General features: G+C 70.5%; 24 protein-coding genes and 1 pseudogene (2 of these 25 only partly in view). 20 read left to right on the top strand and 5 right to left on the bottom strand.

Features of this window, described 5'->3' with window-relative positions:
• The 3 genes in view from argJ to OG707_RS00395 are tightly spaced (at most 57 nt apart) and all read right to left on the bottom strand, a layout consistent with a single transcriptional unit that may run on beyond the window.
• Nucleotides 1–410, bottom strand: partial view of a bifunctional glutamate N-acetyltransferase/amino-acid acetyltransferase ArgJ gene (gene argJ, locus OG707_RS00405; RefSeq protein ID WP_329113021.1) — the beginning only. 742 nt of this gene lie to the left of the window's left edge; only the first 410 of its 1,152 coding nucleotides appear in the window; its start codon is at nucleotides 408–410; the stop codon falls past the left edge of the window.
• Nucleotides 407–1,435, bottom strand: coding sequence for an N-acetyl-gamma-glutamyl-phosphate reductase (argC, locus tag OG707_RS00400; RefSeq protein WP_329113018.1), 1,029 nt, complete (start codon nucleotides 1,433–1,435; stop codon nucleotides 407–409). The genes argJ and argC overlap by 4 nt, the downstream gene beginning before the upstream one ends.
• Before the next feature lie 57 nt (nucleotides 1,436–1,492).
• Nucleotides 1,493–2,677: a serine hydrolase domain-containing protein gene (locus OG707_RS00395; RefSeq protein ID WP_329113016.1), complete on the bottom strand. Its 1,185-nt coding sequence runs from the start codon at nucleotides 2,675–2,677 to the stop codon at nucleotides 1,493–1,495.
• A 453-nt stretch (nucleotides 2,678–3,130) separates the two neighbouring features.
• Here OG707_RS00395 and OG707_RS00390 point away from each other — a divergent pair, with 453 nt between their 5' ends.
• The 11 genes from OG707_RS00390 to OG707_RS00340 all read left to right on the top strand — a co-directional run bounded on the left by OG707_RS00390 (nucleotide 3,131) and on the right by OG707_RS00340 (nucleotide 30,505).
• The gene (locus OG707_RS00390; RefSeq protein ID WP_329113014.1) at nucleotides 3,131–3,346 is read left to right on the top strand and encodes an MbtH family protein; all 216 of its coding nucleotides are present in this window, start codon (nucleotides 3,131–3,133) and stop codon (nucleotides 3,344–3,346) included.
• A gap of 183 nt (nucleotides 3,347–3,529) precedes the next feature.
• Nucleotides 3,530–4,141, top strand: coding sequence for an LmbU family transcriptional regulator (locus tag OG707_RS00385; protein ID WP_329113012.1), 612 nt, complete (start codon nucleotides 3,530–3,532; stop codon nucleotides 4,139–4,141).
• Between the two features lie 94 nt (nucleotides 4,142–4,235).
• Nucleotides 4,236–5,834, top strand: a complete 1,599-nt coding sequence (locus OG707_RS00380) for an amino acid adenylation domain-containing protein (protein ID WP_329113010.1) — start codon at nucleotides 4,236–4,238, stop codon at nucleotides 5,832–5,834.
• Complete coding sequence (locus OG707_RS00375; protein WP_329113008.1) at nucleotides 5,834–6,064, top strand: phosphopantetheine-binding protein; 231 nt, start codon at nucleotides 5,834–5,836, stop codon at nucleotides 6,062–6,064. Before OG707_RS00380 ends, OG707_RS00375 begins: the two co-directional genes overlap by 1 nt.
• 39 nt (nucleotides 6,065–6,103) lie before the next feature.
• Nucleotides 6,104–7,291 carry an NAD(P)/FAD-dependent oxidoreductase gene (locus OG707_RS00370; protein WP_329113006.1) on the top strand — a complete coding sequence of 396 codons (1,188 nt, stop codon included), beginning with the start codon at nucleotides 6,104–6,106 and terminating at the stop codon, nucleotides 7,289–7,291.
• Nucleotides 7,292–7,335: 44 nt separating this feature from the next.
• Complete coding sequence (locus tag OG707_RS00365; protein WP_329113004.1) at nucleotides 7,336–15,099, top strand: non-ribosomal peptide synthetase; 7,764 nt, start codon at nucleotides 7,336–7,338, stop codon at nucleotides 15,097–15,099.
• A gap of 10 nt (nucleotides 15,100–15,109) precedes the next feature.
• Nucleotides 15,110–22,888, top strand: coding sequence for a non-ribosomal peptide synthetase (locus tag OG707_RS00360; RefSeq protein WP_329113002.1), 7,779 nt, complete (start codon nucleotides 15,110–15,112; stop codon nucleotides 22,886–22,888).
• A gap of 5 nt (nucleotides 22,889–22,893) precedes the next feature.
• Nucleotides 22,894–27,897, top strand: a complete 5,004-nt coding sequence (locus tag OG707_RS00355) for a non-ribosomal peptide synthetase (protein WP_329113000.1) — start codon at nucleotides 22,894–22,896, stop codon at nucleotides 27,895–27,897.
• Nucleotides 27,898–27,913: 16 nt separating this feature from the next.
• Nucleotides 27,914–28,618 (top strand): thioesterase II family protein, encoded by a 705-nt coding sequence (locus OG707_RS00350; protein ID WP_329112997.1) that lies wholly within the window; start codon nucleotides 27,914–27,916, stop codon nucleotides 28,616–28,618.
• 133 nt (nucleotides 28,619–28,751) lie between these two features.
• A complete protein-coding gene (locus tag OG707_RS00345; RefSeq protein WP_329112995.1) occupies nucleotides 28,752–29,747 on the top strand; it encodes an ATP-binding cassette domain-containing protein in 996 nt (331 codons plus the stop codon).
• Nucleotides 29,744–30,505 (top strand): ABC transporter permease, encoded by a 762-nt coding sequence (locus tag OG707_RS00340; protein ID WP_329112993.1) that lies wholly within the window; start codon nucleotides 29,744–29,746, stop codon nucleotides 30,503–30,505. The genes OG707_RS00345 and OG707_RS00340 overlap by 4 nt, the downstream gene beginning before the upstream one ends.
• Nucleotides 30,506–30,559: 54 nt before the next feature.
• On the opposite strand, the gene OG707_RS00335 is transcribed toward OG707_RS00340, so the two are convergent.
• A complete protein-coding gene (locus OG707_RS00335) occupies nucleotides 30,560–31,879 on the bottom strand; it encodes an aminotransferase-like domain-containing protein (RefSeq protein WP_329112991.1) in 1,320 nt (439 codons plus the stop codon).
• A 295-nt stretch (nucleotides 31,880–32,174) separates the two neighbouring features.
• On the opposite strand from OG707_RS00335, the gene OG707_RS00330 reads away from it, so the two are divergent.
• Entirely contained in the window at nucleotides 32,175–33,104 is a 930-nt protein-coding gene (locus OG707_RS00330; RefSeq protein ID WP_329112989.1) for a phytanoyl-CoA dioxygenase family protein, read from the top strand.
• Nucleotides 33,105–33,194: 90 nt separating this feature from the next.
• On the opposite strand, the gene OG707_RS00325 is transcribed toward OG707_RS00330, so the two are convergent.
• Nucleotides 33,195–34,031 (bottom strand): putative nonproteinogenic amino acid hydroxylase, encoded by an 837-nt coding sequence (locus tag OG707_RS00325; protein ID WP_329112988.1) that lies wholly within the window; start codon nucleotides 34,029–34,031, stop codon nucleotides 33,195–33,197.
• A gap of 337 nt (nucleotides 34,032–34,368) precedes the next feature.
• On the opposite strand from OG707_RS00325, the gene OG707_RS00320 reads away from it, so the two are divergent.
• The 8 genes and pseudogenes from OG707_RS00320 to OG707_RS00285 all read left to right on the top strand — a co-directional run.
• The gene (locus OG707_RS00320) at nucleotides 34,369–34,641 is read left to right on the top strand and encodes an acyl carrier protein (RefSeq protein WP_329112985.1); all 273 of its coding nucleotides are present in this window, start codon (nucleotides 34,369–34,371) and stop codon (nucleotides 34,639–34,641) included.
• Nucleotides 34,638–35,888, top strand: a complete 1,251-nt coding sequence (locus OG707_RS00315; protein ID WP_329112983.1) for a cytochrome P450 — start codon at nucleotides 34,638–34,640, stop codon at nucleotides 35,886–35,888. Before OG707_RS00320 ends, OG707_RS00315 begins: the two co-directional genes overlap by 4 nt.
• Complete coding sequence (locus OG707_RS00310; RefSeq protein ID WP_329112981.1) at nucleotides 35,885–36,622, top strand: thioesterase II family protein; 738 nt, start codon at nucleotides 35,885–35,887, stop codon at nucleotides 36,620–36,622. Before OG707_RS00315 ends, OG707_RS00310 begins: the two co-directional genes overlap by 4 nt.
• A 55-nt stretch (nucleotides 36,623–36,677) precedes the next feature.
• Complete coding sequence (locus OG707_RS00305; RefSeq protein WP_329112979.1) at nucleotides 36,678–39,740, top strand: type I polyketide synthase; 3,063 nt, start codon at nucleotides 36,678–36,680, stop codon at nucleotides 39,738–39,740.
• 59 nt (nucleotides 39,741–39,799) lie between these two features.
• Nucleotides 39,800–45,316, top strand: a pseudogene (locus OG707_RS00300) (SDR family NAD(P)-dependent oxidoreductase); the annotation flags it as partial.
• Between the two features lie 9 nt (nucleotides 45,317–45,325).
• Nucleotides 45,326–51,907 (top strand): type I polyketide synthase, encoded by a 6,582-nt coding sequence (locus OG707_RS00295; RefSeq protein ID WP_329112976.1) that lies wholly within the window; start codon nucleotides 45,326–45,328, stop codon nucleotides 51,905–51,907.
• Between the two features lie 5 nt (nucleotides 51,908–51,912).
• Nucleotides 51,913–55,023 (top strand): type I polyketide synthase, encoded by a 3,111-nt coding sequence (locus OG707_RS00290; RefSeq protein ID WP_329127558.1) that lies wholly within the window; start codon nucleotides 51,913–51,915, stop codon nucleotides 55,021–55,023.
• A 152-nt stretch (nucleotides 55,024–55,175) separates the two neighbouring features.
• Nucleotides 55,176–57,671, top strand: partial view of a non-ribosomal peptide synthetase gene (locus OG707_RS00285; protein ID WP_329112973.1) — the 5' portion only. It continues 711 nt past the right edge of the window; only the first 2,496 of its 3,207 coding nucleotides appear in the window; it begins with the start codon at nucleotides 55,176–55,178; the stop codon falls past the right edge of the window.

Here is a 57,671-nt window from a genome sequence, read left to right as displayed (position 1 = left end):
CCGCCGGCCTCCGACCGCCGGGAGACGGCGCTCTCGACACCCGCCAGCAGCCGGTCCATGGGCAGGGGCACGCCGATGAGTCCGGTGGAACAGACCGCCACGTCGCCGGCGTCGAGGCCGAGCAGCTCCGCAGCCCTCTCGGCGGTGGCGCACGTGTCCTTGAACCCCTCCGCTCCGGTGCAGGCGTTGGCGCCGCCGGAGTTGAGCACCACCGCGCGGACTCCGCCGTCGGCGAGGGCCTGGCGGGACCACTGGACGGGCGCCGCCTGGACGCGGTTGGAGGTGAAGACTCCCGCAGATGCATGGAGCGGGCCGTTGTTGACGACGAGAGCCACATCCCGGTCGCCGTTCTCCTTGAGGCCTGCGGCGACACCCGCCGCCGTGAATCCTCGCGCTGCGGTGACGGTCATGGTGCGACTCCGATCGTGGAAAGCCCCAGCCCTTCGGGCAGGCCGAGAGCGGCGTTCATGCTCTGGACGGCGCCGCCCGCGGTGCCCTTGGTGAGGTTGTCGATGGCGCTGATCGCGATGATCCGGCCGACCGCCGCGTCGAAGGTCACCTGGACCTGGGCGGCGTTCGATCCGTACACGGCCGAGGTGCTGGGCCACTGCCCCTCGGGCAGCAGCGTCACGAACTCCTCGTCGGACAGGGCCTTCTCGTACGCCTCCCGTACGTCCTGCGCGCCGACCCCGGGCCGCGCCGCGGCCGAACACGTGGCGAGGATGCCGCGCGGCATGGGGGCCAGGGTCGGGGTGAAGGAGACGGCGACCCGGTGACCCGCCACGGCGCTCAGGTTCTGCACCATCTCGGGAGTGTGCCGGTGGCCGCCGCCCACGCCGTACGGCCGCATGGAACCCATGACCTCGGCTCCGAGCAGGTCCGCCCTGGGCGTCTTCCCGGCACCGGACGTGCCGGACGCCGCGACGACCACCGCCTCCGGTTCGGCCAGATCCGCCGCGTACGCGGGAAAGAGCGCCAGCGACACGGCGGTCGGATAGCAGCCCGGCACCGCGATGCGCCGGGCTCCCGCCAACGAGGCGCGGGCGCCCGGCAGTTCGGGCAGGCCGTAGGGCCAGGTGCCCGCGTGCGGCGAGCCGTAGAACGTCTCCCAGTCGGCCGCGTCGGTGAGGCGGAAGTCGGCGCCGCAGTCGACGACCAGTGTGTCGTCGCCCAACTCCCGCGCGACGGCGGCGGACCGGCCGTGCGGCAGCGCGAGGAAGACGACGTCGTGCCCCCTCAGCGCTGCGGCGGTGGTGGGCACCACCTCACGCCCGGCCAGCGGGGCCAGCTGCGGCTGCAGCGTGCCCAGCAGCTGTCCCGCGCTGGAATGCCCGGTCAGGGCACCGATCTCCACTTCCGGGTGAGCCAGCAGAAGGCGCAGGAGCTCGCCCCCCGCATAGCCGCTGGCTCCGGCCACGGCCGCTCGCACTGTCATGAACCCTCCGGTTGGCAGACGTGTGGGGGCGACACGCCGCGGGGGCCCGCCTCGGCGTCAGCGGGACGTCGTGTCGCAGAACTCGGCGTTCAGGATCGGGATGATCCCCGATGCGTCCCAGTCGCCGTTGTAGTTGAACGTGAGCTGGTGGCTGCCGTCCTCGGTGAAGGCGGAGAGGGTGAGCGAGCCGACCACACCGCCGTCGTGGTACCAGAGCGTGATGCCGCAGCTCATCGCGAGCGTCTCGACGCCGAGCCCGTAGGACGAGATCGGGAAGTCGGGGTTGACGACGACCGTCTTCAGTTCCTTCAACTGCTGCGCGGGCAGCAGCTTTCCGCCCATCAGGGCCCGGTAGAACCGGTTCAGATCGGCCGCGCTGGAGATGATGTCACCGTCGCCCCAGTTCTGAGAGCCGTTGAGGCGGGTGACGTCGTCGATGCGGTCGGGCTGTGTGCTGTAGAAGAGCTTGGAGTAGCCGCGGCTGCTGGGCAGGGGCAGATTGGCGCTCGTGCCGGGGTTGGACGTCGCCCGCAGCCCCAGGGGTTCGACGATGCGCCGGCGCACCTCGTCCTCGTACGGTCTGCCGCTGATCTTCTGGACGATCAGTGCGGCCAGGACGTCGTTGGTGTGGGAGAAGGAATGCCTGGCCCCCGGCGTGAACGCCGGCGCGTGGGAGAAGGCCACCTTGAGGCGCTGCTGGGGCGTCAGGGTGTCGTACCGGTGCTGGAGGAAGCCGTCGCCCATGGTGTACGTCTCGTAGTACGGCACGTCGGCGAGGTAGTCGAAGAGTCCGCTGGTGTGGTTGAGCAGCTGCCGGACGGTGATCTTGCTGCCGTCGTTCCCGTTGCCCGTCACCACACCGGGCAGATAGTGGTCCACGGTCGTGTCGAGACCGATCTTCTTCTCCGCCTCCATCTGCAGGAGGACCGTCGCCACGAAGGTGTTGGTGAGACTGCCGACGCGGAACCGGTCGTCCTTGCCGCGCGGAGCGCCGGTCTTGAGGTCGCCCACGCCCGTCGCCGATTTCCAGACACCGCCCGCATCCCGTGCCTCGGCGGTGACGCCGGGTATGCCGGCTGCCACGGCCGCGTCGATCGCAGCCTGCGTGGCCTGGTGGTCGGTCGCCGCGACAGCCGTGCCGCCCGAAGCCCGGGCAGGCCCCGTGAAGACGGTGGCGGTGAGCGCCACCGCCGCCAGACCGATCACGCAGGCCCTTGGTCTCTTCCCTGCCGTCATCGCCATTCCCCGCTCCTGAGAGTCGACCGCACATGGCTGATTCCGTACTTGTGCGGCTCGTGGATGGCACCGTAAGTCACCGATGTCGCGTGCGGGTAGTGCAGTGCCCGCTCCGCCAACTCCCCGAAACCGTACGGCAGTTGGCGGCGTCCATGCGGGGTCGGGCACCGCGGCCCGGTCCTGCGGAGCGCGGCATCGTGGCACAGGAAACCGGTGGGGTACAGGGGATCCCGCCGGGGTGCAGGCGCCTTTGGCGGCAGGAAGCGCGATGGGCTCGCCGTCCTTGTAGCGCCGACGGCCGGATCTCTACGGTGACGTGGCATCGCCGGGACCGCTGCCTGCCGGGTGTCCTGTCGACCGGACAGACACCGGCCGGCGAGCCCGCGTCCGGTGCCCTTTCGTACCCGGACCGGCGATGACCCACCCCGAGTCACCCATGACGGACAAGGACGGTGCCAGTTGAGCACGAACCCCTTCGATGACGCGGACGGCCGCTTCCACGTGGTGGTCAACGACGAAGAACAGCACTCCCTCTGGCCGGTGTTCGCCGAGGTGCCCGCAGGCTGGCGCGTGGTGTTCGGCGAGGCGACCCGGGCCGAGTGCCTGGAGTACGTCGAGCAGAACTGGACCGACCTGCGGCCCAAGAGCCTGCAGGTGGCCATGGCGGCGGACTGATCGCCTCCGGTCCGCGGCCGACCGCAGGAAGACACTCTGAGTGGGGAGATGGAGCTTGTGACGGGCGCTGCGAGGACCGCGAGCGGATTCCGGGCGAGGCCTACGGCGCACAGCGGTGAGCCGGCACAGCGCGGCGTGCTCCTGCCCTTCGTGGGGACACACGCCACGGTGCAGAAGTCGGGGATGACCTTCCCGCAGAATCTGCCCGAGCGGGCCTGGGAGCAGATCGGGACCAACCTGCGCGAGCTCGCGAACTCCTCGGCCTGGTGGCTCGGCGACTGGCTGAAGTACGGCGAGGCCACCTACGGGTGGCGGCGGTACAAGGAGGCGATCGAGCGCACGGGCCTCGACTACCAGACCCTGCGCAACTACGCCTGGGTGGCCCGGCGGTTCGAGCACGACCGCAGGCGGGACGGCCTCAGCTTCGCCCATCACGCGGAGGTCACCCGGCTGTCCCCGCCGGAGCAGGACTACTGGCTGCGCAAGGCCGAACAGCAGAAGTGGTCGCGCAACGAACTGCGCAAGGCGGTCCGCGCGAGCCTGGCAGCACAGAGCGACGCCACCGAGACGCTGCCGGACAACGACGACGAGCAGGTCGCGGTGGACCGGCCGGCCGAGTCGGCGGCCGACGGAAAAGACCGGCAGAAGAGCACCACGCTCACCGTCGAACTGTCCGCCGGCCGACTGGAGTACCACGCGAAGGCGGCCGCCGCACACGGTCTGTCCCTCGACCAGTGGCTGACCCACCTGCTCGAAACCGTCGACGGACGGTCCGTCGAGCGACGGACCGCCTAGGGGCGCACCGCCCGCACACGCCGGCCGACTCCCGCCTCCCCGCGGTTCGGCCGGCGGCTCGTCAGACCGGACCCCCTCACATCGGAGTCAGTTGATGATCCTTCAGGGAAAGCGGGTCGCCCTGCCATCGGAGCCCGTCGTCCACCGGCAGTTCGAGGCGAACGTGCAGGCCGCCCCCGATGCCGTCGCCGTCTCCCGGGCCGGCCGGCAGGCGACGTACGCGGAGCTGGACACGCGGGCGAACCGCTTCGCGCACTTCCTCGGCGCGCGCGGAATCGGCCGGGGTACGAAGGTCGGCGTCTGTCTCGACTACTCGGCCGACCTGCTCGTCGCCATCCTCGGGACGCTGAAGGCGGGCGCGGCCTACGTACCGTTCGACCCGGCCTACCCGGCGGAGAGGCTCCAGCTGCTGCTCGGCCAGGTACCCGACCTCGGCCTGATCGTCGCCTCCCCGGCGACGGCCGGGATGGTCGAGTCGGCGGCCGTCGACGTCGTCGATCTGGAGCAGCTCTCCGACGACCTGGCAGCGCTCCCCGCGACCTCTCCCGGCGTTCCCGTCACGGGCGACGACATCTGCTACGCGGTCTTCACGTCCGGGTCGACCGGCACGCCGAAGCTGACCGCGGTGCGCCACGAGGGCTGGTTCAACCTGATGAACTGGCTGAAACTCGAGTACGGACTGCACAGCGGATCCCACAACCTGGTCGTCAGCGCCTTCGGGTTCGACCTCTCCCAACGCGCCCTGATGACACCGCTGTTCTGCGGCGCCACCCAGTACCTGATGGCGAGCCGCAACTTCGACGCCATGATGGCGTACCGCATCCTCACCGACCACGACATCCGGGTGGTGCACTGCGCCTCCAGCACCCTGTACGTGCTGGTGGACTGGGAGGCCGCGCGAGGCGGTGACGCGCTCACCCGGCTCGACTACGTGCTCTTCGGCGGGGAGGCCCTCAAGGCCGAACGGCTCACGGACTGGATGCGGCGCGAGGGCAACACCTGCACCCTGCTGCACCAGTACGGAGTCGCCGAGTGCACGGACGTCGCGACGTCGTACGACCTCGCCGCCTACCGGCCCGGCGAGCACGACATCGCACCGGTCGGCAGGCCCGCCTACAACACCGACATCCACCTCCTCGACGAGCAGCTGCGCGGCGTCGGCGCGGGGGAGTACGGCGAGATCTGCATCGCCGGGGCCGGAGTCGGCGCCGGCTACCTCGGTACCGCGGGCCCCGAGAACGAGAAGTTCACGACGATCGAGGTCGACGGCGCGCCGCTGCGGCTGTACCGCACCGGCGACCGCGGCCATGTGACCGAGGCGGGCGAACTCGTCGTCGCGGGACGGATGGACGCGCAGGTGAAGGTGCGCGGGATGCGCATCGATCCCACCGACATCGAGCGTGCGCTCGGCCGGCTGGACGGAGTGCGGGAGGCCGCCGTGGCGGTCACGTACACCGATGCCGGCGAGGCCGAACTGACCGCGTTCGTCGTCCCGGCCGGGGACGGACTCGACGAGGACGACGTACGCACCCGCCTGCTGACGGCGCTGCCGCGGAACATGGTCCCGGCCAGATTCCTGGAAGTCCCGGGAATTCCCCTGAGCCCGCACGGAAAAGTCGACCGCGCGGCCCTTGTCGACGCGCTCAAGAACCAGAACGCCGACAACGGCACCGCGGCCCAGAGAGGACTGTGATGATTTCCGAGAGCGTGCGCGCCATTTGGTGCCGGGAACTCCAGCGTGACGAGATATCGATCGACGACGACTTCTTCGCCCTGGGCGGCCAGTCCGTGATCATGGTCAAGATCCAGGGAGCGTTCCTGACGGATCTGGGCGTCGAGGTCCCGATGGACCAGATGTTCCTCAACCCGACCGTGAAGTCGATCTCCTCGTACATCGAATCCCTGCGTGCCATGACCGCGTAGCTTCCATCCAATTCACACCCCCGGTAAGAGAGGCGAGCCATGTACGACGTGATTGTCATCGGTGCCCGTTGTGCGGGTTCGCCGACGGCCATGCTGTTCGCGAAGAAGGGCTATCGGGTCCTGCTTCTCGAAAAGGCGCAATTCCCTCTGGACACACTGTCCTCGCACTACATCCATATGCAGGGCATGTCGCTCCTCAACCGGTGGGGGCTGCTCGACAAGCTGCGCGACGCGGGCTGCAGGCAGATCACGAAGCAGAGCTACGAGGGTCCCGACGTCCGGATCGAGGGCTTCTCGCTCCCGCTCGACGACCTGCACTACACCTACGCCCCGCGCCGGTACGTACTCGACCCGATCCTCGCCGAAGGAGCCGTCGAGGCCGGCGTGGAATTCCAGCAGGGCTGCGCCGTCAAGGACCTGCTGTGGGAGGGCGACCGGGTCGTCGGTGTGCGGTACACCACGCCCGCCGGCACCGAGACGACGGAACGGGCCCCCCTCGTCGTCGGCGCCGACGGCATGCGCTCGCTGGTGGCCCGCAAGGCCGGCGCGCAGAACGTCGTCGAGCACGCACGGGTCAGCTGCACCTACTACAGCTACTGGTCGGGGGTCCCCTCGCACTTCGAGCTGTACGAGCGGCCGGGCCGCTGGATCGGCGTCATCCCCACCAACGACGACCTCACGCTCCTCATGACCTACTTCCCGCAGGACGAGTACAACGACGTCCGCAAGGGAGTGGAGCCCTTCTACCTCGACAGCTTCCGCACGACCGCGCCCGCACTGTACGAGCGGATGATGGCGGGCAAGCGCGAGGAACAGCTCTACGGCACCGGCCACCAGGAGAACTACTTCCGCAAGGCCTACGGACCCGGCTGGGTGCTGGTCGGCGACGCGGTGAACCACAAGGACTCCATCACCGCCCGCGGCATCACCGAAGCCTTCGCCCAGGCCCAGTCGCTCACCGACTACATCGGTGACCAGCTGCACGACGAAGCGGCGCTCAAGTCGGCGCTGCGCCGCTACGAGAACAACCTCAGCGGCGAAGCCCTCAGCCACTACCAGGGCGCCCTCAACACGGCCGAACTCAAGCCCCAGGGACGGGCCGACATGCTGCAGAAGCTGGTCGGCCACCAGGAGCACATCGACCGGTACTTCTCGACGCTGTCGGGGGCGTGCTCCATCGACGACTTCTACAACGACGAACTCCTCACCCTGCTCGACCTCAGCTGAGTGACGACTCGCCCCCTCGTGGTTCTGCCGAATTTGGAGAAACAATGATCCCGTTGTCGTTCGCGCAGCGCCGGCTGTGGTTCGTGGACCGGTTCGAAGGGCCCTCGCCGACCTACAACGGCGCGTTCGCCCTGCGGCTGACCGGTGAACTGAGCGTGGCGGCGCTGGAGTCGGCGCTCCGCGACATCATCGACCGCCACGAGGTCCTCCGTACGGTGATCGTCGAGGGCGACGACGGTGTTCCGCACCAGCAGGTGCTGGGCACAGGGGAGCAGCCGTTCGCCCTGCCGGTCGTCGAGGTCGCGCAGGACGCACTGGCGGCGGCGGTCGACGAGGTGGCCACCGCGACCTTCGACCTGGCCGCGGACGCGCCGATCCGCGCCCGGCTGCTGAAGAGCGGACCGGGCGAGCACACTCTGGTCGTGGTGGCACACCACATCGCCGTGGACGGCGAGTCCTTCGGACCGCTGTTCCGCGACCTCACCGAGGCCTACGCGGCCCGCAGGCAGGGCAGCGCCCCCGCGTGGGAGCCGCTCCCGGTGCAGTACGCGGACTACACGCTCTGGCAGCTGGACCTCCTGGGAGACGAGAACGACCCGGAGAGCGTGGCGGCCCGCCAACTCGCCTACTGGCGCGACGCGTTGGCCGACCTGCCGCAGCCGCTCGCCATCCCGACGGACCGCCCGCGGCCCCGGGCGATGAGCGCCGAGGGCGACCGCATCCCGTTCTCCATCGAGCCCGGACTGCTCGCGTCCGTCGAGAAGCTGGCCGCACAGCAGGACACCACGGTGTCGATGGTCATGCACGCGGCGCTCGCCGTGCTCCTGCACCACCTCGGATGCGGTGACGACGTGTCGATCGGCGCGCCGATCACCGACCGCACCGACGAGGACCTCCGCGACCTCGTCGGGTTCTTCGTCAACACCTGGGTGCTGCGCGCCGACCTCTCCGGCAACCCGACCTTCCGCCAACTGCTCCAGCAGGTACGGGACCGCTCCCTCGCCGCGTACGACAACCAGGACATGCCCTTCGAGCGGCTCGTGCAGCTGCTCAACCCGGACCGGTCCACCGCGTACAACCCGTTCTTCCAGGTCATGCTCTCCTGGCAGCCCCCCGTGCCGCCCATGGAGCTGCCCGGCCTCCAGGTCCGCGCCGAGCGGCTCGAGACCGGCACCGCCAAGTTCGACCTCTTCTTCGACCTGCTCCCGGACGGCGCGGGCGGCGCACAGTGCCGTCTCGAGTACGCCACCGGACTCTTCGACCGGGACACGGCGGAGGGCATCGCGCAGCGGTTCGTCCGTGTGCTGGACCGGCTCGTCGCCGACTCGGAGCGTGCGATCGCCACCGTCGACGTACTCGACGCGACCGAACGCGACCGGCTGCTCCGGTTCGACGGCAGTGACGCGGAAGCCTCCGAGCTGACGATTCCCGAGCTGTTCGAGAGCCAGGTGGCCAGGACACCCGACGCTCCGGCGGTCGAGTGCGACGGCCGGACGCTGACCTACCGGGAGCTCGACGACCGGGCGAACGGCGTGGCCTGGGAGCTCATCCGGCACGGTGCCGGCCCTGAGGACCTCGTGGTCCTCGCGCTGCCGCGCACCGAGGACCTCGTGGCCGGCCTCCTCGGGATCCTCAAGTCCGGTGCCGGATATGTGCCGTTGGACCCGCAGTACCTCAGCGGGCGGGCGGAGAGCGTGCTGTCCGAGGCGGCGCCGCGTTTCGCGGTCACCTCCACCGCGACCTGGCAGGACATGCCGGCCAACAACATCACGACCGTCGACCTCGACCGCCGCGCCGACTGGGACGTGCCCGCGGGAGCACCGGACAACGCGCGGCGGACCGCGCCGCTCGGGCCGGACAACCTGGCGTACGTCATGTTCACGTCCGGCTCCACGGGCAAGCCGAAGGGCGCGACGATCACCCACCGGGGCGTCGTGGGCGGGGTTCAGGAGCTGGTGCGCGTCCTCGACGCGCCGCCCGGCTGGCGGATGCTGGCCGGCACCTCGGTCAACTTCGACGTATCGGTCTTCGAGCTGCTGACCACCCTGACCACCGGCGGCACGGCCGAACTGGTGGCGAACGCGCTGGCCCTCGCCGACCGGGACAGCTGGAACGGGCAGGTGATCAGCGGGGTCCCCTCGGTCCTCGGGGAACTCCTGGGCCACCTCGACAAGGCGCCGGACGTGCGCACCGTCGTGTTCGCGGGCGACGTGCTCCCGGGCCGGCTGGTGCGGCAGGTCCGCGAGGCCCTCCCCGGAGTCCAGATCGTCAACTCGTACGGCCAGAGCGAGAGTTTCTACGCCACCACCTTCTCCCTCGCCGCGTCCGAGGAGTGGGCGGACAGCGATGTCGCGCCCATCGGCACCCCGCTGGGGAACATGCGCGCCTACGTCCTCGGCCCGGGGCTCGCCCCGGTCCCGCAGGGCGTGATCGGCGAGCTGTACGTCGTCGGCACCTGCCTGGGCCGCGGCTACCACGGCCGACCCGGCCTGACCGCCGAGCGCTACGTACCGAACCCGTACGGCCCCGCAGGCGAGCGCATGTACCGCACCGGCGACCTGGCCCGCTGGAACGCCCAGGGACAGCTGGAGTGCGTCGGGCGCGGGGACGGACAGGTGAAGGTCCGCGGCTTCCGCATCGAGACCTCCGAGGTCGAAGCGGCGATCACCCAGCACCCGGGGATCAGCCAGGCGGTGGTCATCAGCCGCGAAGTGCCCTCGGGCGGACGCCGGCTCGTCGCGTACGTCGTGCACACCGGCGAAGGAGCAGTCGGTGACGACGGCGCGGGCGGAATCGGCGACGTGGACGTACTGGCCGGAGCCTCGTCGGCCGAACTGCGCAAGTTCGTCGCGAGCCGGCTGCCCGACTACATGGTGCCCTCGGCCTTCGTGACCCTCGGCCGGCTGCCGCTCGGCCCGACCGGCAAGCTCGACCGTTCGGCCCTGCCCGAACCGGAGTTCCTCGGCGAGGCCTACCGGGAGCCGCGCACCGAGGCCGAGTTGATCATCGCGGCGGCGTACGCGGACGTGCTCGGCGTCGACCGCGTCGGAGTCGACGACGACTTCTTCGCGGTGGGCGGCGACAGCCTGCGCTCCATCCAGGTGGTGGCCCGGACCAGGGCCCGCGGCCTGGAGGTCTCCACCCGGGAGATCTTCGAATGCCGTACGGCGGCCCGCCTCGCCGAGGTGGCCTCCGACCGCCAGGGACAGGCGCCCGTACTCGCCGAACTCGAAGGCGGCGGCGTCGGACCGATGCCGCTGCAGCCGGTCGCCCAACAGGTCTTCGAGCACGGCGGCGGGACGAACCGCTTCGCCATGTCGATGGTCCTCGAACTGCCCACCGGCATCGACGCGGACGGCCTCGCCGCGACGCTCGACGCCGTACTCGACCGGCACGACCTCCTGCGCGCGCAGCTCGTACGCGGCGACGAGTCCACCCTCGTCGCACGCGCCGCCGGCAGCGTACGAGCGGCGGACCTGATCCACCGCGTCGACTGCGACGGCCGCTGGGACGAACCGTCCTCGCTGGCCGCGGCCAAGGCGGAACTGTACGAGGCGGTCGGCCGGCTCGACCCCGAGGCCGGGACCGTCGCGGACTTCGTCTGGTTCGCCGCACCCTCGGGTGCGGGCCGGCTGCTGGTGGTCCTGCACCACCTGGTCGTCGACGGAGTCTCCTGGCGGATCCTCATGTCGGACTTCGCCGAAGCCTGGCAGCACGTCCGCGCAGGGAAGACCCCCGAACTGCCCGCCGTCGGCACCTCGGCCCGCCGCTGGGCGTCCGCGCTCTCCGACGAGGCGTTCTCCCCGGAACGGGAGGCGGAACTGACGTACTGGCGGGACCTGCTCGAATCCCCCAACCCCCCGCTGGGGGCTAGGGCGTTCGACCCGGCGCTGGACCTCTGGTCCACGGTCGAGACCGTACGGGTGCAGCTGCCCGCCGACGTCACCGAGGCGGTGCTGACCAAGCTCCCCGCGGCGTTCAGGGGCACCGGCACCGACGTGCTGCTCGCCGCGCTCGCCCTCGCTGTGAACCGGTGGCGCGGCGCCGACAGCTCCACCCTCGTCCGCCTGGAGGGGCACGGCCGCGAGGAGGACGCCGTACCCGGCGCAGACCTCTCCCGCACCGTCGGATGGTTCACCACCATGTACCCGGCCAGGGTCGACGTCCGGGGAGCGGACCTGTCCGACGTCCTCGCCGGTGGCCAGGACGCCGCGAAGGCGATCAAGCGGGTCAAGGAGCAGCTGCGCGAGGTCCCGGACAAGGGCCTCGGATACGGGCTGCTGCGCCACCTCAACCCGGAGACCGCCGAACAGCTCGCCGACCTCCCGGTCCCGCAGATCGGCTTCAACTACCTCGGCCGGATCTCCGACTCCGACGTACCCGAGCACCTGCGCACCGACGGATGGGGCCCGGCCTCCTGGTCCGCCGAGCTCATCGCGGAACCCGACCCCGACCTGCCCGCGCTGTCCGCCCTCGAAGTCAACTCCGTCGCCACGGACACCCCCGAAGGGCCGCGGCTGCAGGCCGCGTTCATGTTCCCGACCGGGGTGCTGACCCGCGAGCGGACCTCCGAACTGGCCGAGCTGTGGGTCCAGGTGCTGCACGGCATGGCCGCGTACGCCGCGCGCCCGCAGATCGGCGGGCTCACCCCCTCGGACGCCCGCCTCGTGACGGTGCGCCAGAACGACATCGAGGGCTGGGAGCAGAGCTACGGCCCGCTGGTCGAGGTGTGGCCGCAGGCCCCGGGACAGTCCGGCATTCAGTTCCAGGCGGCGCTCGCCGAAGGCTCCTTCGACGTCTACCACATGCAGTTCGTCCTGCACCTGTCCGGACACGTCGACCCGGAACGCATGCGGGCGGCCGGCCAGGCCCTGCTCGACAGGTACCCGAACCTCAGGTCCGCGTTCCTCACCACCGCCGACGGCGAACCGGTGCAGGTCGTGGCCGAACACGTATCCCTGCCCTGGTGCCACCTCGACCTGACCGGCCTCGACGAGGCCGAGCAGGACGCCGCCCTCGACGCGGCCCTCGCCGACGACCGCGCGGACCAACTCGACCCGGCACGGCCGCCGTTGCTCCGCCTGGCCCAGCTGACCTGCGGCCCGCAGCGGTCCAAGCTGATCCTCACGGCGCACCACACCCTGTTCGACGGCTGGTCGTCCCCGATGGTGATCACCGATCTGATCCGGCTGTACGCCGAATCCGCCGAGCTCGCCCCCGTCCGCTCCTACGGCGACTACCTGGCCTGGCTCACCCGCCAGGACCGGGACGCCTCGGCCGCCCGCTGGCAGGCCGAGCTCGAAGGGTTCGACGAGCCGACCCTGGTCGCCGCGGGCCTCGTACCCGAGGGCGAGGCGGCGTCGCTCGGCCGCGTCGAAGTACCGCTGACGATCGACAAGGGGCGCGAACTCGCCCGGCGTGCGGCCGAACTGGGCGTCACGCTCAACACCCTGCTGCAGGGCGCGTGGGCGATCCTCGTATCGAAGCTGACCGGGCAGCAGGACGTGGTGTTCGGCGCCGCCGTCAACGGCCGCCCGGCGGACGTGATCGGCAGCGACGAAATGGTCGGCCTGTTCATCAACTCCCTGCCGACCAGGGCGCTGTGCCGCCCCGGACTCAGCCTGGGCGAGGTCATCACCGATCTGCAGAACCGCCAGATCTCCCTCATCGACCACCACTACTACGGCCTGGCCGACATCCAGCGCGGCACCGGGCTGCCCTCCCTGTTCGACACGATCGTCGTCTTCGAGAACTACCCGGTCGACCGCGAGGGCATCGTCGACGCGAACAGCGCGGCGGGCATCACGATCGACGCGATCCGCCCGTTCGCGGGCTCGCACTACCCGCTCACCCTCAACTCCTCCGACCCCTATCTGCGGCTCTCCCTCGACTACCAGAAGAACCTCTACGGCCACGACGCCGCCGAGGAGATCGCCACCCGGCTCGTCCGGGTCCTGGAGCAGGTGCTGCAGGACCCGTCGGTGCCGGTGGCGGCCGTGGACGTGCTCGGCGACGACGAGCGCGACTGGCTGGTGAGCCGGATCAACGACACCGCGCATCCGGTGGCCGTGGACACGCTGCCGGGAGCCTTCGAGGCGCAGGCGGAGCGGACGCCGGACGCGGTCGCGCTGATCGGCGAGAAGGAGACGCTCAGCTACGCGGAGTTCAACCGGCGCGCCAACCAACTGGCGCACTGGCTCGTCGAACAGGGCGCAGGACCCGAGCAGTTGGTCGCCGTGAAGATCCCCCGCTCGGTGGAGCTGATGGTGGCGATCTACGCGGTGGTCAAGGCCGGCGCCGCGTACGTACCGGTCGACACGGAGCTGCCCGAGGACCGCGTACGCCATGTGCTGAACAGCGCGAAGCCCCTCCTCGTCCTCGACGAGCAGCTTCCCGACGTGGCCGCGTATCCGGACACCGACCCGCAGCGCACGCTGTCGCCGGACAACGCCGCGTACGCCATCTTCACCTCCGGCTCCACCGGCGGCCCCAAGGGCGTGCCCGTGGCACACCGCGCCATCATGAACCGGCTCAAGTGGGGAATCGGACACTTCCAGGTGGGCGCCGAGGACCGGGTGCTGCTCTCCACGACGGCGAGCTTCGACGTATCGGTACCGGAGCTGTTCGCACCGCTGCAGGTGGGAGCCGCTGTCGTCATCGCACGCCCGGACGGGCGTCGCGACCCGGCGTATCTGGCGGAGCTGATCCGGCGGGAGCGGGTCACCGGAGCGGACTTCGTACCGTCGCTCCTCGAGGCGTTCGTCGCCGAGCCCTCGGCCAAGGAGTGCACCAGCCTGCGCTGGATCGAGGTCGCGGGCGAGGCGTTCCCGCCCGCACTGGCCAACCGATTCGTCGAACTGCTGCCCCAGTGCTCCGCGAACAACGTGTACGGACCCACCGAGGCGGCCGTCGAGGTCACGGCCTGGCAGCACGTGCCGGGCTCGGATCGGCTGCCGATCGGTGCTCCGATCTGGAACACCCAGGTGTACGTGCTCGACTCGGCCCTGCGCCCGGTCGCACCCGGCGTCACCGGCGAGCTCTACCTGGCCGGCGCCCAGCTGGCCCGGGGCTACCTCGGACAGACCGGACTGACCTCGAACCGCTTCGTGGCCTGCCCCTTCGGCGAGCCGGGGTCCCGCATGTACCGCACGGGCGACGTCGTGCGCTGGACCGCGGACGGCCAGGTCGAGTACATCGGCCGCGCCGACTTCCAGGTCAAGATCCGCGGGTTCCGCATCGAACTCGCCGAGATCGAGCAGGCGTTGACCGCGCACCCGGACGTCGACAGTGCGGTCGCCGTCGTACGCGAGGACAACGCCGACGACCAGCGCCTCGTCGCGTACGTGGTGCCGTCCGGTGCCACGGCCCCTGACGCGCTGGACCTCACGGCCCTCACCGAGCTGGCCCGCGAGCATCTGCCGCAGTACATGGTGCCCTCGGCGATCGTGCCGCTCGCCGAGTTCCCGAAAACACCCAGCGGGAAGCTCGACCGCAACGCGCTCCCCGCGCCGGACCGCACCGAGGCCGCGACCGGGCGAGGGCCGCGCACCCCCAACGAGGAAGTCCTCTGCAGGCTCTTCGCCGAGCTGCTCGGCGTGGAGGAGATCGGGATCGACGTCGACTTCTTCGAGAACGGCGGCCATTCGCTCCTGGCCACGCGGCTGATCGGCCGTATCCGCAACGAACTCGACGTCGACGTCAAGGTCACGACCGTGTTCCGCAGTCCGACCGTCGCCGAACTGGCGGACCGGATCGAGAAGTCGGGCAAGAAGTCGAACCGCCTCCAGCTGCGCCAGATGAACGTTTAGGAGCTGCACGATGATCCCGTTGTCCTTCGCCCAGCGTCGGTTGTGGTTCCTGCACCGTCTGGAGGGGCCGTCCGCGACGTACAACATTCCCTTCGTGCTGCGCCTGAAGGGACCGCTGGACACGATGGCCCTGGCCGCGGCGGTCACGGATGTCGTCACCCGGCACGAGAGCCTGCGCACGCTGCTGGTCGAGAACGCGGACGGCACGCCGGAGCAGCGGATCCTTCCGGCGCAGGAGGCGGAGATCCCCTTCCGGGTGGTCGACGCGGCCGAGGACGCGGTGGACCACCTGATGCGCGAGTTCGTCGGCACGGGCTTCGAACTGGACACGGACCTGCCGTTGCGGACGACGGTGTTCCGGGTGTCCGAGCAGGAGCACGTGGTGGTGTTCGTCTTCCACCACGTGGCTGCCGACGGGGCGTCGATGGGGCCGTTCATGCGGGATCTGCTGACCGCGTACGCCGCCCGGCAGAAGGGTGGGGCGCCCGGCTGGGAGCCGCTGTCGGTGCAGTACAAGGACTACACGGTGTGGCAGCGGCAGATGCTGGGCGAGGAGGACGACCCGGACAGTGTCGCCGCCGAGCAACTGGAGCACTGGCGGGGTGAGTTGGCCGGTGTTCCGCAGCCCGTGGTGCTGCCGCTGGACCGGCCGCGGCCGACTCTTGCCAGTCATCGCGGGGGCCATGTCGATCTGGAGCTGGAGCCCGAGCTGGTCGCCGGGATCGGGAAGCTGGCGGCCAATCACGGGGCGACGGCGCCGATGGTGGCGCAGGCCGCGCTGGCGGTGCTGCTGCATCACTTCGGTGCGGGGAACGATCTGACGATCGGCAGTCCGATCGAGGGGCGCGGTGACGAGCAGTTGGAGGACCTGATCGGGTTCTTCGCCAACACCTGGGTGCTGCGGGTCGATCTGTCGCAGAACCCGACGTTCGATGACCTCCTGACCCAGGTGCGCGCGCGGGCGCTCGGTGCGTACGACAACCAGGACGTGCCCTTCGAGCACCTGGTGGACCTGCTCAACCCGGACCGCACGACGGCGTATCAGCCGCTGTTCCAGGTCATGCTGGCCTGGCAGTTCGCGTGGTCGCAGATCGAGGTCCCGGGTCTTGAGGTCGTCCCGGTGCCGCTGGGCACCGAGACCGCCAAGTTCGACCTGTTCTTCAACTTCGTCCCGGATCCTTCCGGGCGTGCGTACGGGCGTCTGGAGTACGCGACCGAGCTCTTCGACCACACCACCGCCGAGAGCCTGGTCGAGCGGTACGTCCGCGTCCTGCGGCAGGTCGTCGCCGACCCGACGACGCGCCTCGGCGCGGTCGACGTGCTCTCCGCCGGCGACCACGACCGGCTGGCGGAGCTGAACGAGACCACCGTCCCGGTACCCGATGCGACGGTGCCGGAACTGGTGGCCGCACAGGCGGCGCGCACCCCGGAGGCGACGGCCGTCGTCTGCGGACAGACGTCGTTCTCGTACGGCGAGCTGGAGGTCCGCGCGGGCCGGCTGGCCGCCGTGCTGCGCGAGCGCGGGGTGGGACCCGACGTCCTGGTGGCCGTCGCGCTGCCGCGCTCGGCCGACCTGGTCGTCGCCCTCCTCGCCGTACTGCAGGCGGGCGGCGCCTATCTGCCGATCGACCCCGGCTTCCCCGCCGCACGCGTCGAACTCCTGCTGGGTGCGGCCGATCCGGCCCTCGTACTCACCGACCACGACACGGCGCAGACGGTGACGGGGTGCACCGCACCGGTGCTGCACCTCGACGACCTGGACCTCGACCTGGACCTGGACGGCCCCGTCGTCGAAGCGTCCCGGGCCGGAATCGGGCCCGACCACCTCGCGTACGTGATGTTCACGTCCGGCTCGACCGGCACGCCCAAGGGCGTCGCCATCACCCACGCCAGTGTCGTCAACGGCGTACTGGACCTGCGCCGGCGGACCGGAGTCGAGGCGGGATCGCGGATGCTGGCGGCGACGTCGGTCAACTTCGACGTCTCCGTCTTCGAGATCTTCACCGCACTGACCGCCGGAGCGAGCGTCGAGATCGTCCGCGACGTCCTGGAACTCGGCGAACGCGAGCGCTGGTCCGGCACCACCATCAGTGCCGTCCCGGCCGTCTTCTCCGCACTCCTCGACCAGCTCGCCACGGAAGGCGAAGACGGACTGCGACTCGACGTGGACACCGTCGTCTTCGCCGGCGAAGCGCTCTCCTCCGACCTGGTCAACAGGGTGCACGAGACCCTGCCGGGGACCCGCGTCATGAACGCCTACGGCCAGACCGAGAGCTTCTACGCGTCCACCCACACCGTGCCGCAGCAGGGGACCGGGACGACGGGCGCGGTGCCGGTCGGAACGCCGCTCGCCAATATGCGCGCCCACGTCCTGGGACCGGAGCTCACACCGGTCCCGCAGGGAGTGATCGGCGAGCTGTACGTCGCCGGGCGCGTCGCCCGCGGCTACTACCGGAACGCCGGGGCCACCGCGGAGCGGTTCGTGCCCTGCCCGTTCGGCCCCGCCGGGGAGCGGATGTACCGTACCGGCGACCTGGCGCAGTGGGACAGGAACGGACAGCTCAAGTACGCGGGAAGGGCGGACAACCAGGTCAAGGTCAACGGCATCCGCGTCGAGCCCACCGAGATCGAGACCGTACTCGCCCAGCACCCCGCGGTCACCCGCGCCGTCGTCACGGTCGGCGAGGACCACACCGGCACCACACGGCTCGTCGGTTACGTTGCGCAGGCGGGCGCCGAAGCCGCAGCGGGCGACATCAACGCCACCGTCTCGGTGGCGGACCTGCGGCGGTTCGCGGCCAAACGCCTGCCGGACTACATGGTGCCGACCGTCCTCATGGTCCTCGACGCACTGCCCCTGACGGCGAACGGCAAGCTCGACCGGGCGGCGCTGCCCGAGCCGGAGTTCGCCGGAGCCGAGTACGTGGCCCCGCGCAGCCAGGCCGAACGCGTCCTCGCCGAGGTGTACGCCGATGTGCTCGGCGCAGGCCAGATCGGTGTCGACGACGACTTCTTCGCCAGCGGCGGCGACAGCATCCGCTCCATCCAGGTCGTCGCCCGCGCCAAGGCGCGCGGCGTGATGGTCAGTACGCGCGAAATCTTCGAGCACCGTACGGTCGCCCGCCTCGCGGAGCTGGTCGAGGGCCGAGCCGAGGAAGAGCGGGTAGTCCTGGCCGAGCTCCCCGGTGGCGGCGTCGGCTGGGCACCACTGCCACCGACAGCAGCACATGTACTCGCCCTGGGCGGCGGTATCGGCCGGTTCTGCATGTCCGCGCTGCTGACCCTGCCCGCCGACATTGACCGCGCGGGACTGGTCGCGACTCTGCAGGCGGTACTTGACCAGCACGACGTCCTGCGCGCCCGTCTCGACCGGGTCAACCCCGGCCTGCGGATGGAGCCGACGGGCAGTGTGGAGGCCGGTGGGCTCCTGCACACGGTCGCGTACCTGGACGCCGCATCGACGCAGACCGAACTCGACGCGGCCGCCGACCGCCTGGACCCGGACGCGGGCGTCATGGCGCAGTTCGTCCGGTTCACCTCCGACACCGAGGCGGACCGGCTGCTGATCGTGCTCCACCACCTCGTCGTGGACGGGGTGTCGTGGCGGATCCTGCTGCCCGATCTCGTCGCTGCCTGGAAGCGGGTCCGTAGCGGAGACACGACCGAACCGGAGGGGGCGGGCACCTCGCTGCGGCGCTGGGCGCACGCCCTGTCCGACGAGGCGACGGATGCCGGACGGATCGCGGAACTCCCGGTGTGGCAGAAGATCCTCACCGGCGACGAACCCGTTCTCGGCGCAAGGGAGTTGGACCGCGCCGTCGATGTGACGGCCACCGTCGACACCGTCCGCGTACAGGTCCCGGCGGACGTCACCGCGACTCTCCTCAACACCGTGCCGACCGTTTTCCGCGGCGGCGTGGACGACGGACTGCTGGCCGGCCTCGCACTGGCGCTGGCCCGCTGGCGCCGGAGCCGCGGCACCGAGGGATCGTCCACGCTCGTCCGGATGGAGGGCCACGGCCGCGAGGAGCACCTCGTACCCGGAGCCGACCTGTCCGGCACCATCGGCTGGTTCACGGCCATGTACCCCGTACGCCTGGACGTGGCCGGCATCGACCTGGCCGACGCGTTCGCCGGCGGCAGGGGTGCGGGCAGGGCGGTCAAGGCGGTCAAGGAACAGCTCCGCGCGATACCCGACAACGGCCTCGGCTACGGCCTGCTGCGCCGCCTCAACACCCGTACCGCCGACGCCCTTTCGGGAGCCCGGCAGCCGCAGATCGGCTTCAACTACCTGGGCAAGTCCTCCAGTGCGGACATCCCCGAGGAGCTCCGGGGCCTGGGCTGGGCGCCGGACACCACGCACCAGGACCTGATCGCAGCCCCGGACGCCGACATGCCGGTGCTCTCCGCGCTGGAGATCAACGCGGTGGCCACCGACACCGGCAACGGCGACGAACTGACCGCCTACTTCGGCTTCGCCACCGGTGTCCTCACCCGCGAGGAGGTCACCGAGCTGGCCGGACTCTGGGTCGAGGCGCTCACCGCACTCGCCCGCCACGCCACCACCCCCGAAGCGGGCGGACTCACCCCGAGCGACGTACCCCTCGTCGCGGTGGGACAGGCGGAGATCGAAGCCTGGGAAGGGCGCTTCGGCGCGCTGGCCAAGGTGTGGCCGGCGACCCCGGCACAGTCCGGGATCCTCTTCCAGGCGAAGCTGGCCGGGGCCGAGTTCGACCCGTACCACATCCAGTTGGTGTTCCATCTGTCCGGACGGGTCGACCCGGAGCGGATGCACCGGGCAGGGCAGGCCCTCCTGGACCGCTATCCCGCCCTGCGCGCGGCGTTCGTCGACCGGGCCGACGGCGATCTCGTACAGGTCGTACCCGAGTCGGTGACCCTGCCCTGGCAGTACCTCGACCTGACGGCGACCGACGAGCCGGAGCGCACCGAGACCTTCGAACGCTTCCTGGAGCACGACCAGACCGACTACTTCGCCGCGGACAACCCGCCGCTGATCCGCCTCGCCCTCGCCGTCCTCGACCCCGACCGGCCCGAACTCGTACTGACGGCACATCACGCGCTGTACGACGGCTGGTCGACCCCCCTCCTCATGCAGGACCTGCTCCTGCTCTACGCCTCCGACGGCGACCCGTCAGGCCTGCCCGCCCTGCGCGACTACGGCGACTTCCTGGCCTGGCTCACCCGGCAGGACGAGAACGAGGCGGCCCGCGCCTGGGCGGCCGAACTCGAAGGGTTCGAGGAGCCGACCCTGCTCGTGCCCGACACGGCGAGCGCGGAGGACAGCGACCGCGACCAGGTCGAGGTGGACCTCCCGCTCGACGAGGCACGCGAACTCGTCCGCCGCGCCTCCGCCATGGGAATCACCGTCAACACCCTCGTCCAGGGCGCCTGGGCGCTGCTCCTCGGCCAGCTCACCGGCCGTCAGGACGTGGTGTTCGGCGCGACCGTCTCCGGGCGTCCGCCCGCCGTGGCGGACGTCGAGTCGATGGTCGGGATGTTCATCAACACCGTTCCCGTACGGGTGGCGTACGGACCCGGGGAGACGGTCGGCGATCTCCTCAAGGGGCTGCAGAGCCGCCAGGCCGACTTGGTCGAGCACCACTACTACGGGCTCCCGGAGATCCAGAAGTCCGTCGGTGTCCGGTCCCTCTTCGACACGCTGGTCGTCTTCGAGTCGTACCCCGTCGACCGGGAGGGACTGGAGGACGCGAGCGACGCCGCGGACGGGATCACCTTCACGGGCCTGCGCCCGTTCGCCGGCAACCACTACGCGCTGTGCCTCACCGCCGCGGCGGACTCGCACCTCCAGCTCGTCATCCAGTACGCGCCCGGTGTCTTCGACCGGGACACGGTGGAGACGTACGCGTCCCGACTCGTCGGTTTCCTGCGGCAGTTGGCGGCCGACCCCGGGCTGAGGGTCGGGCGGATCGAGGCCGTGGAGCCGGCCGAACGCGACCGGCTGCTGTCGCTGGTCAACGACCGGTCCGTCCCCGCCTCGCACGTCACGCTCATCGAGCGGGTCGAGGCACAGGTGGCACGGACCCCGGACGCGGTAGCCGTGGTCGCCGACGGCGAGTCGCTCACGTACGCCGAACTGGACGCGCACGCCGAGCAGTTGGCGGTCGAGCTCGCGCGGCGCGGGGTGGGCCCGGAGACCGTGGTGAGCGTGGTCCTGCCGCGCAGCACCAAGGTGGTCGTGGCGCTCCTCGGCGTACTCAAGGCCGGCGGCGCCTATCTGCCCGTCGACCCCGCCTATGCGGCGGCCCGCCTCCCGCACGTCCTGCCCACCGCCCGGCCGCATCTGATCCTGGCCGACGCCGGCACCCGCGGGCTCGTCCCCGCGACGGACATCCCCGTCCTCGTACTCGACGACGTCGACTTCCTGGGCGCAGCCGGCACGGAAGCGCCGCCGCGTCCGAAGGCAGGACCCGACAACCTCGCCTACGTCATCTACACGTCGGGCTCCACCGGGGTACCCAAGGGCGTGGGCGTCACCCAGAGCACCGTCGTCAACGCGGTGGACGCCCTGGTCGCCCACGCCGGAGCGGAGTCCGGCCGGCGGGTCCTCGTCGCCGCCTCGTTCGGCTTCGACGTCGCCACCTTCGAGACGTTCGCCGCACTCACCACCGGCGGCACCGCCGAAATCGTGCGCGACGTACTGGAGTTGGCCGACCGCGACAGCTGGGACGTCGACGTCATCTGCTCGGTGCCCTCGGCCTTCGCCGAACTCGTCGACCAGCTCGCCGACCGCATCAGCCCCACGGCCCTGAACATCTCCGGGGAGGTGCTGACCCCGGTCCTCGCGGAGCGGGTGCGCACGCGCTGGCCCAAGGCCCGCATCATCAACAGCTACGGGCCGAGCGAGACCTTCTACGCCACCGGCCACACCCTGGACCCCGACGAGCCGTACACCGACGGCGTGCCCATCGGCCGCCCCTTCCCCGGCGTGCGCGCCTACGTCCTCGGCCCCGGACTCGGCCTGCTGCCCGCGGGCACCCCGGGCGAGCTCTACCTGGCCGGGGCGGGACGCGGCTACCACCGCCAACCCGTCCTGACCGCCGACCACTTCGTACCCGACCCGTACGGTCCGCCCGGCTCCCGGATGTACCGCACGGGCGACCTCGCGAGCCTGACCCCCGACGGCGAAATCCAGCACCTGGGCCGTATCGACACCCAGGTCAAGATCCGGGGCTACCGCGTCGAACCCGCCGAGGTCGAGGCCGCGCTGACGACGCACCCGCACATCGCCCAGGTCGCGGTCGTGACCCAGAAGCCCGGGGACACCACCCCGTATCTGGCCGCGTACCTCGTCCCGGCCGACGGCGAGAGCGTCCCGGACCAGGCCGCACTGCAGGAGCACCTGGCCGACCGGCTGCCCGAGTACATGGTCCCCGCCGCGTACGTCACCCTCGACCGGCTGCCGCTGTCTCCCAACGGCAAGCTCGACCTCAAGGCCCTGCCCGCCCCCGACCTCACCTCCAGCACCCCCTTCCGGGCACCGCGCACCGCCCGCGAGGAGACCCTGGCCGCCCTGTTCGGCGAGGTGCTGGGTCTGGAGCGGGTCGGTATCGACGACGGGTTCTTCGAGCTCGGCGGGCACTCCCTGCTCGCCACCCGGCTCATCACCCGCGCCCGCGTCGAGATGGGGACGGAGATCCCCATCCGCAAGCTCTTCGACCTGCCGACGGTGGCCGCGCTCGCCGCGTGGTCGGAGGAATCCGCTGTGCCCCTTCGCCCCGCTCTCCGCAGGATGATCGTAGAGGAGTAGAACCAGTGATTCCGCTTTCGTTTGCACAGCGCCGCATGTGGCTCACGCAGCAACTGGAGGGCGGGGCAGAGACCTACAACATCTCCCCGGCCTTCCGGCTGACGGGGCCGCTGGACGAGGCGGCGCTCGTCGCCGCGGTCCGCGACGTGGTCGCCCGGCACGAGCCCCTGCGCACCACTTACGTGACCGACGACAACGACGAGCCCCACCAGCGGATCCTGCGGGCGGCGGAGGCCTCGGTGGACGTGCCCGTGGTCGATGTGGCGCCCGAGGACCTGAGCGGCGCGGTCGACGCGTTCATCGCGCACCGGTTCGACCTGATGGCCGACATCCCGTTCCGCGTACGGCTGTTCCGCTGCGCGCCGGAGGAGCACGTCCTGGTCCTCCTCATCCACCACATCGCCTCCGACGGCGTCTCGGGCGGGCCGCTGGCCCGCGACCTGACCACCGCCTACACCGCACGGCTCGACGGCAGGGCGCCGGAGTTCGAGCCGCTGCCCGTGACGTACAAGGACTACGCGCTGTGGCAGCGCGAGCTGCTCGGCGATGTGACGGACCCGGGCTCGCTGGCTGCTGCGCAGGCCGAGTACTGGCGCAAGGAACTCAGCGGAGTACCGCAGCCGTTGAGCCTGCCGCTGGACCGCCCGCGCCCCGCGACCCGCAACTCACAGGGCGACTCGCTCGGCCTCGAGGTGTCGGCCGAGGTCGCGGCCGGACTGCAGAAGCTGGCCGATGAGCGCGGGATGACCATGGCCATGGTCGTGCAGACCGCGCTCGGAGTGCTGCTGAGCAAGCTGGGCGGCGGCGACGACGTGACGATCGGCAACCCGATCGCCGGGCGGACCGACGAGGCGCTGGCCGACCTCGTCGGGCTCTTCGTCAACACCCAGGTGCTGCGCGTCGACCTCGCCGGCAACCCGTCCTTCGTCGACCTGCTCCCGCAGGTGCGGGACAAGGCCCTCGCCGCGTACGAGCACCAGGACGTGCCGTTCGAGACGCTGGTCGAGCTCATCAACCCCGACCGCTCCACGTCGTACCAGCCGCTGTTCCAGGTGATGTTCGCCTGGCAGAGCTTCGAGAAGGCGGAGTTCGAACTCCCCGGCCTCAAGGCGGAGTTCGAGCAGTTCCTCACCCAGACCTCCCTGGCAGACCTGTTCTTCAGCCTCGCCGTCACCGACTCGGGGACGCTGCGCGGCGACCTCATGTACGCGACCCAGCTCTTCGACCGCGACACGGCCGAGGAGATCGCCGCCCGGTTCGCCCGCGTCCTGGAGCAGGTCGCCGCCGCCCCGCAGGCGCCGCTCAGCACCATCGAGGTGCTAGGGGCGGACGAGCGGGACTGGCTCGTGCGGCGGGTCAACGACACGGCACATCCGGTGGCAGAGGGCACGCTGCCGGCCGCCTTCGAGGCGCAGGTCGAGCGGACCCCGGACGCGGTGGCGGTGATCGCCGAGAAGGAGACGCTGAGTTACGCCGAGTTCAACCGGAGGGCCAACCGCCTGGCGCACTGGCTGATCGAACAGGGCGCCGGCCCCGAGCAGCTGATCGCGGTGAAGATCCCGCGATCGGTCGAGCTGCTGGTCGCGGTCTACGGCGTGGTCAAGGCCGGTGCGGCGTACGTCCCGCTCGACACCGAGCTGCCCGAGGACCGCGTACGGCATGTGCTCGCGGGCGCCAAGCCGTTGCTGCTCCTCGACGGAGTCCTGCCGGACGTGTCCGCGTACCCGGACACGAACCCCGTACGGGAGCTGGCGCCCGACCACGCCGCGTACGTCATCTTCACCTCGGGCTCGACGGGCGGCCCGAAGGGCGTGCCCGTGGCGCACCGCTCGATCATGAACCGGATCGCCTGGGGCCTCGAGCACTTCGACGTCACGGTCGACGACCGCATGCTCATGAGCACGTCCGCGAGCTTCGACGCGTCGGTGCCGGAGATGTTCTCCAACCTGCAGATGGGCGCCTCGATCGTGGTGGCCAGCGCGGAGGGGCGCCGGGACCCGGCGTATCTCGCCGAGTTGATCCAGCGCGAGCGCGTGACAGGCGCGTTCTTCGTGCCCTCGCTGCTGTCCGCGTTCGTCACCGAGCCCGCGGCCGGCGACTGCTCCAGCCTGCGCTGGATCGAGGTGGCGGCGGAGGCGTTCCCGGCCGCGCTCGCCAACCGATTCGTGGAGATGCTGCCGGGCTGCTCGGCGAACAACCTGTACGGCCCCACCGAGGCGACCGTCGAGGTCACCGGCTGGGAGCACGTGCCCGGCGCGGACCGGGTGCCGATCGGCGCGCCCATCTGGAACAACCAGGTCTACGTACTCGACTCGGCGCTGCGCCCGGTCGCACCCGGCGTCGCGGGCGAGCTGTACCTCGCCGGAGCCTGCCTGGCGCGCGGCTACCTCGGGCAGACGGGGCTGACCTCCGAGCGGTTCGTGGCGTGCCCGTTCGGCGCGCCGGGGACCCGGATGTACCGCACCGGGGACCTGGTGAAGTGGAACAAGGACGGCCAGGTCGAGTACATGGGCCGCACCGACTCCCAGGTCAAGGTCCGCGGCTTCCGTATCGAACTCGGCGAGATCGACCACGTCCTGTCCGGACACCCCTCGGTCTCCCAGGCCGCCGTCGTGGTCCGCGAGGACCAGAAGGGCGACCAGCGCCTCGTCGCCTACGTCGAGCCCGACCCGGATGCCGCGGTGGTCGACGTCGCCGCCCAGGTGGGGGAGTGGAGTCGGGTCTTCGACGACAGCTTCGCGGACGCCCGGGAAGAGCCGTGGGGCGAGGACTTCCAGCAGTGGCAGACCGTGTACGACGGCGAGCAGATCCCCCTCGTACAGCTGCGGGAATGGCAGGACGCGGCGGCGGCACAGGTGCTGCGGTTCGCTCCCCGGCGGGTGCTGGAGATCGGGGTGGGCTCCGGCCTGCTCCTCGCGAAGGTCGTCGGCGAGGTCGACGAGTACTGGGGCACTGACCTCTCGTCGACCGCCGTGGACCGTCTCAGGGAGCAGGCCGACGAGGCCGGCTTCGGGGACCGGGTCCGGCTGAGCGCCCAGGCCGCCGACGACGTGTCCGGGCTGCCCGAGGGCGGGTTCGACACCGTCGTACTCAACTCGGTGGCGCAGTACTTCCCGAGCGCCGAGTACCTGGACCAGGTGCTGGACCAGGCCCTTCAACTCCTCGCGCCGGGCGGCCGGTTGATCGTCGGAGATGTCCGCAACGCTGCGACGCAGCGGCTGCTGGCGGCTGCCGAGGCGCGTGCCTCCCAGCCCTATGCCTCGCATGAAGAGGTACGGGCACTCGTGGAGCAGTCGCTGCTCGCCGAGCGGGAGCTGGTGGTAGCTCCGGAGTGGTTCGCCGAGTGGGCAGCGGGACGGTCCGCCGGCGTCGACATCCGGCTCAAGGCGGGCACGACGCACAACGCGCTGACCCGGCACCGTTACGAGGTCGTCCTGCACAAGGAGCCGGCCGGCGTACTCGACCTGTCCGCGGTGGAGTCGGTGACCTGGGGCCAGGAGGTCTCCGACCTGACCGGCCTCGGCGGCTTCGCGGCCCGGACGGGCGGCCCGGTGCGGTTGACCGGAATACCCAACGCCCGTCTGGTGGAGGAGGCCGCCGCGGCGACCTTCGCCGCCGTCGTCAGTACGGACGCACCTGCCGGGAAGCCGGTCGATCCCGAGGACATCGCCGCCTGGGCGCGGGAGAAGGGCCGGGAGGTGATCCTCACCTGGTCGGGCGACGCAGTCCACAACTTCGACGCGGTACTGCTGCCCGAGCCGCAGGCCGTCACCGGAGTGTTCGTTCCGAGCGGTGTCGCCGGGCGGATCCGGGCCAACGCCCCCGCCCTCGCGATCGCGATCGGTCCATTGGTCGAGGAACTGCCCGAGTATCTGCGCGGGCGCCTTCCCGACTACATGGTCCCGGCCGCCGTCGTACCGCTCTCCCAGCTCCCGCTGAACCCGGCCGGCAAGATCGACCGGAGCGCGCTGCCGAAGGAACACACCTCCACCGTCAGCACCGGCGAGCCGCGCAACTCCCACGAGGAGAAGCTCTGCGGCTTCTTCAGCGACCTGCTGGGCCTGGAGAGGGTCGGCATCAACGACGACTTCTTCGCGCTCGGCGGACACTCGCTCCTCGCGACCCGGCTCAGCGCCCGTATCCGCAAGCAGTTCGGCGCCGACATGCCGCTGCGGACGATCATCCAGTACCCCACGGTGGCCGAGCTGGCCGCGCTGATGCTCATCGGCAGCATCCCCGGCGACCACGCCGATTCGTTCGGGGTCGTGCTCCCGCTCAACAGGGATCCCGGCACGGGCAAGGAGCCGGTGTGGTTCGTCCACGGAGGCGGCGGCCTCGGCTGGGCGTTCTTCACCTTCGCACCGCACGTGCCCGACCGGGCGTGCTACGCCCTGCAGTCCCGCGGCTCCAACGGCACCGACCCCATGGCGGACTCGGTGCAGGAGATGGTCGAGGACTACGTCACCCAGATCCTCGCGATCCAGCCGGAAGGACCGTACAACCTCGTCGGCTGGTCCTTCGGCGGCCCGATCGCCCACGCCATGGCCGAGGAACTGGACCGGCGAGGACACCAGGTCGACCTCGTGGCCATCCTGGACACCCAGCCCGCGACCGGGACGGCGGACAACGGGTTCCAGCAGGTGTCCGGCCGGTCGAAGGAGCTCTACCGGGCGGACATCGAGGAAGTCTTCGGCCAGTTCATGAACACCAACAACATGGACAGCTTCCTGGACACCATGTCGAAGGTGGGCGCCAACAACCTGCAGAAGATGGGCGGTTTCGTCACCCCCGTGTACCGCGGCGACGTCCTGTACTTCAACGCGACGCTGGACAAGGTCGACGGGCTCACGTCGTACGGGCCCGAATGGCGGCCCTACATCCTCGGTTCGTACGAGCAGTACGACGTGGACGCCACCCACCACGACCTGCACATGCCCAAACCGGCGAGCCAGATCATGAAGATCGTCGCCCGCAAGCTGGCGCAGGCCGCCGAACAGACCAACGGATGACGGGAGTTCGGCCGAGATGACTCAACCCACACTGCTGTGCGTGCCGTTCGCAGGAGCGGGACCGTCGTTCTTCCACCCCTGGCGGGAGCTGGCCGGCGACCGGTGGCGGATCGCCACGGTCGACCTGCCCGGCAGGGAGCGGCGACTGCTGGAGGAGCCCTACCGCAACGTCGTGGAGGCGGCGAAGACCGAGGTCGACGCCGTCGCCGCCGACCTCGGCCCGGGGACCAGGACCGTGCTCTTCGGGCACAGCCTGGGCGCCGTGCTCGCGTATGAGCTGGTGCACCTGCTGAGCGCGCGCGGCATCCACGTCGAGCGGCTGATCGTCAGCGGTTCGCCGGGTCCGTGGACCCAGCGCGAGCGGCGGGCGGCAGGTCTGCGGGGCGATGAATTCCTCGCCAGGGTCGAGGAGTTCGCGGGATTCCGGCACGAGGCGCTCGACCACCCCGAGATGCGGGAACTGATCCTTCCCGCGCTGCAGGCCGACTGCGAGATGCACGAGGCATACGTCCCGAGCACCGACGAACCGGTGTCGGTGCCGATCTGCTCGGTGCGCGGCGACCACGACGGACTGGTCACCGCGGAAGAGGCGCAACAGTGGCGGGACGCGACCACGAGTGACTTCAACTATGTGGAGTTCCCCGGCGACCACATGTACCTCGTCGACCACGGCCGGGAGATTCTGGACCTGATCGAGTCGGAGTCCGCCGGCAGTCGGTAGAAGCTGAACGCGTTCTCCAGAAGGGCACCCGCCGCGGCGGGTGCCCTTCTCGCTGCCACGGCATCGAGAAGGACTCCAAGGCCATGTCAGCGGTGTGACAGGCCGGTGTCAGCCCCGCGCGGAGAGTAGGGGTATGAAGAGTTCCGCGATTGCAGTTTCCGGGCTGCGCAAGGCGTACGGCGACAAAGCCGTCCTCGACGGCATCGACTTCGAAGTCGCCGCAGGGTCGGTCTTCTCGCTGCTCGGCCCGAACGGGGCGGGCAAGACCACAACGGTGAACGTCCTGACGACGCTGCTTGCGGCCGACGCGGGGACAGTTGAAGTCGCCGGGCACGACGTGGTGCGCGCCACCAAGCAGGTGCGCGCGGCCATCGGCGTGACCGGGCAGTTCGCCGCAGTGGACGAACTGCTCTCCGGCCGGGAGAACCTGCAGCTGATGGCGGACCTGAAACGGGTGCGCTCCAGTGACAAGGTGGTCGGCGGGCTTCTCGACCGGTTCGATCTGGCGGAGTCGGCGGACAAGCTGTCCTCGACGTACTCCGGAGGCATGCGCCGCAAGCTGGACCTTGCGATGACGCTGGTCGGCAACCCGCAGATCATCTTCCTCGACGAGCCGACGACGGGACTCGACCCGCGCAGCCGGCGCACCATGTGGGACATCGTGCGGGAGCTGGTCGCCGAGGGCACCACGATCTTCCTCACCACCCAGTACCTGGAAGAGGCCGACCAGTTGGCCGACCGGATCGCGGTCCTCAACGGCGGCCGCCTGGTCGCCCAGGGAACGGCCGACGAGCTCAAGCGGCAGATCCCCGGCGCCCACGTCCGGCTGCGGTTCGCCGACGTCCACACGCTCGACGAGGCGGCCCGGGTGCTGGCCGGCTCCACGCGCGACGAGCAGGAGCTGACCCTCCGGGTGCCCAGCGACAGCGGGCTCAAGTCCCTGCAGGGACTGCTCGCGAGGCTCGACGAGCACACCATCGCCGGCGCCGTCGACTTCTCCGTGCACACCCCGGACCTCGACGACGTCTTCCTGGCCCTGACCGAACAGCCCGAACAGCCCGGACAACCCGGGGCCCTCACGAGCGAGCTTGCGAGCGAGCACCTGGACAAGGAGGCGATCGCGCAGTGAGCACTGCCTCGATCACGCTGGCCGACTCGGCGATCATGCTGCGCCGCAACGTCAAGCACACCCTGCGCAACCCCGTCACGGTGTTCAACGCCGTGCTGTTCCCCATCGTCCTCATGCTGATGTTCGTGAAGGTGCTCGGCGGCGGCTTCTCCGTCGGCGTCCCGTACATCGACTACGTGACACCCGGCCTGCTCGTCATGGCCATCAGCTACGGACTCGGAGCCACCGCGACCGAGGTGAACTCCGACATGACCAAGGGTGTCATCAACCGCCTGAAGGTCATGGACGTCTCCCGCGGGGCCATGCTCTCCGGCCACGTCATCATGACCACGCTGCGCGCCGTGGTGGCCTGCGCGGCCATCATCGGGGTCGCGTTCCTGATGGGCTTCGACCCGGGCGCCAGCGCCGTGCAGTGGCTCGGTGTTCTCGGAATGGTCGTACTGCTCGGCTTCGCGGCGAGCTGGCTGACCGTCGCCATGGGGCTGGCCGCCAAGACCGTCGAGTCCGCGGGCATGGCCACCGTGCCGCTGATCATGCTGCCGTTCCTGAGCAGCGCGTTCGTACCCGCCGACACGATGGGTGCCGGTGTGAAGCAGTTCGTGGAGTACCAGCCCTTCACCCCGATCATCGAGACGCTGCGCGGCCTCCTCGCCGGCAACCCCCAGACGGGCGACACCGTCGCGGCCGTCGCCTGGTGCCTCGGGATCGCCCTCCTCGGCTACGTGTGGGCGGTCGCCACCTTCAAGAAGCGCGCCTGACCCGACACACGAAGGCCCCCGGACGCGAGGCGTCCGGGGGCCTTTCGGTGTTGTTCAGGCGCGCCCGGCGACGACCGGCTGCTTCGCGCGCTGGTCCTGGACGAGCGCACCGAGCCGCTCGACACCCAGGGCGATCTGCTCGGGGGTGAGCACGCTGAAGGAGAGCCGGGCCTGGTGGAAGCCGCCGGTGCCCCCGTAGAAGTGGTGCATGGGCGTCCACAGCACGCCGAACCGCGAGGCCGAGTACTCGAGCATCGCGTCGTCCGCGGGGAACGGCAGCGTGAGGACGACGAACATCCCGCCCTCCGGCGTGTTCCACGAGACATCACCCGGCAGGCCCGCCACCGGCTCGAAGACGGACCGCAGACTGCCCAGCATGGTGGCCAGGTTCTGTCGGTAGACCTCGGCCTCGCGCGCGGTGGCGCGCTTCAGGCTGCACCCGTTCTCCAGGAGATAGCCGCCGATGACCGCCTGGGCGACCGTCGAGGTGTTCAGCGTGACCATGCTCTTCAGCTTGGCAAGGTGGTCGGCGAGGAGCATGGGGGGCTCGGGGCGGGCCCCGTCCGACGTCACCGTCTGGTCCGCGATGACGTAGCCCACGCGCGCTCCGGCGAAGGCGGACTTCGCGAACGAGCCCAGATGGATCACCTGATGCTGCTCGTCCAGCGCCTTGAGCATGGGCAGTTGGGGGGCGCTGCCCCGGAACAGCGTGTAGGGGTTGTCCTCGATGACGAAGATCTGCTCCCGCTCGGCGAGCTGGAGCAGGGCGATCCGGTCCACCAGCGACATGGTCGCGCCGCTCGGGTTGGCGAAGTCGGGGACGACGTAACAGGCGCGCGGCCGCAGCCCCTCGCGCCGTGCCGCCCGTATCTGCCGCTCCAGGTCCTCGAGATCGATGCCGCCGTCGTGCTCCCGTACGGAGCGGACCGGAGCGCCGGCCACCCGGGCCGCGCCGATGAACCCCACATAGTTGGGTGTCGCGGCCAGGATCACGTCACGCGGGTCCCGGACCAGGGCGCGCAGCAGGAGCAGCATCGCCTCCTGGCAGCCGGTGGTCACCACGATGCTCTCCGGGTCCACGGTGAGACCCTCGTCGACCTCGAGCTGGCGCGCTATGAGCTCGTGGATAAACCCTTTGGTGCGCCCGTACTGGAAGAAAGTGCGCCGCACCTGCTCCCCGGAAAGGCCTTTGTCCTCTTCGAGATGGCGTCGGAACGTCGCGAGGTGCTGGGACAGATTCGCTACGTCGTAGAAGCCTTCGAACGGCCGGCCAGCCGAAAAGGAGACGGCTTCGGGGAATCTTCCCGCGAGCTCGTTGAGCAGCGTCATGGAGGTGAGCGCGGGATCGTCGACCGACTCGTGCAAGTCGGTCACATTCAGCCGAATCGGCCCTGGTTTCATGGACATAGTCACGCCATCCTCATCCGCTGCGGCCTCGTCGGGGCCCTCAAGAATATAGGGCGTGTCCCGTCGACAGGACAGTATCGGCGGCTTGAATACACCGGCCAAGAGGCTTGAGTTATCAGGGCGTTGACACCCCCAGGGCCGCCGGACAGAGTGTGGGACTGTTGGGGAGCGGCCACAGCAGCTGCGTATCAGGGAAATGCGCGGCTCCATGAACTCGTTCCGCGCGGCAAGCGGTACCTGACACCTCATAAGGAGCTGAGACATGACCACACTTGTGGGCGATGCCGTTCTCGAAAAGGCTGCGGCGGAATACGCCGAGCAGGGTTTCTCCATCATTCGCAACGTCGTTCCGAAGGACCTCCTCGAAGAGGTGGCCGCCCACGTCGACTGGCTGACACGTAAGTACCCGGACCTCCGTCCCGAGCACTTCCACCACCCGCTGATCCGCAATGACGCCTTCTGGGCGCGGCTGGTCTCCGAATCCCGTCTGGTGGACATCGCGGAGTTCTTCCTCGGCCCGGACGTGGCGTCCTTCACCGCGCATTACATCTGCAAGCCCCCGTACGACGGACAGCCCGTGCTCTGGCACCAGGACGGCGCGTACTGGCCGCTGAGCCCGATGGAGGCGCTCACGGTGTGGCTGGCCGTCGACGAGAGCACCACCGAGAACGGCTGCCTGCGGATGATCCCCGGCAGCCACGTGCTGCCGCTGCACAAGCCGTCGTCCCGTACGGACACCGCCAACATGCTGTTCTCGTCCTCCGACGAGAACCTGGTGCGGGAGTGGGCCGAGGAGCACGGCGTCGTCGACATCGAGCTCCAGCCGGGCGACGTCTCGATCCACCACCCCAACCTGCTGCACTGCTCGGAGCCGAACACCTCCGCCAAGCGGCGGTGCGGTCTGGACATGGGCTACATCTCGACCGCCACGCGGATCCACGGCGACGGGGTCTACCTCGACCCGCTGCTGGTGCGCGGATCGGACCGCAGCGGCACCAACAGCTACCGCCCGTTCCCGACGTACCAGCAGGGCGAGACGATCGGGTTCGACGGCCAGGACGAGTGGGACGACAAGGTCGCCGTGCTGAACGCGGCGCTTCCGTCGCAGTCCACGGCCGCTGTCACCGAGAGCCCGATCGAGACGACCCGGCACATGATCGACCGTCTGCGCGCGGGCACCACCAGCCGCTGACGGAAGCCGCACACGGCCCGAGGGCCCGCCGCAGTCGTATGCGGCGGGCCCTCGGGCCGTGTGCGCGCAGGGCGGACACCCTGCGCAGGCTCACCAGTCGAACACCTCGCCGTCGCCGCGCTTCTCGACGCAGTACATACGGAAGCTCTCGGCCCTGGCGACCAGGTCGGCGTCGCCGGAACGGCGCGCGGCCTCGATGTACCAGTCGTACGCCGCGGTGGAGTGCGCCTGCCGTACGAAGTGGAGCTCGGCGAACCGGCGGAAGGCGGCCGGCATCGTCGCCGGGGTGAAGTCCGCGCCGGAGGCGACGAGTTCCTCGATCTCCGCCGCGGTCGGCTCGGGCCGATCCATGATGCGGACCGGCAGCTCCGCGGGGATGTCCCCGCGGATCTCCAGGGGCTCCCCGGTGTCCGAGAAGTCCAGGCAGAGGGAGAGCCGGGCCGTCGACGACGTACTGCGCGCCGAATGCGGGTCGGTCGAGTGGATCTTCCACACTTCGCCGCGGCGAATGTGGTAAACGGAGTCGTTCTCCGAGTGCAGGGACTCCTCACTGGTGCGCAGCGGAACCTGCAGCCTGATTCCCGGCTTGGCCCATTCCAGGAAGTCGACGTGCGGGGCGATGATTCCGTCGCGGAGTGCGAAGATGCGCACCCATTGAAGCCGGTCCAACGGGAAGTGCTCGGTCACCAGGGACATGATGTTCGGGAGCTTCTTGCCCAGCTCGGTGAGGGACAGTTCGCCCTCGTGCGGGCGGAAGGAGTTGTCGGTCTCGGCACCGGTTCCGTTGGCCAGGACATGCGACGACCATGACCCGAAGGTGAATACGTCGTATTCTCCGCTGTATTCATGTCCGTCCACGACGGGCAACTCGGATTCCACGTCGTACGAGTCGATGGGTAGTACCGCCAGTCGTTGCGACTTGAGCAAGGAAATCCCCTCCACCACATGTTTTTCGGACGCACACGGATGCTTCTGGTGTTTTCTACCGGCCGTCACCATAATTCTCCGCAGATGCGGATGGCAATGATGCGACCGGTCCCTGCCGGTGCCGGTGTGCGAAGCCGGTGCCGCCGACACGTCGACACCCGGTTTGAGCTGGGGCGGATGTGCCCGGCGCTGTCCTGTCGGCGGGACAACCGCTGCCCGGCAGCCGGTTTGCGCTGTCATCTCTTGCCTGGGGTTTCCCCGGCCATCTACCTTGGCGTCGCGGTGACTTCGCAGGCCTATTCCAAAGGCGTCCGGCAGAGGAATGGAAAGGGTGGCAATGGAATCGTCACAACGACAGGTCGCGGTGTCGAGCGCGCCGGCCTCGCTCGCACTGGAAGTCGCCGCGCTGTGGGGAGAACACCTCGACGGCCGTGAAGTCGGCCCCGAGGACGACTTCTTCGCACTCGGCGGCAATTCCCTGACCGGAATAAAAATCATCGACCAGGTGGCGCAGACCTACGGCGTCCAGCTGTCCGTACGCGACTTCTACCTGGCACAGACCCCGGTCCGTGTCGCCGAACTGATCGAGCAGGGGAGGGCCGGCACGTGAGGCTGACGCCGGGGCCCGCGCGCGACGTCGACCTCGACAGCGTCGACCTGTTCGACCTCGACCTGTACACCTCGGGCGATCCGCACCCCGTCTGGGACGTCATGCGCGAGAGGGCGCCCCTGCACCACCAAGTCCTCCCCGACGGACGCGAGTTCTGGTCGGTGACCCGCTACGAGGACGTCCACCGCGTGCTCGCCGACCACCGCGAGTTCACCTCCGAGCGCGGCACGGTGCCCACCCACCTCGGGACGGACGACGTCGCGGCGGGCGTGCTGATGACCTCCACCGACCCGCCCCGGCACACCGAGGTCCGCCGGCCGCTCGGCTCCAAGCTCACCGCCCGCGCGGTCAAGTCCTGGGAGGACAAGATCCGCGGGACGGTCGTACGTTTCCTCCAGCCCGCGCTCGACGGCGAACCCTTCGACCTGGCCGAACAGGCGCTGCTCCTCCCCGCGATGGTCACGGGCCCGCTCCTGGGCATCCCGGAACAGGACTGGGAAGAGCTCGTCCAGCTGACCGCGATGGTGACGGCGCCCTCCGACCGCCACTTCAAACTCGGCAGCGAAGCGGCGACCCTTGCCATCTCCCACCACGAGCTCGTCACCTACGTGAAGGAATGGGTCTCGAAGCGGCGGTCGGACGGCAGCGAGGGCGACAGCCTGCTCCACCACCTCATGAACGTCCTTCCCGGCGGTGCCCCGCTGTCCGACGAGGAGATCGCCCTCGACGGCTACAGCATTCTCCTGGGCGCCAACGTCACGACGCCGCACACCGTTTCGGGCACCGTGCAGGCGCTCATCGAGAGGCCCGAGCAGTTCGAGAAGGCGCAGGCGGATCCCACACTGATCCCGAACCTCGTGGAGGAGGGGCTGCGCTGGTCGTCGGCCGCATGCAACTTCATGCGGTACGCGGTCGACGACGTCCAGATCGCCGGCGGCACGATCCCGGCCCGCGGCGCGGTCGTCGCCTGGATCGGGTCGGCCAACCGGGACGCGTCCCAGTTCCCCGACCCGCACACCTTCGACATCACGCGCAGCAACGCCAAGCGCCAGGCCGCCTTCGGGTTCGGGCCGCACTTCTGCATCGGGGCGCCCCTGGCCCGGATGACCCTGCGGATCTTCTTCGAGGAACTGCTCCAGCGGTTCGGTTCGATCGAACTCGCCGGTGAGCCCGAGCACTTGCGCTCGTACTTCATCGCCGGGATGACCCACCTCCCCATCGTCGCCAAGAAACGAATGACGCCATGACCACCGGCTCCACCACCGCCGCTTCGCCGTGGTTCGTCCGGCCGCCGTCCACCGACCACCCCGCCCGGATCTTCTGCTTCCCCTTCTCCGGGTCCGGGGCATCCGCCTTCAGCGCCTGGCCGGCCGCGCTCGACGACGTCGAGGTCTGCCCGGTGCAGTTCCCCGGCCGCGAGAACCGTCTCGGCCATCAGCACTACGGCACCTACGAGAACCTCGCCGCCGAGCTCGTCGAACCCCTGACGCCGCTGACCGGGGAGCCGTTCGCGTTCTTCGGACACTGCGCCGGGGCCCTGCCCGCGTACGAGACCGTGCTGCGGCTCGCCGAACTCGGCCTGCCCACACCGGACTGTCTGTTCGTGTCGGGCCAGCCGGCACCGCACGACGCCTCGCGCGACCGGATGCTCACCATGTCCGAGTCCGAACTGCGCGCCGAGGTCGAGGCGTTCGTCCGCAGCAGGGGCATCGAGCCACGCCCCGACATGGTCGATCTTGGCCTCATGGTGCTGCTGCGCGATCACGCGGCAGCCGGTGCGTACCGGCGTGAGAAGCCGGTCGCCGTGGACTGCCCCGTCGTCGTACTGCACTGGCGGGACGACCCCGACGTGAGCCTCGAGGAGCTCCAGGGGTGGCGCCAGTACGCGGACTCGGTCGAGTTCCGGGAGATCGACGGCGGCCACTACGACTTCATGGACGCGCCGGACGAGCTGCGGAAGTTGTTGACCTGCTGGCGGTGAGCGCAGTGCATCCGCCCGTGACAGCCGTACACCGAGGGAACCGGAAGGAACGCGTATGAGTGGCGCAGCCGCCGACATTGCCGTGATCGGGATGTCGTGCCGCTTTCCCGGTGTGCAGAACCTGGCCGAGTTCTGGAGTCTGCTCCTGGAAGGGCGTTCGACGATCGGAACGTTCCCGGGGCCACGGGCGGCCGACGCGAACTCCCGGTACGCGTCCCATCCGGACGCCGCCACCCTGGGCTCGGGTTCGTTCCTCGACTCCATCGACGGGTTCGACGCCGGATTCTTCGGCACGGGACCGGCCGAAGCGGCCGCCATGGACCCGGTTCAGCGCCTGGGCCTCGAGCTCGCCTGGGAGGCGGTCGAAGACGCGCGCGTCCCGGCGGCCGACCTCGCGGGCCGCGAGATCGATGTCGTGGTCGGCGCCGCGCCCTCCGGGTACGAGCTGCTGCGCAAACTCTCCGGGAGCGACCAGGACGACCACTACGCCGCGCTCGGCTCCAGCGGCGCTCTGATCGCGAACCGCATCTCGAATCTCTTCGACGTACGCGGTATGAGCTTCTGCGCGGACTCGGGCCAGTCCTCCTCCCTGGTGTCGCTGGCGCTGACCTGCGAGCGGATACGGTCCGGCGCCGTCGACCTGGCGATCGCCGGCGGTGTGCACCAGATCGTCGACCCGGAAGCGGGCATCGGCCTGGCCAATCTGGGCGCCCTGTCGCCGGACGGCCGCTGCTTCCCCTTCGACGAACGGGCCAACGGCTTCATCCGCGGGGAGGGCGGGGCGTTCGTGCTGCTGAAGCGGCTCGACCTCGCCGTCGCCGACGGCGATCACATCTACGCGGTGGTACGCGGCTGGGGTGTCGCAGGTGCGGGCGCATCCCCACGGATGCCGGACCCCAGCCCCACCGGGCAGGCGGCGGCCGTACGGTCGGCTCTCCGGAGCGCGGACGTGCCGTTCGACGGCATCGACTACGTGGAGGCCCACGGCACCGGCACCCGGCGCGGTGATCCGGCGGAGACAGCCGGTCTGCGCCAGGTGATCCAGGAGGCCGGACGCAGCCGCACCCTGGTGATCGGCTCGGCGAAGGCGAACGTCGGGCATCTGGAGCCCGCCGCCGGAATCGTCGGCTTCGTGAAGGCCGCGCTCTGCGTGGACCGCGCCCGCCTCGTCCCGAATCCGAACTTCCGCTCCCCGAACCCCGCCATCCCCGACTTCCACGAGGACTTCGAAGTCCTCCGCGCGGTACGCCCCTGGCCGGGCGAGCCGGGCAGGCCACGACGGGCGGGAGTCTCGTCGATCGGGATGGGCGGCACCAACGCCCACGTGATCCTCGAACAGGCCCCCGATGCGGTCATGGAGCCCCCCTCCACCGGCGACCTCGGCGTGGTGCCGTGGGTGCTGTCGGCACGCTCGGAGCCCGCCCTGCGCGAGCAGGCGGCCCGGCTGCGGGAGCTCGTGGCCGAAGACGCGTCACTGTCGGCGGCCGATGTGGGGCACTCCCTGGTGGCCACACGGTCGTCGTTCGAGCACCGGGCGGTGGTCCTGGCAGGAGACCGCGAGGAGGCGCTGGCCGGCCTCGACCTGGTGTCGGCGGGCAACGCTGCGGCACGGGTGGTGCGCGGGGTGGCCACGGGCCGGTCGGGTCCGCTCGTCTTCGTTTTTCCCGGGCAGGGTTCCCAATGGCTCGGCATGGGGCGGCAGTTGTACGCGGAGTCGGAGGTCTTCGCCCGCTCAATCGACGCGTGCGCGCGTGCTCTGGCTCCCTGGCTGGACTGGTCGCTGGTCGACCTGGTGACCGGCGCGGACTCGGCGCCGTCGCTGGATCGCGGGGACACCGTGGTCCAGCCCGCGCTGTTCGCGATGATGGTGTCGCTCGCGGAGTTGTGGCGGTCGTGGGGCGTGGTGCCCGATGTGGTCGTGGGGCATTCGCAGGGAGAGATTGCCGCGGCGTGCGCGTCGGGTGCGCTCTCTCTCGAGGACGCGGCGCGGATCGTTGCCCGGCGCACCCATGCTCTGGCCGCTCTGACCACCCCTGGCGGAATGACCGCGGTGGCCGCACCTCTGGAATGGGTCAAGGACCGGCTGGGCCGGTGGCCCGGACGGCTGTCCGTGGCCGCGGTCAACGGGCCGGAGTCCGTGGTGATCTCCGGGGAACCCGAGGCTCTGGACGAGTTCGCCGCGCTGGCGGCTGCTGAGAGCGTCCGGGTGCGCCGGGTCAGGATCAAGTACGCGTCCCACTCCCACCACGTGGAAAGCATCCGCGATCGGGTGCTCGAGGCCGCCGCGGGTGTCACACCGCGCGAAACGCCGGTGGAGTTCCGGTCGACTGTCACCGGAGGAGTGCTCGACCCCCGCGTGCTCGACGCCTCGTACTGGTACGACAACCTGCGCTCCACGGTCCGGTTCGGCGAGGTCGTCGAGAACCTGATGCGGGAGCGCGGTGGCGTGTACGTAGAGGTCAGCCCGCATCCCGTACTCCAGGTCGCGATGGAGGAAGTCGCCGACGTGCTGGCCAGTCCGCCCCCCGTGGTGTCCACCCTGAGCAGGCACGACGGGAGCGCGGGCAAGGTCCTGGCCTCGCTCGCCGAACTCCACGTACGCGGTGTGCCGGTGAACTGGAAAGCCGTCTTCGCCGCAGGCCGGCCGCGGCGGATCGGCCTGCCGACGTACGCCTTCCAGCGGCAGCGGTACTGGCTGACAGCACCCGCCGACACCGACACCCCCGTCGACCCCGCCCCGCAACCCCGACCCGCCGACCTGGACTCGCCGTCAGCGGTCCTCGCGCTCGTGTGCGCGGAGACGGCGGCCCTGCTGAGCACCAAGGGCGCGGGTCTGACGGGCGCCGACCTCGAGGTGCGGTCGACCGAAACCTTCAAGGCGCTGGGCTTCGACTCCTCGATGGCCGTGGAGCTGCGGAACCGGCTCAACGCGGTGGCCGGAGTCCGGCTGCCTGCCACCGTCGCATTCACGTACCCCACCCCGCACAAGCTCGCGCTCCAGCTCCACTCCCTCCTCGAACCCCAGGCGCCCGACGCCCCGGAGCCGGCGGAGGAAGCGACCCTGCAAGGCCGCAGCGACGACGATCTCTACGCCCTGATCGACCGCGGATACGTATAGCCGCACCCGTTCTTCCAAGCAACTGTTGAAGGAGGCCCCTGGTGGAGGAAGTCGACAAGCTCCGGTCGTACTTGCGACGTGCCGTCGGCGACGCGCAGGAGCTGCGCGAGCGGGTGCGCGAGCTGGAGGAGTCAGCGCGCGAGCCCATCGCGGTCGTGGGTGTGGGATGTCGCTTCCCCGGTGGGGTGACGTCCCCCGAAGGGCTGTGGGGCGTCGTGGCCGACGGCGTGGACGCCATGGGCGACTTTCCGGCGGACCGCGGGTGGGACCTGGAGGGGCTGTACGACCCGGACCCCGAGGCGCAGGGAAAGACGTACACGCGCACGGGCGGATTCCTGGCCGATCTCGCGGAGTTCGACGCACCGTTCTTCGGCATCAGCCCGCGCGAGGCCCTCGCCATGGACCCCCAGCAGCGGTTGATGCTGGAGACGTCGTGGGAGGCACTTGAGCGGGCGGGCATCGACCCGGCCGCGCTGCGGGGTTCGGCGACCGGGGTCTTCACCGGGCTCTACGGCGTCGACTACGGCCCGCGCATGGGTGGCGGGGCGGCCGGCGAGGTGGAGGGCTTCTCGCTCACCGGGACCTACCTCAGCGTGGCCTCGGGCCGGGTGGCGTACGTACTCGGCCTTGAGGGCCCGGCGGTGTCCACCGACACCGCGTGCTCGGCGTCGCTCGTCGCCGTCCACCAAGCCGTACGGTCCCTGCGCTCGGGCGAGTGCACGCTGGCACTGGCCGGCGGGGTGTCGACGCTGCCGACTCCGGGGATGTTCGTCGAACTCGCAAGGCAGCGGGGCCTGTCGGAGGACGGCCGGTGCAAGGCGTTCGCGGAGGCGGCGGACGGCACCGGCTTCTCGGAGGGCGCGGGCGTCCTGGTCCTGGAGCGGCTCTCGGACGCACGGCGCAACGGGCACCGCGTCTGGGCGGTGATCCGCGGCTCGGCGATCAACCAGGACGGGGCGTCCAACGGACTGACCGCGCCGAACGGACTGGCCCAGCAGCGGGTCGTACGGGCAGCCCTGGCCGATGCCGGCCTTGCCGTCGGCGACGTCGACGCGGTGGAGGCGCACGGGACCGGCACCAAGCTGGGCGACCCGATGGAGGCGGAGGCGCTGCTCGCCACCTACGGTCAGGACCGCGACCCCCAACACCCGCTGTGGCTGGGGTCGTTGAAGTCCAACATCGGTCATACGCAGGCGGCCGCGGGTGTCGGCGGCATCATCAAGATGATCATGGCGATGCGGCACGGGGTGCTGCCCAGGACGCTGCACGTGGACCGGCCGTCGAGCCACGTCGACTGGTCCGCCGGGGCGGTCGAGCTACTGACAGAGGCCCGCGACTGGAACACGGTAGAGGGCCGGCCCCGGCGCGCGGGCGTGTCGTCCTTCGGCATCAGCGGAACCAACGCGCACCTGATCCTCGAGCAGGCACCCGACGAGGAGACGCCGGTGCACGACACTGGCGAAGAACTCCCCTACCGCGGGGGCAATTCCGTGCCGTGGGTGCTGTCGGCGCGTACGGAGCAGGCGCTGCGGGCGCAGGTGCTGAGCCTGCGGGACACCGTGGCCGCCGACCCCGGCCTCCCGGTCGCGGGCGTCGGCCGTGCGCTGGTGAAGACGCGGTCGCTGTTCGAGCACCGCCACGTGGTGATCGGCGCCGACCGGGACGCACTGCTCGCAGCCCTGGACGCCGTGGCCGCGGGTGACGAACCCGCACCTGCCGGCGTGGTGTCCGGAGTCGCGAAGCCGGTGGGCAGGACGGTGTTCGTCTTCCCCGGCCAGGGAGCGCAGTGGGTCGCCATGGGCCGGGAACTCTGGGAGACCTCCCCGGTATTCGCCGACGAACTGCGCGCGTGTGCGCAGGCGTTGGAGCCCTGGGTGTCCTGGTCGTTGATCGACACGGTGTGCGGCGGACCCGAAGCGGCGGACCTGGAGGACATCGACGTCGTACAGCCGGTGTTGTTCGCCGTGATGGCGGCGCTCGCGAAGGTGTGGCGCTCGCTGGGCGTGACACCCGATGTGGTGATCGGCCACTCCCAGGGCGAGATCGCCGCTGCCTACGTCGCGGGCGCGCTGACGCTGGATGACGCGGCCAAGATCGTGGCCCTGCGGTCCCGGCTCCTGGCCACGGTCACCGGGCAGGGCACCATGGCCGGGATTCTGCTGCCCGAACACCGCGTACAAGAACTTCTTGAACGGTGGAAGTCCCGGATCGGGATCGCCGCCGTGAACGGACCGAACTCCACCACCGTGTCGGGTGAGACCGAGGCGGTCGAGGAACTGGTCGCGGTCTGCCAGGCGGAAGGCGCCCGCGCACGGCTGATCAAGTCCAGCGTTCCCGGGCACTCGCCGCTGATGGACCGGTTCGAGCACCAGCTCCAGGAGGAGCTGGGCCGGATCACCCCCATGCCCTCGCCGGTGACGATCTACTCGACGGTGACCGGCGGGCTGATCGACCCCATGGAGCTCGACACGGCGTACTGGTACCGCAATCTGCGCCGGCCGGTCCAGTTCTCGGCCGCCATGGGGAGTCTGATCGAACAGGAGCGCAACAGCGCGGTCGTCGAGCTCAGCCCGCACCCTCTCCTCGTCATGAACATCCAGGAACTGTTCGAGACCGTCCCGGGTGCCACCGGATTCGTGGTGGGTTCGCTGCGCCGCGACGAGGGCGGCTTCGCGCGGCTCTACCGGTCGGCGGCCGAGGCCTTCGTGGCGGGCGTCGACGTGACGTGGGAGGCGGCGTTCCCGGGCGGGGACGACCGGCCGGTCGAGCTGCCCACGTACGCCTTCCAGCGTCAGCGCTACTGGCTGAACACCCCCGGCGAGACCACCGCATCGAGCACCTCCGACCACCCGCTGCTCGATGCCGTGATCGACCTGCCCGGCGACGACGAGGCCGGACACGGGGGAGTGGTGGGCAGCGGACGCCTCTCGCTGGAGCGCCACCCGTGGCTCGCCGACCATGTCGTCCACGGCGCCGTCCTCGTACCGGCAACGGTGCTGGCGGAGCTGGCGGCCTGGGCGGCGCACAAGGCGGGGTGCGACACCGTCGACGAACTCACCCTGGAAACACCCCTGGTGCTGTCCCGGACGGCCGATCGCGAGTTCCGCGTCGTGGTCGACGGCAAGCGCACGGTCAGCGTGCACTCGCGGGGCGACGGCGCGTCCGAGTGGACCCGCAACGCCGTCGGAGTCCTCGGATCCGGAGACGGAGTCACCCCGGCGGACGAAAGCCTCGCCTCGTGGCCCCCCGCGGGCGCGACCGCCGTGCCCTTCGAGGACGAGTACGCCAGACTGTCCGCCCTCGGCATCAACCATGGGCCCCTGCTGCGCGGACTGAAGGACGTGTGGCGCAAGGGAGACACCCTGTACGCCGAGGTGGAGCTGCCCGCGCCCGACGGCGCGGACCAGGGCCGGTTCCGTGTCCACCCGGCGCTGCTCCACGCAGCGCTGCTCCCCGTGGGCCTGGGGCAGTTCGTCGACAACTCCCGGCCCGAAGGCTGGCTGCCGCAGAGCTGCAAGGGCCTTCGTCTCCCCTCCGATCGGCCGAGCGCGCTACGCGTCCGGCTCGCCCCCGCCGGTGAGAACACACTGTCCGTGACCCTCGCGGACCAGGACGGAGCGCCGGTCGGCGGCATCGCGTCGCTGAGCCTGCGGCCCGCGGACGTCGCGAAACTGAACGAGCTGAGCTTCGACCACCAGGACTCGCTGTTCCAGGTGGACTGGGTGCCCCTCGCTTCGCCCCCCGCGCACACTTCGGGCCGGTACGCGATGCTGGGAGGATCCGACCTGCAGGTCGAGAATGTCTACGCCGATCTCGGTCAACTGGCCTCCTCCAGTGGGCAGATACCCCCGGTTGTCATCGCCGCCGTCGACCGCACGGACGACGCCGACACTCCGGCCGCAGTCGAGCGCACCCTCCACCGTGTTCTGCGGTGGACGCGGGACTGGCTCGCCGACGACCGGTTCTCCGGCTCGCGCCTGGTCTTCGTGACGCAGGACGCGTTCCACGACGACCAGGTGACCCGGACCGATCCCGCGGCAGCCGCCGTCTGGGGATTCGTACGTACAGCGCAGACGGAGAACCCGGGCCGCTTCACGCTCGTGGACACGGACGACCGGCCGGGTTCCCGGGCGCTCGTCCCGGCGGCGGCCGAATCCGGCGAGGCCCAGCTCAAGATCCGGGCCGGCAATGTGACCACACCTCAACTGGCCCACGCCCCAGGCGCATCCGCCGTCCCCGACCTCGGCTCGGGTTCGGTGCTGATCACCGGCGGCACCAGCGGCCTGGGTGCCCTGCTGGCCCGCCACCTCGTCGAGCAGCACGGCGTGCGCAGTCTGGTGCTGACCAGCAGGCGCGGTCCTGCGGCCCCGGCGGCGGCCGCACTCCGGGAGGAACTGACAGGCGCCGGAGCCCAGGTCGAGATCGTGGCCTGCGACGTCACCGATCGTGAGGCCGTCGCCAAGGTGATCTCCGCAGTGCCGTCCGAACATCCTCTGACCGCGGTCGTCCACTGCGCGGGCGCGCTGGACGACGGAGTGGTCGAGGCCATGACCGAGGACCGTCTCGACGCGGTCCTCGCGCCGAAGGTACGCGGCGCCTGGCACCTCCACGAGCTGACCAGGGACCTGGACCTGTCCGCGTTCGTACTGTTCTCCTCGATCGCCAGCGTGCTCGGCACGGCGGGGCAGGCCAACTACGCGGCGGGCAACGCGTTCCTCAACGGCCTCGCGGAAGTCCGCAGGGCGCAGGGACTGGCCGCCACCGCGTTGTGCTGGGGCTTCTGGGCGGAGCGCAGCGAGATGAGCGCGGACCTGGTCGAAGCGGACGTCGTACGCATGCAACGGCAGGGCGTGCAGCCACTGTCGACGCCGGAGGGACTCGCGCTCTTCGACACGGCGCTCTCGGCAGACGCTTCGGTGCTGGTGCCGGTACGACTGAATCTCTCGGCACTGGGCACGCCCCAGTCCGGCCAGCTGGCCTCGCCGCTCCTGCGGGCACTGGCCGGCACACCCGCCGGCCCGGCAAGCCCCGAGCCCACCGGGATCGCACTGTCGCAGCAACTGCGCTCGCTGCCGCCGGCGGAGGCGCAGGCCGCACTGCTCGATGCCGTACGGACACAGACCGCGCTCGTTCTCGGTCATTCCGACACCGGCCGGGTCGGTCCCGCCGAGACGTTCAAGAAGCTCGGGATCGATTCGCTCACCGCACTCGAACTGCGCAACAAGCTGTCTGCGGTGACCGGCCTGAAGCTGCCCGCCACGCTCGTCTTCGACCACCCGAACCCGGCCGCGCTCGCCCAGTTCCTGGGTGCGGCCATCGCCCCCGAATCGGATGCAGGACCGGAGTCCCCGGCCGATCACCTGGTCAAGGAGATCGAAGGACTCGGCGCCCAGCTCGAGGACGAGTTCCGCACGCTCGCGGAAGAGGACCGGGCCACCATCTCCACGCTCCTCGGCGAGCTGCAGGGCCGGGTCCGCTCCATGGCGAGCGCAGGATCGGCGACCGGTCTCGCCGACCAGATCAGTTCGGCCTCAGCGGGAGACCTTCTCGCGCTGCTGGACAAAGAGCTCGGCTAGGGGAGAACGATGACAGACGACAACAACGCCGAGGTTCTCGAGTACCTCAAGCGGACGTCGATCGAGCTGATCGAGACACGCAAGCGGCTGCAGGAGCTGACGGACGCCGCCGCGGAGCCCATCGCGATCGTGGGTGTCGCCTGCCGGTTCCCCGGCGGGGTGACGTCTCCGGAGGACCTGTGGGAGCTGGTACGGGCGGGCACGGACGCCGTGTCGGACTTCCCCGACGACCGCAACTGGGACCTGGAGAAGTTGTACGACCCCGACTCGGAGCGGCCCGACACCTGCTACACGCGCAAGGGCGGATTCCTCTACGACGCGGGCGACTTCGACGCCGACTTCTTCGGGATCAACCCGCGTGAGGCGCTCTCCGCCGACCCGCAGCAGCGGCTGCTCCTGGAGACCTCGTGGGAGTCCGTCGAGCGGGCCGGCATCGACCCGGAGACCCTGCGCGGCAGCAACACCGGCATGTTCGCCGGTCTCGCGTACTTCGGATACGGGAACCACTTCTCCACCCCCGAGGCCATCTCCGGCTACGCGCAGACCGGCTCCCTCCTGAGCGTGGCGTCCGGGCGCGTCTCATACGCGCTCGGTCTGGAGGGCCCGGCGCTGTCGACCGACACCGCGTGCTCGTCTTCGCTCGTGGCGGTGCACCAGGCGGTGCAGTCGCTGAGGCAGGGAGAGTGCGGGCTCGCCCTGGCCGGTGGCGTCACCGTTGTGGGGATGCCGCAGGTGTACCGGGAGATGTCGCGCCAGCGCGGCCTGTCGAAGGACGGCCGGTGCAAGGCGTTCGCGGACGCGGCCGACGGCACCGGCTTCGCCGAGGGCGTCGGCATGCTCGTCCTGGAGCGCCTCTCCGACGCGCGGCGCAACGGGCGCCGGATCTGGGCGGTGATCCGGGGCTCGGCGATCAACCAGGACGGGGCGTCCAACGGACTCACCGCACCCAGCGGACCGGCCCAACAGCGCGTCATCCGCGCTGCGTTGGCGAACGCCCGGCTGCAGGCGGGCGAAGTCGACGCGGTCGAGGCGCACGGGACCGGCACGACGCTCGGCGACCCCATCGAAGCCGGCGCACTGCTGGCCACCTACGGGCAGGGCCGTGACGGCCAAAACCCCCTCTGGCTCGGGTCGTTGAAGTCCAACACCGGCCACACGCAGGCGGCCGCGGGCGTCGGCGGCATCATCAAGATGGTCATGGCGATGCAGCACGGGATACTGCCGAAGACGCTGCACGTGGACCGTCCGTCGACCCACGTCGACTGGACCGCGGGCGCGGTGGAGCTGCTCACCGAGGCCCGGGACTGGACCACGGCAGAGGGCCGGCCGCGGAGGGCGGGCGTGTCCGCCTTCGGGGTCAGCGGCACCAACGCGCACGTGATCCTCGAGCAGGCGCTGGACCGGGATCCGGAGCCGGACGACGAGGAGGAACTCCCGTACTGCGGAGGTCAGTTCGTGCCCTGGGTGCTCTCGGCGCGCTCGGAGCAGGCGCTGCGGGAGCAGGCGCGCAAGCTGCGCGACTTCGCCGCCGCCGACCCGGATCTGGGCATCGCCGATGCCGGCTGGTCGCTGCTGTCGAGCCGGACGCGCTTCGAGCACCGGGCGGTCGTCATCGGCCACGACCGCGAGGAACTGCTGAGCGCCCTGACGGCGCTGGGCGACGGCGCGGAGACCGCCGCAGTGATACGCGGTGTCGCCGGGGAGTCGGGTGGATCCGTCTTCATGTTCCCGGGCCAGGGCACCCAATGGGCGGGTGCGGCACGGCAGTTGTACGACACCTTCCCCGTCTTCGCGCAGAGCCTCGACGAGATCTGCGCACACTTCGACGCGCACCTCCCCTTCGCGCTCAAGCCCCTGCTCCTCGCCGACGAACCCGCGGACCGCGAGCGTACGGACATCGCACAGCCGGCACTCTTCACCCTCCAGGTCAGCCTGTACCGACTCCTCGCGCAGTACTGCCCGCTCCCCGACCACCTGATCGGCCACTCCGTCGGCGAGATCGCGGCCGCCCATGTGTCCGGAGTCTTCGACCTCCCCACCGCGACCAGGCTCGTGGCCGCACGCGGACGCACCATGCAGACCGTCACCGAGCCCGGCGCCATGCTGGCCGTACGCGCCTCGGAAGCCCGGATCGGCACACTGCTCGGCGCGTACGACCGCGTCTCCGTCGCCGCCGTCAACGGACCCGAGTCGGTCGTCGTCTCGGGCCTGCGCGAGCAGGTCCACGCGCTCCGCGACCGGCTCGTCGCCGACGGCACCTCCGCGAAGCTCCTCGCGGTGGACAACGCGTTCCACTCGCCGCTCATGGACCCGATCCTGGACGAATTCGCCCAATCGCTCGGGGAGTTCGCCACGGGCGAGCTGTCGATCCCGATCGTCTCGACCAGGCTGGGCCGCGAGGTCACGCTCCAGGAACTGACGTCCGTCGCGTACTGGGTGAATCACGTCCGCGAACCCGTCCGCTTCTATGACGCGGTGGAGTGCGCCCGTGCGGCCGGCGCGAAGGTCTTTCTCGAGGTGGGCCCGGGCGCGACACTCACGAGCATCACCCAGGAGGCCTTCGCCGGCGAGGGTGTCCACGACACGGTGGTCCTGTCGGCGGCACGCCGGGACCGCGGAGGTTCCCAGGCGCTGATCGGCGCGCTGGCCGGGCTGCACGTCCACGGCGCGACCGTGAACTGGGACGACCTGTTCGGGACGCGCCGCAGGGTGGACCTGCCGACGTACGCCTTCCAGCACCAGCGGTACTGGCTGGACTTCCTGGCCGGGACGCAGTCGGCCGACGTCGCCTCCGCCGGTCTGTCCGCCGCCGAGCACCCGCTGCTCGGCGCCGTGGTGGACCACCCCGGCACCGACGAAGTGGTGTTCACCGACCGGTGGTCCCTGCGGACCCACGGCTGGCTGGCCGACCACGCCGTGTTCGGTGCGGTCGTCGTACCGGCAACGGCCCACCTGGACCTGGCGCTGTCGGTGGGCGAGTACGTCGGGTGCGGCACGGTCGAGGAACTCACCCTCGAAGTCCCCCTGATCATCCCCGACATGGGAGACGTGCAGATACGCATCGTCGTCGGAGCGGAGGACGAGACAGGACGCCGCTCGCTGGACGTCTACTCACGTCTCGCCGACGACACCCCGGCGGCGGGCGGCTGGACCCGGCACGCGATGGGCAATCTGGCGCCGGGCACACCTGCGCCCGCCCACGCGGAGGACACACGCTCCCTCGCCGCCTGGCCCCCGCCCGGAGCCCGGCAGCTTGCCTTCGAGGGCCTCTACGACTCCTTCGCCGACGCGGGCTTCGACTACGGGCCCGCGTTCCGCGGGCTGCGCGAGGTCTGGCGCCGCGGCGACGACCTCTTCGCCCTCGCCACACTTCCGGACACCGCCGAGGGCCCGGCCGACGGCGCCTTCGCACTGCATCCGGCGCTGCTGGACACCGTCCTGCACGCCGCGATCGTCGGTGGCGTCATCGAAGTGACGGGCGAACAGGGGCGGATGCCCTTCTCGTGGTCCGGCGCGGAGCTCACAGGGCAGTGCGGTACGACCGTGAAGGTCAGGCTCTCCCCGGCAGGCGAGGACACCATTTCGCTGGTGGTCGCCGACGACCACGGCCGGCAGATCGCTCACGTCGGGGCGCTGGCGTTCCGGCCCGCCGGCGCCGAGCAGGTGCGCTCGGCGCGCGGCGGACAGGAGCAGTCGCTGTACGAGGTGCAGTGGCGGCCGGTGCAGGAGCAGCAGCAGGAGACCGGCAGCGACCGCTGGGGTGTCCTCGGCACGAAGGACGGTCTGGCCTCCCGCCTCTCCGCGGCAGGCGACGGGCGTGCCGTGTTCTACGCGTCCATGGACGAGGTCCTCGCGGGAGACGCGCCCGGGCAAGTCGTCCTGTGCCTGGACGACTTCGCCGCAGCCGGACCCGATCTGCTCACCGCGGTCGGCGACACCGACAAGCGTGTCCTGGACTGGATCCAGCAGTTCCTCGCCGAGGAGGCCCTCGCCGCGTCCACGCTGGTGGTGGTCACCCGCCTGGCCGTCGACACCGGTGCCGGTGAGCGCGTCGAGAGCCTCGCGGGTGCGTCCGTGTGGGGCCTGGTCCGCTCGGCCCAGACCGAGCACCCCGGCAGGTTCCGGCTCGTGGACATCGACGAAGAAGCGGCGTCCTGGGCGCGAATCCCGGACGTCCTCGACCTCGACGAGGTCCAACTGGCGCTGCGCGCAGGAGAGTTGCGCGTACCCCGCCTTGCGCCCGCCTCGACAGGTGATCACCGGATCGAGGAGCCGCCGGCTGGAGCCCACCGACTCGGCATCCCGAGCAAGGGCACTCTGGAGAACCTCACCTGGGTTCCCTGCCCCGAGGTGGAAGCACCCCTGACGAGCGGGCAGGTCCGTATCGCCGTCCAGGCCGCAGGGCTCAACTTCCGTGACATCACCATCGCGTTGGGGCTCGTGGACCGTACGGCCATCGACGCGGGGCTCGGCAGCGAGGGCGCCGGAGTCGTGCTGGAGGTGGCGGACGACGTGACCCGGCTGTCCCCGGGAGACCGGGTGACCGGCGTCTTCACCGGCGCCTTCGGTCGTACGGCCGTGGCGGACCACCGCATGCTCGTGCCGATACCCGACGGGTGGTCCTTCGCCGAAGCGGCGTCCGTGCCGTGCACCTTCCTCACCGCCTACCACGGGCTCTTCCGCGTCGCGAACCTCCGGAAGGGCCAGCGGATCCTCATCCATGCCGCGGCGGGCGGCGTCGGCATGGCCGCGGTCCAGCTGGCCCAGCACATCGGCGCCGAGATCTACGCGACCGCGAGCCCGGCCAAGTGGCCCGTACTGCAGGGCCTGGGACTGGACGAGACGCACCTGGCGTCCTCACGCGACCTGGAGTTCGCCGAGAAGTTCCTCCACTCCTCCGGCGGACGAGGCGTGGACGTCGTACTCAACTCCCTTGCCCACAAGTTCGTCGACGCCTCGCTGACCCTGCTGCCCGACGGAGGACACTTCGTCGAGATGGGGAAGACGGACATCCGCGATCCCCACGAGGTGGCGGCCGGCCACCCCGGAGTCGCGTACGAGGCCTTCGACCTCTACGAAGCCGGGCCTGACGCGATCCACGAGATGTTCCGGGCCGTCATGGAACTGTTCGCCGACGGACGGGTCCAGCTCAACCCGGTCTCGCTGCGCAGCATCCGCGACGCGCGCCGTACGTTCCGCGAGATGAGCCAGGGCCGCCACATCGGCAAGCTCGTCCTCGAGGTGGGCGACGGCTTCGGCGGCGGCACCGTCCTCGTCACCGGCGGCACCGGGGGAGTGGGCTCCCTCGTGGCACGGCACCTCGTCGCCGAACACGGCGTACGGAGCCTGCTGCTGGCGAGCCGTCGCGGACCGGCGGCCGACGGCGTGCCCGAGCTGGTCGCGGACCTGGAGAGCGCGGGCGCGGTGGTACGGGTCGTGGCGTGCGACGTCGCCGACCGGGCCGCCGTCACGGACCTGCTCGCGGACCTGCCCGGCCGCTACCCGCTGACCGCCGTCGTGCACGCGGCGGGGGTCCTCGCGGACGGCACCGTCGAATCGCTGACCCCGCAGAGCATCGACCACGTCCTTCGCGCGAAGGTCGGCGGCGCGGTCACCCTGCACGAACTGACCCGGGACCACACCCTGTCGGCGTTCGTCCAGTTCTCCGCCCTCGCGGGCACCCTCGGCAACGGGGGCCAGGCCAACTACGCGGCGGCGAATGCCTTCCTGGACGGTCTGGCGGCCCAGCGCAGGGCGTCCGGACTGGTCGGCTCCTCGCTCTGCTGGGGCTGGTGGGAGGAGAGCAGCGGCATGACCGGGGAACTGGACCAGGCAGACCTGTCCCGGCTGCGCCGGATGGGCATCGCCGCGATGCCGACACCCGAGGCACTCGCCCTCTTCGATGCGGCGTGCGCGAGCGACAAGGCGGTCCTCGTACCCGCCCGCGTCGACGTCGCAGGGCTGCGCAACAAGTCCGGTGACGAACTGCCGCCGCTCCTGCGCGTCCTCGTCGAAGGCGGCAGGCCGCGCAGGAACAGGTCGAACACCGCCAAGGACAGCGGCTCGGGCGGCGGACTGTCCGCCCGGCTGGCCGGACTGCCCGCGGACGAGGCGCGCACCGCCGTACTGGACTGGGTGCGCGAACAGGTCGCCGTGGTGCTCGGCCACGCGTCCGGTGCGGGCGTCGACGTCGACCAGGCGTTCACGCAGCTCGGACTCGACTCGCTGACCGCGGTCGAACTCTGCAACCGCCTGGCCGCATCCACCGGACTGCGCCTGCCGTCCACCCTCGTCTTCAGCTACCCGACCTCACGCGAGCTGGGGGAGCACCTCTACGGGCTGCTGGGTCCGGCACCGGATCCCGACACGGCCGAGGACATCGAGGACGCGCAGATCCGCGAAGCGCTGCGCACCGTCTCGGTCGACAGCCTGCGCGGCGCGGGACTCCTGGAACTGGTCCTGGCCTGCGCCGCCGAACAGGCCCCGGGAACCGGCGACGTACAAGCGGCGGACGCGGCCACCGATGCGGACGAACTCTCGGACATGGACCTGGAAGCACTGGTCGACCTGGCTCTGGAGGAGAAGCTGTGAGCGACATGACCAACTCCGCCGACCGCACGCCGGACGGCGCGGACCGGGTCCAGCGTGCGCTGCGCACGCTGCTGGAGGAGCGCGACCGCCTCCGCCAGGAGAACGACGCGCTGAAGGCCGGCCGCGGCGAGCCGATCGCGGTCGTCTCCATGGCCTGCCGCTACCCGGGAGGCGTGTCGTCGCCCGAAGCCCTCTGGGACGTGGTCCGCGGCGGTCTGGACGTCGTCGACGAGTTCCCGAAGGACCGCGGCTGGCGGGACGTGTACGACGCGGACCCCGACGCCGCCGGATCCTCGTACACCCGTCAGGGAGGCTTCCTCACCGGCGTGGCGGACTTCGACGCGAAGTTCTTCGGGATCAGCCCCCGCGAGGCGCTGGCGGTCGATCCCCACCACCGCCTGCTCCTCGAGACGTCGTGGGAGGCCTTCGAGCGGGCGGGCATCGTCCCCGCCGACGTACGCGGGTCCGAGGTCGGCGTCTTCTCCGGCATCAGCTCGTCCGAGTACGGGTGGCGGTTCCTGGAGGGCGGCCAGAAGGACCTGGAGGGCTACCTCCTGTACGGCAGCGCGCTCAGCGTCGCGTCCGGCCGGGTGGCGTACGAAATGGGCCTGACCGGACCGGCGGTGTCGGTGGACACCGCGTGCTCGTCCTCGCTGGTGGCCCTGCACATGGCGGTGCAGTCGCTGCGGTCGGGCGAGTCCTCGCTCGCGCTGGCGGGCGGAGCGCTGATCATGCCGACGCCTGCGATGTTCGTGGAGTTCTCCCGGCAGCGCGCCCTGTCGGCCGACGGCCGGTGCAAGGCCTTCGCGGACGGAGCCGACGGAACCGGCTGGGCCGAGGGGGTGGGCGTACTGCTCCTCGAGCGGCTGTCCGATGCCCAACGCAACGGGCACCCGGTACTGGCTGTCGTACGGGGAACAGCGGTGAACCAGGACGGCGCCAGCAACGGCCTCACCGCTCCCAACGGCCGCGCCCAGGAGAAGGTGATCCGTACGGCGCTGGCGAACGCGGGCGTCTCCCCGCACGACGTCGACCTGGTCGAGGCCCACGGCACCGGCACCAAGCTCGGTGACCCCATCGAGGCGGGTGCCCTGCTGGCGACCTACGGACAGGACCGGCCCGAGGGAAAGCCGTTGTGGCTGGGGTCCCTGAAGTCGAACCTGGGCCATGCCCAGGCCGCCGCCGGAGTCGGCGGCGTCATCAAGACCGTGATGGCCATGCGCCACGGATACCTGCCGAAGACCCTGCATGTGGGCGAGCCGTCGCGCCATGTGGACTGGTCGTCCGGCGCGGTCGAAATCCTCACCGAGGGACGTGAGTGGATCCGCGAGGACGGCCCGCGGCGGGCCGGGGTGTCCTCGTTCGGCGTCAGCGGCACCAACGCCCACGTGATCCTCGAAGAGGCCCCGCCCCAGGAGCAGGTGCAGGAACGCGGCCCGGACGCGGGCGTCGTCGGCGGCCTCGTGCCGTGGGTGTTGTCGGCGAAGAGCGCGAAGGCACTGGAACTCCAGGCAGGGAAACTGCGCGACTTCGTCGCCGCCGACGCGGACCTGGACCTCGCCGACACGGCCGGGTCGCTGGTGTCGAGCCGGTCGCGGTTCGAGCACCGCGCGGTGGTCCTCGGCCGCGGCAGGGACGAACTCCTCGCCGGACTGGCCTCGTTGAGCGAGGGCGCGGAGTCCGCCGGGGTGGTCCGCGGCGCTGCGGGGAACCTCGGCGGTGTCGCCTTCGTCTTCCCCGGGCAGGGCTCGCAGTGGGTCGGGATGGGCCGCGAACTGTACGACGCCTTCCCGGTCTTCGCGCAGCACCTCGAAGCGTGCGCGGCCGCACTGTCCGAGTGGGTCGACTGGTCGCTGCTCGACGTGGTGCGCGGCGTGGAGGGTGCGCCGACCCTGGACCGGGTCGACGTGGTCCAGCCCGCGCTCTTCTCGGTGATGGTGTCCACGGCCGCCCTGTGGCGGTCCTGGGGTGTGGAGCCCACCGCGGTGGTCGGCCACAGCCAGGGCGAGATAGCCGCCGCCTATGTGTGCGGCGCGCTCACCCTGCGGGACGCCACCAGGATCGTGGCGCTCCGAAGCAAGGCACTGGTGGGCCTGATCGGCCACGGCGCGATGGGATCGGTCGCCGAGTCCGAGGACGTCGTGACGGAACACCTCGCTCCGTGGGGCGACCAGGTGAGCGTCGCCGTGGTCAACGGACCCCGCTCCGTGGTGGTGTCGGGAGAGCCCGACGCACTCGACGAATTCATCGAGAAGATGAAGTCCGAAGGCGCCCAGGCCCGGCGGATATCGGTCGACTACGCCTCCCATTCCCACCATGTGACCCGGGTCCGCGACGAGGTGATCGACCCGCTCGCCGAGGTGAGCCCGAAAACCTCGAAGCTGCCCTTCTACTCGACCTTGTACGGAAAAGTCATCGACACCGCGCAGCTCAACGCCGAGTACTGGTACAACAATCTGCGCGAAAAGGTCCGCTTCGAATCCTCCGTCCGCAAGCTGGCCGAGGACGGCTTTCGCGTATTCGTCGAGATGAGCCCCCACCCTGTACTGACCGTCCCGGTGCAGGAGATCGTCGAGGACATCGACGACGCGCTGGTCCTCTCGTCCTCGCGGCGCGGCCGGGGCGAGGTGGAGTCCGTACTCGGGTCGCTGGCCGCGCTCCATGTCAGGGGTGGGTCCGTTGAGTGGGACGCCCTGTTCGGGACACGCCGGCGCGTGGACCTTCCGACGTACGCCTTTCACCGGCAGCGGTACTGGCTGAACTCCTCGACCACCACTGCGGTGGAGGCGGAGACATCCGCCGTCGAGGAGCCCGTGGACGAAGACCTCCAGGTCTCCCTGCCGAAGAGGGTCTCCACCCTGTCCGGCGACGACGCGAAGACCCTGGTCCTCGACCACGTCCTGGAGAAGGTCGCCGTCGTACTCGGACATCCCTCCGCCGCATCGGTCCATCCCGACCAGGCGTTCAAGGAGCTCGGATTCGACTCCCTGCTGTCGGTGGAACTCAGCAAGCGACTGACCGCGTCGACCGAACTCAAACTGAGGCCGAATCTGGTGCTGCGCCACCCGTCACCGCGGCAGATCGCTGGACACATCGTGTCCCTGATGACCGCGTAGCCGTGTCCCGCCGGCGGGACACCACAAGCGGCGCAGGCGGCTTGTCCCGCCGGATTCAACTTGTCTTGAACCGCTGACCCACCCCCCTGACCATGGGGGGTGATCTGCGAATTCCTCCGGTGTCCGGGACTGTTCTGTAGGGGTTGATCTCTGTGCGTTCGTTCGGTGCGTCGTCTGCGCATAAAGGCATGTGGCGGGCACAGGAAATGGCTCCCGACACGCCGAACCATGCGCTGACCATGTGGGACGTGGACGGTGAGCTGGACGCGGCGGTCATCGAATCCGCGTTCCTCCACGTCATGGGTGAGGCGGAGGTCCTGCGCGTCAATTTCGTCGACGACGGAAACGGACTGCGCCTCGTTCCCCGGGAACTGGGCGACTGGAAGCCGTTCTTCCTCGATCTCAGTGCCGAGGCCGACCCCGAGCAGGCGGCGCGCGAAGCCCTCGCCGAAATGGTGCGGGAGCCCTTCGACCTGGCGCGCGATCTGCTGTTCCGCCTGGGGGCGGTCAAGCTCTCCGAGACGCGCTCCCTTCTGGTGATCGCCTACCACCACCTCATCTCGGACGGGTTCGGCGCCGGCGGCCTGCTGTCGAAGCGTCTCGCCGAGGTCTACACCGCGCTGGTGCGGCAGGAGCAGATACCGGAGCTTCCGCACCCGTGGGACACCGAGTCGTTCGCTGCCGAGGCGGTGGAGTACCTCGCCTCCGACAAGTTCTCCGAGGACTCGGGGTTCTGGCGCGATTACCTGAAGGAAGCGCCCGCGCCCGCGCAGATTCCGCGCGTCGCCCTGTCCGACGCCCAGCGCTCCGAGCTGTCCGAGCCGCTGAGCAGCGCCGACCGCTGGTCCGAAGTGGCCGAGACCATCGGCATGGTGAGCCGTACGCTGACCGTTCCCCGCGCCGAGTCGGACGTGTGGACCGAGACCGCGCAGACCATGGGCGTCTGGATGTCGCAGATGCTGACCGCCGCCACGGCCGTGTACCTGCGGCACCGCTGCGACCGACCGGAGTTCCTGCTCTCGCTCGCCGTGGGCAACCGCATCGGCGTGGCGAGCCGCACCCCCGGCCTCGCGGTCAACGTGGTGCCCGTGCGGGTCGGGATCAGCCTCGATACGACCTTCGCCGAGATCACCGACACGCTCGTCGACGAGACGTACGAGATCTTCGACCACACCGCCCTCCACTACTCGGACATCCAGCGCGCCGCAGGAACCGTCCTCAGCGGGCGCGGGAGCTACGGCGCCGTCGTCAACGTCGTCGAGTTCACGGACCAGCTCCACTTCGGAGATAGTCCCGCGCGCTACTCCGGCGCGACGACCGGGACCTTCGAGGAACTGTCGATCGGCATCTACACCGACGGCAGCGCCGACAGCGACCTCTACGTCCGGCTCGACGCTCCCGCGCGTCTCTACCACCGCGCCGAACTCCGCTTCATCGGCGAGGAGTTGATCGACTACATCCGCGCCGTGATGGCCGCCGGTGAGCTGCCGGTCGGAGCGCTGGACGTGGTGCAGGGCGCCGAGCGCGACCAGGTACTGACAGCACTGAACGGCAGGGAAGCGCCGCTCCCCGGGCTGACGGTTCCCCAGCTGTTCGCCCACCAGGTAGAGCGTGCCCCCGACGCCGTCGCGCTCGTGTCCGGCGAAGTCACCCTCTCGTACGGTGAGTTGGACGCACGCTCGACCCGACTGGCCGAGGCGCTGCGCCGGCGGAACATCGGCGCCGACACGGTCGTGGCGGTGGCGCTGCCTCGCTCGGCCGACCTGGCCGTCGCCCTGCTGGGCATCGTGAAGGCGGGCGGAGCGTACCTACCGATCGACCCGGCGCTCCCCGCGGAGCGCATCGATGCACAGCTCCGTGAGACCTCGGCGCGTGCCCTGCTCACCTCCGCGGCGACGGCCGGACTGCTCCCGTCCGGCCCGGATGTCCCGGTGCTCGCGTACGACGACCTCCTGTCGGAGACCCCCGAGACGCAAGCCCTCCTCCCGTCGCACCCGGACAGCCTGCTGGCCGTGCTGTACGACTCCGGAACGAGCGCCGCCGCCACCGGAGTCGGCGTGACGCACCGGAACATGGAGCAGTTCGTCCTGGACCGCCACTGGCAGGGCGCCGACACCAGCACCGTGCTGTGGCATGCGGCGCCCACCTCCGACGCACTCGCCCTCGAAGTGTGGGTACCCCTCCTCAACGGCGGCCGGGTCGTCGTGGCTCCCCCCGGAGAGCTCGGCATCGACACACTCACCGAGGCGCGCGCGGCGCACGAGATCACCACGGTATGGCTGCCCGCAGGCCAGTTCTCCGTGATCGCGGGCCGGCGCCCCGAGAGCCTCGCCGGCCTGCGCGAGGTGTGGACCGGCGGTGACCGGGTGTCCGCGGCCGCGCTGCGCCGGGTCCGCGAGGCCTGCCCCGAACTGACGATCGTCAACGGCCACGGACTGACGGAAGCAACCGTGTTCGCCGCAGCCCACCGCCTGGCCGCCGACGAACCGGTGCGTCACGCGGGAGCCGTCGGCCTCCCGATGGACCACACCGCCCTCTACGTACTCGGCCCGGGCCTGGCACCGGTCCCTGTCGGCGTGACCGGCGAGCTGTACGTCGCAGGACCCGGCGTGTCGCGCGGCTACCCCGGGCGCCCCGGACCGACCGCG

It is taken from the genome of Streptomyces sp. NBC_01465 (assembly GCF_036227325.1).
GTDB lineage: Bacteria > Actinomycetota > Actinomycetes > Streptomycetales > Streptomycetaceae > Streptomyces.
This window is presented reverse-complemented; position numbering and strand designations above follow the sequence as displayed.

Bases quoted from the DNA above. Each gene is read 5' to 3' on its own strand.
- argC (WP_329113018.1), bottom strand. From the start codon at position 1,435: ATGACAGTGCGAGCGGCCGTGGCCGGAGCCAGCGGCTATGCGGGGGGC.
- OG707_RS00395 (WP_329113016.1), bottom strand. From the start codon at position 2,677: ATGGCGATGACGGCAGGGAAGAGACCAAGGGCCTGCGTGATCGGTCTG.
- OG707_RS00385 (WP_329113012.1), top strand. From the start codon at position 3,530: ATGACCTTCCCGCAGAATCTGCCCGAGCGGGCCTGGGAGCAGATCGGG.
- OG707_RS00380 (WP_329113010.1), top strand. From the start codon at position 4,236: ATGATCCTTCAGGGAAAGCGGGTCGCCCTGCCATCGGAGCCCGTCGTC.
- OG707_RS00375 (WP_329113008.1), top strand. From the start codon at position 5,834: ATGATTTCCGAGAGCGTGCGCGCCATTTGGTGCCGGGAACTCCAGCGT.
- OG707_RS00370 (WP_329113006.1), top strand. From the start codon at position 6,104: ATGTACGACGTGATTGTCATCGGTGCCCGTTGTGCGGGTTCGCCGACG.
- OG707_RS00365 (WP_329113004.1), top strand. From the start codon at position 7,336: ATGATCCCGTTGTCGTTCGCGCAGCGCCGGCTGTGGTTCGTGGACCGG.
- OG707_RS00360 (WP_329113002.1), top strand. From the start codon at position 15,110: ATGATCCCGTTGTCCTTCGCCCAGCGTCGGTTGTGGTTCCTGCACCGT.
- OG707_RS00350 (WP_329112997.1), top strand. From the start codon at position 27,914: ATGACTCAACCCACACTGCTGTGCGTGCCGTTCGCAGGAGCGGGACCG.
- OG707_RS00345 (WP_329112995.1), top strand. From the start codon at position 28,752: ATGAAGAGTTCCGCGATTGCAGTTTCCGGGCTGCGCAAGGCGTACGGC.
- OG707_RS00330 (WP_329112989.1), top strand. From the start codon at position 32,175: ATGACCACACTTGTGGGCGATGCCGTTCTCGAAAAGGCTGCGGCGGAA.
- OG707_RS00320 (WP_329112985.1), top strand. From the start codon at position 34,369: ATGGAATCGTCACAACGACAGGTCGCGGTGTCGAGCGCGCCGGCCTCG.
- OG707_RS00310 (WP_329112981.1), top strand. From the start codon at position 35,885: ATGACCACCGGCTCCACCACCGCCGCTTCGCCGTGGTTCGTCCGGCCG.
- OG707_RS00305 (WP_329112979.1), top strand. From the start codon at position 36,678: ATGAGTGGCGCAGCCGCCGACATTGCCGTGATCGGGATGTCGTGCCGC.
- OG707_RS00295 (WP_329112976.1), top strand. From the start codon at position 45,326: ATGACAGACGACAACAACGCCGAGGTTCTCGAGTACCTCAAGCGGACG.
- OG707_RS00290 (WP_329127558.1), top strand. From the start codon at position 51,913: ATGACCAACTCCGCCGACCGCACGCCGGACGGCGCGGACCGGGTCCAG.